At 51.3% G+C, this 57671-nt stretch carries 41 protein-coding genes and 1 pseudogene (2 of these 42 cut by a window edge); 24 read left to right on the top strand and 18 right to left on the bottom strand.

Going from position 1 to position 57671, the window contains the following annotated elements; all coding sequences use genetic code 11:
- Together rcsD and rcsB are read left to right on the top strand one after the other, a co-directional pair.
- Positions 1–1234, top strand: the end of a protein-coding gene (gene rcsD, locus FEK43_RS10655) for a phosphotransferase RcsD (protein WP_130260523.1). Its footprint begins 1439 nt before the window's first position; only the last 1234 of its 2673 coding nucleotides appear in the window; the start codon falls outside the window, past its left edge; its stop codon occupies positions 1232–1234.
- A 16-nt stretch (positions 1235–1250) separates the two neighbouring features.
- Positions 1251–1901 carry a response regulator transcription factor RcsB gene (gene rcsB / locus FEK43_RS10650; protein WP_042290573.1) on the top strand — a complete coding sequence of 217 codons (651 nt, stop codon included), beginning with the start codon at positions 1251–1253 and terminating at the stop codon, positions 1899–1901.
- A 286-nt stretch (positions 1902–2187) separates the two neighbouring features.
- On the opposite strand, the gene rcsC is transcribed toward rcsB, so the two are convergent.
- Positions 2188–5037: a two-component system sensor histidine kinase RcsC gene (rcsC, locus tag FEK43_RS10645; RefSeq protein ID WP_130260524.1), complete on the bottom strand. Its 2850-nt coding sequence runs from the start codon at positions 5035–5037 to the stop codon at positions 2188–2190.
- 168 nt (positions 5038–5205) lie between these two features.
- Between rcsC and atoS the strand changes: the two genes are divergently transcribed.
- The 6 genes from atoS (at position 5206) to atoB (ending at position 12449) form a co-directional block, all read left to right on the top strand.
- Positions 5206–7032: a two-component system sensor histidine kinase AtoS gene (gene atoS, locus FEK43_RS10640; protein WP_130207149.1), complete on the top strand. Its 1827-nt coding sequence runs from the start codon at positions 5206–5208 to the stop codon at positions 7030–7032.
- The gene (atoC, locus tag FEK43_RS10635; RefSeq protein ID WP_130207150.1) at positions 7029–8414 is read left to right on the top strand and encodes an acetoacetate metabolism transcriptional regulator AtoC; all 1386 of its coding nucleotides are present in this window, start codon (positions 7029–7031) and stop codon (positions 8412–8414) included. Before atoS ends, atoC begins: the two co-directional genes overlap by 4 nt.
- Positions 8415–8608: 194 nt before the next feature.
- Entirely contained in the window at positions 8609–9271 is a 663-nt protein-coding gene (gene atoD, locus FEK43_RS10630) for an acetate CoA-transferase subunit alpha (protein ID WP_000850521.1), read from the top strand.
- Positions 9271–9921: a 3-oxoacid CoA-transferase subunit B gene (locus FEK43_RS10625; protein WP_135407415.1), complete on the top strand. Its 651-nt coding sequence runs from the start codon at positions 9271–9273 to the stop codon at positions 9919–9921. The genes atoD and FEK43_RS10625 overlap by 1 nt, the downstream gene beginning before the upstream one ends.
- Complete coding sequence (locus FEK43_RS10620) at positions 9918–11240, top strand: TIGR00366 family protein (RefSeq protein WP_130207152.1); 1323 nt, start codon at positions 9918–9920, stop codon at positions 11238–11240. Before FEK43_RS10625 ends, FEK43_RS10620 begins: the two co-directional genes overlap by 4 nt.
- A 24-nt stretch (positions 11241–11264) precedes the next feature.
- The gene (atoB, locus tag FEK43_RS10615; RefSeq protein ID WP_135407417.1) at positions 11265–12449 is read left to right on the top strand and encodes an acetyl-CoA acetyltransferase; all 1185 of its coding nucleotides are present in this window, start codon (positions 11265–11267) and stop codon (positions 12447–12449) included.
- Positions 12450–12522: 73 nt separating this feature from the next.
- On the opposite strand, the gene FEK43_RS10610 is transcribed toward atoB, so the two are convergent.
- The 6 genes from FEK43_RS10610 to gyrA form a co-directional block, all read right to left on the bottom strand.
- Positions 12523–13299, bottom strand: coding sequence for a YfaP family protein (locus FEK43_RS10610; RefSeq protein ID WP_135407419.1), 777 nt, complete (start codon positions 13297–13299; stop codon positions 12523–12525).
- Positions 13300–13303: 4 nt separating this feature from the next.
- On the bottom strand, positions 13304–14953 hold the full coding sequence (locus tag FEK43_RS10605) for a YfaQ family protein (protein ID WP_135407422.1): 1650 nt from the start codon (positions 14951–14953) through the stop codon (positions 13304–13306).
- Positions 14954–19468 carry an alpha-2-macroglobulin gene (locus tag FEK43_RS10600; RefSeq protein WP_205713167.1) on the bottom strand — a complete coding sequence of 1505 codons (4515 nt, stop codon included), beginning with the start codon at positions 19466–19468 and terminating at the stop codon, positions 14954–14956. It abuts the gene before it with no gap.
- 23 nt (positions 19469–19491) lie between these two features.
- The gene (locus FEK43_RS10595; protein WP_130207155.1) at positions 19492–20115 is read right to left on the bottom strand and encodes a DUF1175 domain-containing protein; all 624 of its coding nucleotides are present in this window, start codon (positions 20113–20115) and stop codon (positions 19492–19494) included.
- Complete coding sequence (locus FEK43_RS10590; protein WP_138158534.1) at positions 20112–21800, bottom strand: DUF2138 domain-containing protein; 1689 nt, start codon at positions 21798–21800, stop codon at positions 20112–20114. Before FEK43_RS10590 ends, FEK43_RS10595 begins: the two co-directional genes overlap by 4 nt.
- A gap of 148 nt (positions 21801–21948) precedes the next feature.
- A complete protein-coding gene (gene gyrA, locus FEK43_RS10585) occupies positions 21949–24576 on the bottom strand; it encodes a DNA topoisomerase (ATP-hydrolyzing) subunit A (RefSeq protein WP_001281237.1) in 2628 nt (875 codons plus the stop codon).
- 146 nt (positions 24577–24722) lie between these two features.
- On the opposite strand from gyrA, the gene ubiG reads away from it, so the two are divergent.
- On the top strand, positions 24723–25445 hold the full coding sequence (gene ubiG / locus FEK43_RS10580; protein WP_130207157.1) for a bifunctional 2-polyprenyl-6-hydroxyphenol methylase/3-demethylubiquinol 3-O-methyltransferase UbiG: 723 nt from the start codon (positions 24723–24725) through the stop codon (positions 25443–25445).
- 139 nt (positions 25446–25584) lie between these two features.
- Here the strand turns inward: ubiG and yfaL are convergent, their stop codons facing one another.
- Entirely contained in the window at positions 25585–29325 is a 3741-nt protein-coding gene (gene yfaL / locus FEK43_RS10575; protein ID WP_135407427.1) for an AIDA-I family autotransporter adhesin YfaL/EhaC, read from the bottom strand.
- A 689-nt stretch (positions 29326–30014) separates the two neighbouring features.
- Between yfaL and nrdA the strand changes: the two genes are divergently transcribed.
- The 3 genes from nrdA (at position 30015) to yfaE (ending at position 33838) form a co-directional block, all read left to right on the top strand.
- Positions 30015–32300 (top strand): class 1a ribonucleoside-diphosphate reductase subunit alpha, encoded by a 2286-nt coding sequence (nrdA, locus tag FEK43_RS10570; protein ID WP_130207159.1) that lies wholly within the window; start codon positions 30015–30017, stop codon positions 32298–32300.
- Positions 32301–32453: 153 nt separating this feature from the next.
- Positions 32454–33584: a class Ia ribonucleoside-diphosphate reductase subunit beta gene (gene nrdB, locus FEK43_RS10565; RefSeq protein WP_130207160.1), complete on the top strand. Its 1131-nt coding sequence runs from the start codon at positions 32454–32456 to the stop codon at positions 33582–33584.
- Positions 33584–33838, top strand: coding sequence for a ferredoxin-like diferric-tyrosyl radical cofactor maintenance protein YfaE (gene yfaE, locus FEK43_RS10560; RefSeq protein ID WP_130207161.1), 255 nt, complete (start codon positions 33584–33586; stop codon positions 33836–33838). Before nrdB ends, yfaE begins: the two co-directional genes overlap by 1 nt.
- A gap of 53 nt (positions 33839–33891) precedes the next feature.
- On the opposite strand, the gene inaA is transcribed toward yfaE, so the two are convergent.
- From inaA to glpT, 3 genes are all read right to left on the bottom strand, one after another.
- Positions 33892–34542 carry a lipopolysaccharide kinase InaA gene (gene inaA, locus FEK43_RS10555; RefSeq protein ID WP_135494605.1) on the bottom strand — a complete coding sequence of 217 codons (651 nt, stop codon included), beginning with the start codon at positions 34540–34542 and terminating at the stop codon, positions 33892–33894.
- A gap of 151 nt (positions 34543–34693) precedes the next feature.
- Positions 34694–35773, bottom strand: coding sequence for a glycerophosphodiester phosphodiesterase (gene glpQ / locus FEK43_RS10550; protein ID WP_130260535.1), 1080 nt, complete (start codon positions 35771–35773; stop codon positions 34694–34696).
- 4 nt (positions 35774–35777) lie between these two features.
- Positions 35778–37136: a glycerol-3-phosphate transporter gene (glpT, locus tag FEK43_RS10545; RefSeq protein ID WP_064526704.1), complete on the bottom strand. Its 1359-nt coding sequence runs from the start codon at positions 37134–37136 to the stop codon at positions 35778–35780.
- 271 nt (positions 37137–37407) lie between these two features.
- Here glpT and glpA point away from each other — a divergent pair, with 271 nt between their 5' ends.
- The 5 genes and pseudogenes from glpA to FEK43_RS10520 form a co-directional block, all read left to right on the top strand.
- Positions 37408–39036 carry an anaerobic glycerol-3-phosphate dehydrogenase subunit A gene (gene glpA, locus FEK43_RS10540; protein ID WP_135407429.1) on the top strand — a complete coding sequence of 543 codons (1629 nt, stop codon included), beginning with the start codon at positions 37408–37410 and terminating at the stop codon, positions 39034–39036.
- A complete protein-coding gene (gene glpB, locus FEK43_RS10535; protein ID WP_135407432.1) occupies positions 39026–40285 on the top strand; it encodes a glycerol-3-phosphate dehydrogenase subunit GlpB in 1260 nt (419 codons plus the stop codon). The genes glpA and glpB overlap by 11 nt, the downstream gene beginning before the upstream one ends.
- A complete protein-coding gene (gene glpC, locus FEK43_RS10530) occupies positions 40282–41472 on the top strand; it encodes an anaerobic glycerol-3-phosphate dehydrogenase subunit GlpC (protein WP_135407434.1) in 1191 nt (396 codons plus the stop codon). Before glpB ends, glpC begins: the two co-directional genes overlap by 4 nt.
- A 193-nt stretch (positions 41473–41665) precedes the next feature.
- Entirely contained in the window at positions 41666–42565 is a 900-nt protein-coding gene (locus tag FEK43_RS10525) for an ISNCY family transposase (protein ID WP_135407437.1), read from the top strand.
- Positions 42566–42775: pseudogene (locus FEK43_RS10520) on the top strand (hypothetical protein); the annotation flags it as partial.
- A 42-nt stretch (positions 42776–42817) separates the two neighbouring features.
- Here the strand turns inward: FEK43_RS10520 and yfaU are convergent.
- From yfaU to FEK43_RS10490, 6 genes are all read right to left on the bottom strand, one after another.
- Complete coding sequence (yfaU, locus tag FEK43_RS10515) at positions 42818–43621, bottom strand: 2-keto-3-deoxy-L-rhamnonate aldolase (protein ID WP_130207590.1); 804 nt, start codon at positions 43619–43621, stop codon at positions 42818–42820.
- A 16-nt stretch (positions 43622–43637) separates the two neighbouring features.
- Complete coding sequence (locus FEK43_RS10510; protein WP_135407442.1) at positions 43638–44927, bottom strand: MFS transporter; 1290 nt, start codon at positions 44925–44927, stop codon at positions 43638–43640.
- Between the two features lie 56 nt (positions 44928–44983).
- Positions 44984–46189 carry an L-rhamnonate dehydratase gene (gene rhmD, locus FEK43_RS10505; RefSeq protein WP_130257482.1) on the bottom strand — a complete coding sequence of 402 codons (1206 nt, stop codon included), beginning with the start codon at positions 46187–46189 and terminating at the stop codon, positions 44984–44986.
- Positions 46190–46203: 14 nt separating this feature from the next.
- The gene (locus FEK43_RS10500) at positions 46204–46986 is read right to left on the bottom strand and encodes an IclR family transcriptional regulator (protein WP_130207169.1); all 783 of its coding nucleotides are present in this window, start codon (positions 46984–46986) and stop codon (positions 46204–46206) included.
- Positions 46987–47203: 217 nt separating this feature from the next.
- A complete protein-coding gene (locus FEK43_RS10495; RefSeq protein WP_135407444.1) occupies positions 47204–48406 on the bottom strand; it encodes a nicotinamide mononucleotide deamidase-related protein YfaY in 1203 nt (400 codons plus the stop codon).
- A gap of 99 nt (positions 48407–48505) precedes the next feature.
- Positions 48506–49048 carry a YfaZ family outer membrane protein gene (locus tag FEK43_RS10490; RefSeq protein ID WP_130207171.1) on the bottom strand — a complete coding sequence of 181 codons (543 nt, stop codon included), beginning with the start codon at positions 49046–49048 and terminating at the stop codon, positions 48506–48508.
- A 279-nt stretch (positions 49049–49327) separates the two neighbouring features.
- Here FEK43_RS10490 and nudI point away from each other — a divergent pair, with 279 nt between their 5' ends.
- Positions 49328–49753, top strand: a complete 426-nt coding sequence (gene nudI, locus FEK43_RS10485) for a nucleoside triphosphatase NudI (protein WP_130207172.1) — start codon at positions 49328–49330, stop codon at positions 49751–49753.
- A 38-nt stretch (positions 49754–49791) separates the two neighbouring features.
- Here the strand turns inward: nudI and ais are convergent, their stop codons facing one another.
- Positions 49792–50394, bottom strand: a complete 603-nt coding sequence (gene ais, locus FEK43_RS10480) for a lipopolysaccharide core heptose(II)-phosphate phosphatase Ais (protein ID WP_130260545.1) — start codon at positions 50392–50394, stop codon at positions 49792–49794.
- A gap of 318 nt (positions 50395–50712) precedes the next feature.
- On the opposite strand from ais, the gene arnB reads away from it, so the two are divergent.
- The 6 genes in view from arnB to arnE are tightly spaced (at most 3 nt apart) and all read left to right on the top strand, a layout consistent with a single transcriptional unit that may run on beyond the window.
- A complete protein-coding gene (gene arnB, locus FEK43_RS10475) occupies positions 50713–51852 on the top strand; it encodes a UDP-4-amino-4-deoxy-L-arabinose aminotransferase (RefSeq protein ID WP_130260546.1) in 1140 nt (379 codons plus the stop codon).
- A gap of 3 nt (positions 51853–51855) precedes the next feature.
- Positions 51856–52824, top strand: coding sequence for an undecaprenyl-phosphate 4-deoxy-4-formamido-L-arabinose transferase (gene arnC / locus FEK43_RS10470; RefSeq protein WP_130257477.1), 969 nt, complete (start codon positions 51856–51858; stop codon positions 52822–52824).
- Positions 52824–54806, top strand: coding sequence for a bifunctional UDP-4-amino-4-deoxy-L-arabinose formyltransferase/UDP-glucuronic acid oxidase ArnA (gene arnA, locus FEK43_RS10465; RefSeq protein WP_135407446.1), 1983 nt, complete (start codon positions 52824–52826; stop codon positions 54804–54806). The genes arnC and arnA overlap by 1 nt, the downstream gene beginning before the upstream one ends.
- On the top strand, positions 54803–55696 hold the full coding sequence (gene arnD / locus FEK43_RS10460; protein WP_130207178.1) for a 4-deoxy-4-formamido-L-arabinose-phosphoundecaprenol deformylase: 894 nt from the start codon (positions 54803–54805) through the stop codon (positions 55694–55696). The genes arnA and arnD overlap by 4 nt, the downstream gene beginning before the upstream one ends.
- Positions 55693–57345, top strand: a complete 1653-nt coding sequence (arnT, locus tag FEK43_RS10455) for a lipid IV(A) 4-amino-4-deoxy-L-arabinosyltransferase (RefSeq protein WP_135407448.1) — start codon at positions 55693–55695, stop codon at positions 57343–57345. The genes arnD and arnT overlap by 4 nt, the downstream gene beginning before the upstream one ends.
- On the top strand, positions 57342–57671 hold the 5' portion of the coding sequence (gene arnE / locus FEK43_RS10450; RefSeq protein WP_130207182.1) for a 4-amino-4-deoxy-L-arabinose-phosphoundecaprenol flippase subunit ArnE. The gene runs 6 nt beyond the window's last position; the window shows 330 of its 336 coding nt (coding positions 1–330); its start codon is at positions 57342–57344; its stop codon lies beyond the right edge, outside the window. Before arnT ends, arnE begins: the two co-directional genes overlap by 4 nt.

The raw sequence follows: 57671 nt of genomic DNA, 5'->3' as shown, positions 1-57671 counted from the left end.
GGCGGAAAGCGCAGCCAAACTCAACACACCGGAAAGCAAACAACTGGCGAATCAGGCTGATGTGCTGGTGCGCATGGTCGATGAAATCCAGTTAGCAAATATGCTTGCCGACGATAGCTGGAAAAGCGAGAGCGAGCTTTTCTCCGTGCAGGATTTAATTGATGAAGTCGTGCCTTCCGTGTTGCCAGCCATCAAGCGTAAAGGTTTGCAGCTATTGATTAACAATCATCTAAAAGCACACGATATGCGCTGCGGCGATCGCGATGCCCTACGCCGTATTTTGCTGTTACTGATGCAATATGCTGTCACCTCAACGCAAATGGGGAAAATTACCCTTGAGGTTGACCAGGACGAATCTTCCGAAGAACGTCTGACTTTCCGCATTCTGGACACCGGAGATGGCATAAGTATTCATGAAATGGATAATTTGCACTTCCCGTTCATCAACCAGACCCAAAGCGATCGTTACGGCAAGGCGGATCCGTTAGCATTCTGGTTGAGCGATCAACTGGCGCGCAAGCTAGGCGGTCATTTAAACATCAAAACGCGCGACGAGCTTGGTACACGTTATTCCGTGCATATCAAAATGCCCACTGCGGAACCGGAAGTAGAAGAGGAAGAAGAGCGTTTACTGGATGATGTTAGCGTGATGATGGACATAACTTCCGCAGAAATTCGGAATATTGTCACTCGCCAGTTAGAAAATTGGGGGGCAACCTGCATCACACCGGATGAAAGATTAATTAGTCAAGATTATGATATCTTTTTAACGGATAATCCGTCTAATCTTACTGCCTCTGGCTTGCTTTTAAGCGATGATGAGTCTGGCGTACGGGAAATTGGACCTGGTCAATTGTGCGTCAACTTCAATATGAGCAACGCTATGCAGGAAGCGGTCTTACAATTGATCGAAGTGCAACTGGCGCAGGAAGAGGTGACAGAATCGCCTCTGGGCGGAGATGAAAATGCACAACTCCATGCCAGCGGCTATTATGCGCTCTTTGTAGACACAGTACCGGATGATGTTAAGAGGCTATATACTGAGGCAGCAACCAGTGACTTTGCTGCGTTAGCCCAAACGGCTCATCGTCTGAAAGGCGTGTTTGCCATGCTTAATCTGGTACCCGGCAAGCAGTTATGTGAAACGCTGGAACATCTTATTCGCGAGAAGGATGTCCCAGGAATAGAAAAATACATCAGCGACATTGACAGCTATGTCAAGAGCTTGCTGTAGCAAGGTAGCCTATTACATGAACAATATGAACGTAATTATTGCTGATGACCATCCGATAGTCTTGTTCGGTATTCGCAAATCACTTGAGCAAATCGAGTGGGTGAATGTTGTCGGCGAATTTGAGGACTCTACAGCACTGATCAATAACCTGCCGAAGCTGGATGCGCATGTTTTGATTACCGATCTCTCCATGCCTGGCGATAAATACGGCGATGGCATTACCTTAATCAAGTACATCAAGCGCCACTTCCCAAGTCTGTCGATTATTGTTCTGACCATGAACAACAACCCGGCTATTCTTAGCGCGGTACTGGACCTGGATATCGAAGGGATCGTTCTGAAACAAGGTGCGCCGACCGACCTGCCGAAAGCGCTCGCCGCGCTACAGAAAGGTAAGAAATTTACTCCGGAAAGCGTTTCTCGGCTGTTAGAGAAAATCAGTGCTGGCGGTTACGGTGACAAGCGCCTCTCACCAAAAGAGAGTGAAGTTCTGCGCCTGTTTGCCGAAGGCTTCCTGGTTACCGAGATTGCTAAAAAGCTGAACCGAAGCATTAAAACCATCAGTAGCCAGAAAAAATCCGCAATGATGAAGCTGGGAGTCGAGAACGATATCGCTCTGTTGAATTATCTCTCTTCTGTGACGTTAAGTCCGGCGGATAAAGAGTAATTTCCCGCATTCCCGATAAACTCCGATTACCGGATGCAGCGTAAACACCTTATCCGGCCTACAAATCCCATTATTTCAATGGATTACGATAATGTAGGCCAGACAAGACGCGTCAGCGTCGCATCTGGCATTTGCTCCGATTGCCGGATGCAGCGTAAACGCCTTATCCGGCCTACGAATTCCATTATTTCAATGGATTACGATAATGTAGGCCAGATAAGACGCGCCAGCGTCGCATCTGGCATTTGCACCGATTGCCGGATGCGGCGTAAACGCCTTATCCGGCTTACGATTCTCGCGCTTTCCTGACCCTCTCGGCATACATCGTCAGCGTCTGTTTTATAACATCCAACGTCACTGGCTTAGACAGACAGCTATCCATACCGGACTCCAGACACCGCTGTTTCTCTTCAGCCAACGCATTGGCCGTTACCCCTATTACCGGCAACGTGAGTCCCAACTGGCGGATACGTTGCGTTAACCGGTAACCATCCATATTCGGCATGTTGACATCACTTAACACGATATCAATGTGATTCTTACTAAGAACATTAAGCGCATCAACACCATCATTCGCCGTCTTACACTGATAGCCCAACGATCCAAGCTGATCGGCCAACAGACGACGGTTAATTGGATGATCGTCCACGACCAGAATCATCATATCGTCGTTATTGCTGACCACTTTGTCGGTCGACGGCAGAGAGTTAGCAGGATCGTCGCTCTCCATTTCTATCAGATAGATGCGCGCCAGCAATGTCGGTAGCTCGTGCGGAGCTGCCACACTGTGTACCCATTCACCAGGCGCTTTCTCAAGAGGGATACCGATATGGCGACGACAGAAAGTCACAACCGCCCTGCCCTGCCATTTTTTACTCATCACATCATCGGTGATCAACACATCTTCGGAAGTCGGCTCCTGCCCTTCGTATGTAGCAACGACTATGCCGCTACGCTGCAAACTGGTTTCAAGGAACTGACAGAGCGACGCATTGCGTACCGCCAGCCAGCAACGTTTACCCGTTAATCCTTCGACACCTTTTTTCTGCGGATACTGCGCGCCATACAGTGGAATACGCACCGCAAACTGGCTGCCCATTCCCGGTTCAGAATCCACCGAGATGTCACCGTCCATCATGCTGATCAGTTTTTCACAAATCGCCAGCCCCAGACCAGTACCCTGGAAGTTACGCTGTACGCCCGTCCCTACCTGGAAGAACGGATCAAATAACCGCACCACTTCTTTAGCTGGAATGCCCACCCCGGTATCGCGTACGCGAATAGAAAGATAATCACCATCAACGCGAACATGCAGAACAATGCAGCCGGTATCGGTAAATTTAATAGCATTACTCAACAGGTTGGAGATCACCTGCTGTAAGCGCATTGGGTCGCCATTGAGCGCCATCGGTACATCTGGCTCGATAAAACAGTACAAACCAAGTTGCTTGCGAACCACCAGCGGCAAATAGTTGGCGGTGATGTGGTTCATGACTTCGCGCGGTGAAAACTCGCGTGGTTCGATTTTCAACTGTTCCGATTCAATCTTCGAAAAATCGAGAATGTCGCTAATAATTTTCAATAACAGGCTGGAAGAGTTATTCATTGCCGTCACCAGACGGTCAACACCTTTTGGTAACTCTTTGGTTTGTAATAGATCCAGGTTGCCGATAATGCCATACAGCGGCGTTCGCAGTTCGTGGCTGACGGTAGCAAGGAACATCGATTTTGACTGGCTCGCCTGTTCTGCTGCCTGCGCCATTTCTTGCAGCGACTCTTCCATCTTCACACGTGAAGACACATCTACCAGTACGCAAATTGCCACGTTTTCATTACGATAGCGCGAATGAACAAAGCTGATTTGCAGGTTGGTATTGTTACTGGTAAGGACATCGACAAAATTGACCTGCTGGCCACAAATAATTTGCGTCAGCCGTTGGCGATCCTCATGCGTAAGCATGTTGAGATAGGTATGCGCCAGTTCGTTACTCAAAATATTAACGCCATCGACAGTTCGCAAAATGCAGATCCCCACAGGCGCTGAGGCGACTATCTTGCGGTTAAACTGCTCATGCTCTTCCAGTCGCTGGGCGTCACTTTCCGCCGGAATAAAAATACGTCGCTCATACATCCGTGCGAGGGTAAACAATGCAGCACCCGCAATCACGTTCAGCAAAATCGCGTTAAGTATCAACATGCGAATACGTTCCAGCACCTGATCAACAGGCACGGAATAGACAATACTTAGCGAAGAAGGCGGTAGATTTTTTTTCAGCACCAGCTCACGGAAACCTGGCGTATAGCCAAACCAGGATCGCTCCTGCATCCAACGCGGTTCGGCTTTAATCTTACTTTCCGGTCCGGTCAGCGAAATCAGGGTATGGCCATTTTCATCAAGAATGGTGACGCCCATCGGCAACGTCCCCGGCAGGAAGAAGTTCTCCATCCGAATTGTCTGTTCTACGCCTAAAAGCGCTTGCAAACGGTTTGCCAGATAAACCGGCGTCAGCGCGTAGAAATATCCCACCCCAGGACGCGGCCCTTCACTGATCCAGAAAAGATTACTGCCACTGTCATCCTGTGGCGCGTTACGATATTTGTTAATGCGTTCATGCAGGGCTTTCAGAGCGGTGTCACGTTCGACGGGCATATCACGCAGGCCAAAGTTAGCCATACAGAGGTTATCGCTGCCGATTAAAAACACGCGGTTGAGATCGTAAGCCGCAGAGAAATTATCGCGCCAGTAGCGCATAAACCACGCCAGTGACTCCAGGGAGCCTCGCCAGGTATTGCTCATTGCGGAACAATCGGAATCAGCAAACAGCGGTTCGAAAACCGGCACATCTGCTTGCGTTTCACGCCCACGCGGAGAAAGCACGCCGTTTTCCACGGATAAGCGATTTTCAGCAATGTACTTCAGCTCTTTCATGACATCAGAGGTGCGCTGAATAAACCGCTGGGCCTGATCGGAGCTCAGATTAAATTCCTGACGAATCTCAGATTCTCGTTGATGTAAAGCGTTGACGATGTAAAACACTGATGAAAAAGCAATCAACAGCCAGATCAATAACGCCAGCGCTCTGAACATGTAGCGCGAGACTTTCAGGGTTGTGCGAAAAGAAGCAAGGTATTTCAAAGGGGCGAAGCTCCGCCTCAGGTGACCGATGGAGTGTGGTTAAGGTAGCGGTAAAAGCGTGCCACCGCAATGTTCTGTCTTCTCTGGAATATGATACACCGCCGAGAAATCATTACCTTAACCCCTGATAATCGTCGTTTGCCTGAAAAACCAACCCGGATACCCAGCATGCACTCTCTGAAGTGGTTGTACCCACGTCGTCTGCGCAACCAGCTCATTATGATGGCAATCCTGATGGTCATCATTCCGACGCTATCTATTGGTTATATCGTAGAAACTGAGGGTCGGTCAGCGGTCTTATCTGAAAAAGAGAAAAAATTAGCGGCAGTTGTGCAGTTGCTGAACGCCGCACTGGAAGAACGCTTTGCGCTTTACCAACATCTGCCTCGTGAGGCACGCATCCAGGCACTGAATCATGAGTTGGCTCCCATCACTGAACGTATTACCCGAGCATTTCCCGGTGTCGGGGCTGGCTATTACCACAAAGGACTGGATGCAATTATCACTTATGCCCCGTCGGCACTCTATCAAAGCAATGTAGGTATTAGCATCACCCCGGATCATCCCGGCAATATCGTCATGCAAACCAACACGCCACAACTCTTTTCCGGCAGGCAAGTCCGCGGCGATATTATGAATTCCATGATCCCAATAGAACGCCAGGGCATCGTGCTTGGTTATATATGGGCGAATGAATTAACGGAGGATATTCGTCGTCAGGCATGGAAAATGGACGTGCGGATAATCATTGTCCTTTCTGCCGGTCTGCTGATTAGCCTGCTGTTGATTGTGCTTTTTTCCCGTCGTTTAAGCGCCAACATCGATATCATCACTGCGGGTCTGTCGACGCTGGCGCAGAATAATCCTACGCAATTGCCACCGCTACCTGGCGAACTAGGGCAAATCAGCCGTTGTGTGAATAACCTTGCCGATGCGCTTCGTGAATCGAAAACACTCAATGACCTGATTATTGAAAATGCCGCCGATGCCGTGATTGCCATTGACCGACAAGGCGATGTGATCACCATGAATCCCGCAGCGGAAGCCATTACCGGATACAAACGTCACGAGCTGGTAGGCCAGCCTTACGCCACGCTATTTGCCAACACCCATTTTTATAGCCCTGTCCTCGATACGCTGGCGCACGGCATTGAACATATGGCACTGGAAATCAGCTATCCCGGACGCGACCGAACCATTGAAATCAGCGCCACCACCAGCCGAATCCATGACGGACATGGCCAAATGATTGGCGCTTTAGTGATTTTTTCCGATCTGACGGCGCGTAAAGAGGGCCAGCGGCGACTGGCGCAGACGGAAAGACTCGCCACCCTGGGGGAACTGATGGCGGGCGTAGCCCATGAAGTGCGCAATCCTCTCACCGCCATCCGGGGTTACGTGCAAATCATTCGCCAACAGACTCCCCAGTCAGAGCACAAGGAATATCTCTCAATTGTGCTGAATGAGATTGATTCTATTAATAAAGTTATTCAGCAGCTTTTGGATTTTTCCCGTCCGCGTAAAAGCCAGTGGCAACAAGTGTATCTCAATGCCTTGATCGAAGAGACGCTGATTCTTGCCCAAACCTCCGGCGTACAGGCACGGATCGACTTTATTACAGAGCTTGATCCTTCACTCACTGCGATCGTGGCAGATCGAGAACTACTCAAGCAGGTAATCCTGAATATGTTGATCAATGCCGTGCAAGCTATCACCGCGCGCGGGGAAATCCGCATTCGCACGTGGATGTATACGGCTAACCAGCAGGCGATCACGATTGAAGACAACGGCTGCGGCATTGACCTGTCACTACAGAGAAAAATCTTTGATCCCTTCTTTACCACCAAAGCGTCCGGTACGGGACTTGGCCTCGCCCTAAGCCAACGAATTATTAATGCGCATCAGGGCGATATACGCGTCGCCAGCCTCCCCGGCTGTGGTGCCACATTTACCCTTATCTTACCGATTGATCCGCAGGAAAATTTGCCCTTATGAATGCTGTTTACCGAATCCTGATTGTCGACGACGAAGAGAATGTGCGTCGTATGTTGTCCACCGCATTTTCTTTGCAGGGTTATGACACTCACTGCGCCAGTAATGGACAAGAAGCCTTGCCTCTGTTCACCCGTGTGCAGCCGGACGTAGTGCTGATGGATATCCGGATGCCGGAAATGGATGGCATCAGCGCGTTAAAAGCGATGCGTGGTCACAACCCTCGTACGCCCGTTGTCCTGATGACCGCGTATGCGGAGGTCGAAACGGCGGTGGAAGCCTTACGCAGCGGTGCATTTGATTACGTAATCAAACCGTTTGATCTGGATGAACTGAACCTGGTCGTGCAGCGCGCATTACAGCTGCAGTCAATGAAGAAAGAGATTCGCCAGCTACATCAAGCGCTAAGCGCCAGTTGGCAGTGGGGCCACATATTAACCAACAGCTTGGCCATGAAGGAAATCTGCAAGGATACGGCAAAAATCGCCCTCTCCCAGGCCAGCGTATTAGTCAGCGGCGAAAGTGGTACGGGTAAAGAGCTGATCGCCCGGGCGATCCATTACAACTCCCGACGCGCCAATGGGCCATTTATTAAAATTAATTGTGCCGCGCTACCAGAATCCCTGCTTGAAAGCGAACTTTTTGGTCATGAAAAGGGCGCATTTACTGGTGCACAAGCGCTACGTCAGGGGCTTTTTGAGCGTGCCGACAGCGGAACGTTATTCCTGGATGAAATAGGTGAAATGCCATTGGTATTGCAGGCCAAATTATTGCGTATTTTACAGGAAAGGGAATTTGAACGGATTGGTGGTCATCAAACCATCAAAGTCGATATTCGCATTATTGCCGCTACCAATCGTGACCTGGACGCAATGGTAAAAGAAGGGACTTTCCGTGAAGATCTCTTTTATCGCCTTAACGTAATTCATTTAATATTGCCGCCGCTTCGCGAGAGACGTGAAGACATTTCCCTGTTAGCCAACCATTTTCTGCAAAAATTCAGTAGCGAAAACCAGCGCGATATTATCGAAATAGACCCCAGCGCGATGTCGTTGCTCGCCAGCTGGTCGTGGCCAGGCAATATCCGAGAGCTTTCCAACGTCATTGAACGCGCCGTGGTAATGAACTCAGGACCGGTGATTTTTGCAGAAGATCTACCACCACAATTTCGCCAGTCTGTAAGCCTGAATAGCGATGCGAAGAGCACTCCAGTTGGCGAACGCAATCTCAAAGAAGAGATTAAGCGTGAAGAGAAACGGATCATTATTGAAGTGCTGGAGCAACAGGAGGGAAACCGTACCCGCACCGCACTGATGCTCGGTATCAGTCGCCGCGCGTTAATGTACAAACTGCAAGAATACGGTATTGATCCAGCTGGTACGTAAGACAAAAACTGCTATGCAGAAATTTGCACAGTGCGCAAATTTCTGCATAGCAGTGTATTACCTCCTTCCCTCCTTATTTTTTTAATTCCCTTTTTTTCAATACATTAGAAATCGACATCGAATAACTTCATTCTGGCACTCCCCTTGCTATGCCTTCTGTGTACCCACAACGGTGTATTCAAGAGGGATAAAAAATGAAAACAAAATTGATGAGCATAGAGGACGCCGCCAGCTTCTTTCGTGATGGCATGACCATTATGGTTGGTGGTTTTATGGGAATTGGCACGCCTCCCCGCCTCGTTGAGGCATTACTGGAGTCCGGTGTCAGGGATCTGACATTAATCGCCAATGACACGGCATTTATTGATACTGGTACTGGCCCGCTGATCGTCAACGGTCGGGTCAGCAAAGTCATCGCTTCACATATCGGCACCAACCCGGAAACCGGACGGCGTATGATTTCTGGCGAAATGGAGGTCGTTCTCGTACCGCAAGGTACGTTGATTGAGCAAATTCGCTGTGGCGGTGCCGGACTTGGTGGTTTTCTCACCCCAACCGGTGTCGGCACCGTCGTCGAAGAAGGCAAACAAACGCTCACCCTCGATGGCAAAACCTGGTTGCTTGAACGTCCATTGCGGGCAGACCTGGCGTTGATCCGCGCCCACCGTTGCGACGCACTCGGAAACCTCACCTACCAACTCAGCGCCCGCAACTTTAACCCCCTGATTGCTCTCGCAGCAGACATCACGCTGGTGGAACCCGACGAACTGGTCGACACCGGCGAATTGCAACCTGACCACATTGTCACCCCCGGTGCCGTTATCGACCACATCATCATTCCGCAGGAGAGCAAATAATGGACGCAAAACAACGTATTGCGCGCCGCGTGGCGCAGGAACTTTGTGATGGTGACATCGTTAACTTAGGGATCGGTTTACCCACAATGGTCGCCAACTATTTGCCGGAGGGTATTCATATTACTCTGCAATCGGAAAACGGCTTCCTCGGTTTAGGCCCGGTCACAACAGCGCATCCAGATCTGGTTAACGCAGGCGGACAACCGTGTGGCGTTTTACCCGGCGCAGCGATGTTCGACAGCGCGATGTCATTTGCGCTGATTCGTGGTGGTCATATTGATGCCTGTGTACTCGGTGGCTTACAGGTCGATGAACAAAGCAATCTCGCCAACTGGGTCGTGCCAGGAAAAATGGTACCTGGTATGGGTGGTGCGATGGATCTGGTGACCGGATCGCGCAAAGTGATTATTGCCATGGAACATTGCGCCAAAGATGGTTCAGCAAAAATTTTACGTCAATGCACCATGCCGCTAACCGCCCTTCACGCAGTTCATATACTGGTGACAGAACTGGCGGTGTTCCGCTTTATCGATGGCAAGATGTGGCTCACTGAAATTGCCGAAGGTTGTGATTTAGAAACTGTGCGTGCCAAAACTGAAGCGCAGTTCGCCGTCGCTGATGATCTTTTGCTCCCACAGGGGGCGCTATGATCGGTCGCATCTCGCGTTTTATGACGCGCTTTGTCAGTCGCTGGCTTCCCGATCCCCTGATCTTCGCCATGCTACTGACATTAATCACCTTTGCAGTAGCACTCTGGCTAACGCCACAAACTCCAGTCAGCATGGTGAAGCTCTGGGGCGACGGCTTCTGGAATCTGCTGGCATTCGGGATGCAGATGGCGCTCATCATCGTGACCGGACATGCACTCGCCAGTTCTGGTCCGGTGAAAAGTTTGTTACGTACTGCGGCGTCAGCAGCCAAAACGCCTACCCAAGGGGTCATGCTGGTCACCTTTTTTGGTTCCGTCGCCTGCGTAATCAACTGGGGATTCGGTCTGGTGGTTGGCGCAATGTTTGCTCGCGAAGTTGCACGTCGGGTACCAGGCTCCGACTATCCGTTGTTGATCGCTTGCGCCTACATCGGCTTTCTCACCTGGGGCGGTGGTTTTTCCGGCTCAATGCCGCTACTGGCAGCAACACCGGGGAATCCCGTTGAGCATGTCGCCGGGTTAATTCCGGTCAGCGATACCCTGTTTACTGGCTACAACATCTTTATCACCCTGGCCCTGATTGTGGTGATGCCGTTTATCACCCGCATGATGACGCCTAAGCCTTCCGACGTGGTGAGTATCGATCCGAAGCTGTTGTTGGAAGAAGCGGATTTCCAGAAGAAGCTCCCTGCAGACGCCCCACCTTCAGAGAAACTGGAAGAAAGTCGCATCCTGGCGTTGATTATTGGTGCTCTGGGCATTGCTTATCTGGTGCTGTACTTCTCCGAGAAGGGATTCAACATCACCATCAACACCGTCAACCTGATGTTTATGATTGCCGGTCTGTTGTTGCATAAAACGCCGATGGCCTATATGCGGGCGGTAAGTGCGGCTGCGCGCAGTACCGCCGGGATTCTGGTGCAATTCCCCTTCTATGCTGGGATCCAGTTAATGATGGAACACTCCGGCCTCGGTGGCCTGATCACCGAATTTTTCATCAATGTCGCCAACAAAGATACCTTCCCGCTGATGACCTTTTTTAGCTCTGCGCTAATTAACTTCGCCGTGCCTTCTGGCGGTGGACACTGGGTTATTCAGGGGCCATTCGTCCTTCCTGCCGCGCAGGCGTTAGGGGCCGATCTGGGTAAATCAGTCATGGCGATTGCTTACGGTGAACAGTGGATGAACATGGCACAACCGTTCTGGGCGCTACCTGCACTGGCAATAGCCGGGCTCGGTGTCCGAGACATCATGGGCTATTGCATCACCGCCCTGCTCTTTTCCGGCGTCATTTTCGTCATTGGTTTAACGCTGTTCTGACGGCAACTCATAAAAGGAAGAAAAATGAAAAATTGTGTCATCGTCAGTGCGGTACGTACTGCCATCGGTAGCTTTAACGGTTCTCTCGCCTCCACCAGTGCCATCGATTTGGGGGCAACGGTGATTCAAGCCGCCATTAAACGCGCGAGAATCGATTCACAACATATCGATGAAGTGATTATGGGGAACGTGTTGCAAGCCGGGCTGGGGCAAAACCCGGCGCGTCAGGCGCTGCTAAAAAGTGGACTAGCTGAAACGGTGTGCGGATTCACGGTCAACAAAGTGTGTGGTTCAGGTCTGAAAAGCGTGGCGCTTGCCGCACAAGCGATTCAGGCAGGTCAGGCGCAGAGCATCGTGGCGGGTGGAATGGAGAACATGAGTTTAGCACCCTACTTGCTCAATGCAAAAGCACGCTCTGGTTATCGACTGGGAGACGGACAGATTTATGACGTAATCCTGCGCGATGGCCTGATGTGCGCCACCCACGGTTATCACATGGGGATTACCGCCGAGAACGTTGCCAAAGAGTATGGAATTACCCGTGAAATGCAGGATGAATTGGCGCTACATTCACAGCGTAAAGCGGCAGCCGCCATTGAGTCCGGTGCTTTTACAGCCGAAATCGTCCCGGTAAATGTTGTCACTCGGAAGAAAACCCTCGTCTTCAGTCAAGACGAATTCCCGAAAGCGGATTCTACGACTGAAGCGTTAGGCGCATTACGCCCGGCCTTCGATAAAGCAGGAACAGTCACCGCCGGGAACGCATCTGGTATTAACGACGGTGCTGCCGCTCTGGTGATTATGGAAGAATCTGCAGCACTGGCGGCTGGCCTTAAACCACTGGCACGCATTAAAAGTTATGCCAGCGGCGGCGTGGCCCCCGCGTTGATGGGAATGGGCCCCGTTCCCGCCACGCAAAAAGCGTTACAACTGGCGGAGCTACAACTGGCGGATATTGATCTCATTGAGGCTAATGAAGCGTTTGCTGCACAGTTTCTTGCTGTAGGGAAAACACTGGGCTTTGATCCTGAGAAAGTGAATGTCAACGGTGGTGCCATCGCGCTCGGGCATCCTATCGGTGCCAGTGGTGCTCGTATTCTGGTCACACTATTACATGCAATGCAGGCACGCGATAAAACGTTCGGGCTGGCAACACTGTGCATTGGTGGCGGCCAGGGAATTGCAATGGTGATTGAACGGTTGAATTAACGAACAAAAACGCCCGATAGCGAAAGTTATCGGGCGTTTTCTTGAACATCGACAGCGAAGGTAACCCCATTAATCACCAGTCAAAACTTTTCACCAGCGTCAGCTCGCCAGCATTACGCATCGGTACAATAAAAGTTTCCTGTTTCTCATTGACCGATCCTTCATCGGTGATCAGCGTCAATTGGGCGGTGGTTAATTCCGTTTCGCTGCGTCCGCCATAGTAGTTGATATACACCTGATAACGGCCGTGAACTGGCGCTGGCATGGCGAAAATCTCGGGTCCGTACCCCGTCGTGACATCCATATCCAGTGCACCACTGTTTTTCAGCACCGTGTTACCGTACCAGGCATGCTCTCCATCGGGCGTAACAACGTGAAGGTCGAGGTCAGTATTGTCCGTATCCCAGGAGAGAACCAGTCGTAAACGCGCGCGGATCACTCCAGCGCCCGGCGTTGAGTAAAACTGCATTTTTTGTCGGCTTTGCCCATCGGGGCTGATGACCTGCACGCTGTTACTGCCTTCCGTGAAAATATAAGGGCGCGCAAAAGAACCATCGGATTCAATTCTCTGCGGCATACTGGCACCGTTGACCACCAGTCGCCCCTGCTGGACTTTGCCCGCCGCAGCATAATTTTTTATTTTGCCGCGGATTTGCGCAGAGATATTTTGATCATCAGCCATGTTGACGGATGACGCCGAGTAATTGATCGATTGTGAAAAACTGGCATCTTCGCCCTCTGCCGGATGCCAGCCAGAGAGCGGTGCATCAATCTCGACTTCCTGCACACCTTCACTGTGAGCGACAGGCGAAAGCGCCACCAGTAACAACGGAAGAAAAATCTTTCGCATAGCATTAGTCCATTAATAATTGTCGGGTCAGCGTTTCGATATAGTTCTCATCAAGCCCGGTGGGATAACCATCAAAGGCCAGGTGCAGATACTCATGGGTTAAATCCAGCCGATCCTGAAGCGTAAAGAAGTTACGAATAAACAGCCGTTTCTGCTGCCGATCGGTATAGGGGAAACCTGAGACTAAACGACAGACCGCAAACACGTCTGGTTCGTTGTACCCCGTCTCGCCTTGTAATATACGCCGCCACTGCGGCATTTTTTTCGCCAGCCAGGCTTTCGCTTTGGGTAATAACTGGCAGGTTGAGCGTGGCGCTCCCCAGCGGCTAAGGCTGTTATCGGGATAAGCAAACGCCAGTATCTGGTCGTAACGCTCTCCCTGCCCTGCCTGGGCCGTGGCTTTACGCCAGGATAGCGTCCCTTCGGTAGCGCGACTGCCATGATAATGAACCGGATCGCCCGCATAGATGAGATCCTGCGTCCAGGCGGTCATCGTTCGCGCCCCCGTGGTAGCTGGCGAAGCAGAAACACGCTGCGTGGCGCTGCTGTCGGGAATGGTCAGGCAATCGCCTTCCCGATTGGCGTTTTGCTGTAAAAAAGTGCGAATCGCCACGGTCATGGCTTTCGCTGCCTCAGGGGGCGTACTTTTCGCCTCGCGATCCAGAACTCTGGCAACGTACTCTTCACGATCGAGATGCGACTGTAATTTCAGTTTGCCCTTCTCCGTCAGTAACGTCGTCTCACCACGGCTAACAAACGTAATGTGGTTACCATTGGCGAACGTCACACGATAGCGCCCATTGAGCACACCAGGTTTTACTGCCGTCGTGCTCTTTTCCTCAGTGACTTTCTTCAACGGATAGCGAGCAAACAGATCCACCAGTACACATTGCCCGCTGGCAACTTGCGTCGGCACAGGCAAAACCTGATTAAGTACCGTCGCATAACGGGTCAGTACTGTCTTGCTGGTGCCACCACCTGCAACCCACAGCGGCGTGCCATCAGTTAACCATCCGGCAAAACCACCCTGGCGGATTTCCTGTTTATCATCGACAAACCAGCTCCAGGTTTTCACCCGCACCCGACTACCGAGCATAGACGCAACACCGATTTTCGCCTCGTCCAGCACCACATCCAGTAAGACTTCCTGAGCTTTGTTTTGCGCGGGTAAAGTCGCTAATGAATCAAGCAGCGATGTAACGGTTACCGACGTTTCTGGTTTCAGCGTAGAAAGAGATGCTAACCACGCCGGAGCCTGACGCTGTTGCCAGTATTGCCCCCATACATCCGCGCTAATGTGCAACCGCTGCGGTGCAAAATAGAGTCCGCAGGAGCGTACCAGCGCGGTATCGCGCGTTATGCTCTCCCCCGCCTGGCAACAATAAACTTCTTCCGGGGAGTTGCCGCGACACTGGTATGGCTGCTCCGGTTGATGGGTATCCTCCAGCCAGGCGTAAACATACAGTTTCCACAAACTCCCTAACGGCGTGGTGAGCGTGTCAGGTAACGTCGAGACATTTGTCACGCCTGACGACGATAACTGATACAGTTGGTCATGCTGCGCGCCCCGCAGCGCCAGTTGTAACGGCGTCTCCTGTGCAAACGTCGGCAGGGTAACCAGCGTTAATAGCCAAACGACTCTGCGCCAGTTCACTTATTTCACCTGCATTCCGGTCCATTCGCTACCTGCCGCAACGCTTTGCTGCGCAGGTGCATAGGAACGCACATAGCGAGCAGGCGGCAGAACGAATTGCCCTTTTTGTGAGAAGCGCAGCAGATGGCGGAAAGTGACCGTTCCCGTCAGTTCTTTCACCGGCACCATATAGGCCAGTTCGCCCATTTCATTACGCGCTTTTTCCAGCGATTGCCCCTGCTGTTTCGCGGCGTTGGGTTTATTGACCAAAATGCCCCACGTTGTCCGTTCAACATCGGCTCCCGGCGGCAGTGGGACTTCCACCTGACCGTAGCGCAGAACTGCATCCTGCTCGCTGGTAAGCGTGATTTCATCGAGATACAGCGCATCGCTGTTAATCTCATTGCTGGTCACCGGCTGCAACGTAAAACTCATTTCTTCATCACCGGGGATAAGCCGATACAACTGGCGTTCAACGGTCACCGGAATATTACTTTGTTGAGCCGTTTTTGCCGGTTCACGCCAGCGGACCTGCACGTTTTGCGGCGGTAATTCGTCACCAAAAGAGAGAATTTCCGGCACGCCCTGACCAACCCAACGCCAGTATTCGCCCCCTCCGGTTAACTTATGTTTGGCCCATGCGCCCGCAGGCACAGGTAATACAACCGGGGGCATCGTCGCCATATATTTCGCCAGCCAGTTCATGGCCAGCGCGCGCTCAATAGTGGATTGCTCAGCGGTCAAACCACTTAAAATAGCGGCCGCCTGGGTGGTGTCGCCACCGCTATTAAGCAGCACAACCGTATGCGCCAGCGGCTGATTGCTGTTTGCCGCTTTATCCCACGCATATTGCTGAACCTGTGGCATCACAGTGGACTTCAACTGCGCTTTTTTCAGCAACGTCATGGTTAAGACGTTTGCCACCGCATCTGCCAGCGGAGATTCCGGTGTATCAAGGATCAAACTGTCATTGATATCGCTGGTGTCTTCCTCAGAGAAATCTTCTGTTTTTGTTCCGCGCCGGGCGATAGCTTCATCCAACCCTTTTAACAACGTTTTGCACGGCAGATTCATCTCCTGCGCCCACGCCAGCACCAGCGCCCGATGCAATAACGGCATGTTATCCGCCTGCTCCGCGTAGCTGTCGAGCATATGTTGCCAGTATTCCGGTTGTTGCGTCACGCCAAGGGCCTGGCTCGCTTGCCAGTCGGCGTACCATGCCCATGCCGTGAGGAATGCATCGCCATTGCCATCTTCACCCCACCAGGTAAAGCGCGCTCCTGGCCCCGCCAGTTGCATCAGCCGCAGACGGTTATCCTGAATCATCTGTCGAATGTCTTTAGCGGCGGCACTTTGATGATCGGCAAGCGAACGCCAGGCAAGACTGAGCGGGATCAGACGGCTACCGGTGTTGATCACGCCACCCCAGGGTTCCTCTATTAACGCATCAAGATTGTTGCGGAAAATCTCCTGCGGCGTTTCGCTACTTTGCAGCCGGATATTGCTCGCCTGCTCGGGCAACATCAGCGCATTATCGCCACCGCCGAGCATGACGTTTTTCTGCTGTTCAACGGGCCAGCTGTTATCAACAAAAGACAGTTTTGTGCTAATGCTGTCCTGCACTTGCCCATTTTGTTGCAGTTCTGCGCTTAACAAGCCTGATTGCTGAATGTTCTGCGCCAGCGAAATATAGTTCGCCCCCTTATGCAGTGTCAGCGTCTGGTGCATCTCGTCGCCCGCAAATTTACTCACCAGCTCTACCGGTTCGTTATCCTGCTGACTGAAGATAAACAGCCCTGCCGCTGGTTTGTCGCCAAGGCGATAGACCGTTGGCATACTCCACTTCATGTAGAGATTTTTTTCCGAGCGCAAATACGCACGCCCCTGCCCGACCAGTCCGTCGCCGTTCATCCCTCGAGCGGTAATGCGCCAGCGCGTTAACGAATCCGGCATCAGGAATGTGAAGTACGCTTTGCCTTGTTTATCCGTGGTTAGCGACGGTATCCATGCCGCGGTATCCACCTCTTCACGCCGTGGACGTTCAAGCATTTTTACTCGACGCTCGCTGCGGTTAGTCGCGCCAGGTGCAACCGGCTCGCTGGAGAGCGCCTGGTCGTAGCTGATAAATGACAGACTGGAACTGGTGCGTACATTGTTACGTCCCAGCGGATAGAAAAATTTGCCGATACTCGGCGCGATTTCCGGTTGCAGCGCGTAGATCATTTCATCGACCACGCCAACCGTTAGCTGTGCAGAAACAGGTTTACCTTTCAGCGACGAGGTTAATTCGACATTGACCAGTTCACCTGGCTGGTAATGGGTTTTGTCCGTTTTCACCCGGATATCCAGCTGAGGAACGGCAACTTTGATCCCAGCGTTCTGAAAACTGTACTGACCGTTACGGGTATACAGCACCGAAAAAGTGATGTTGGGCGCAAAGGTATTGCTCACCGGAACGCGGGCTTCATACTGGGTATCGTTTAAGCGTTGTAGCGCCAGCCAGTTTGCCGGATGCGATAGCAGCGACTGCTGTTCCACGCGATCGCGTTCCAGCGTCAATAACGCTTCATCAATTGGCTCCGGGAAGGTAATCAGCATCTTCGCGGTTTCGCCTGGCTGGTACAGCGTTTTATCCGCCACGATATCTACCGTACCAGTATGCGCCGTGCTGCCCTTACCGCTGACGGCATGGCTTAACCCGGCGAGAATTAAGCCGTCTTTATCGCGTAATGTCAGATTGTAGTTGCCAGGTTTTTCGAAATTAACGGTGAAGGATTTACCGCCAGACGGTAGATCTCCGCTGTGGCTTGTTCGGTCTTCCAGACGTAACCACTCATACTTGACAGGAACCTGCTTTGAAGATTCCAGCGCGGTATAACGGAAAACAACCGACTCGCCGCTATTACTGTATTGTGCGGCGGTGCTTAGAGAGTAATGCGCCAGACCGCGTTCAATGAGGATCTCTTTGGTTGTGGTAACACGATATGCCGCGCCGTCGCTGGCGGAGACGGTCAGTAAATAGCGGCTCGGTTTATCTGCTGCGGGAAGATTTAACGCCACATGACCGCTGGCGTCTGAAACTGTTTCACTGCCTTCAAGCGACACAGGGAAGCGCCCGGCATAACGCAAATCGTTACCGACCATCGAAAGTTGTTGGGCGCGCAAACTTAACTGCACGCGGGCATTTTTTACCGGCTCGCCATCCGGGTAGAGCAGTTGCAGTTTGCCGCTGACCGCTTCGCCAGTTTTGAAATCTTTTTTGTCGAGAGCTAAACCAATTTCGAAATGTGGTTTGATGTAGTTTGCCACGCGAAAACTGCTGCTATAGACCTGCTTGCGGTAAGCCAGGCGTAACTCATAACCTCCGGCAACGGCATTTTCTGGCAGGCGGAAACTCCCCTGCCCGCCATTACGCGCATCAAGCGTGACATCGACGGTTTGCAACAGGCTGCCGTTGGCGTCCAGCACTGAAAGCTTCGCCGGTGCGCTGACGATAGGGGATGAATGCAACGGATCGTGAAACTCGCGGCCCATCACTTTAACATCGACACGATCGCCTGCGCGATACAGCGGGCGATCGGTAAAGATAAACAAGCGGGTATTGTAGATTTCGCTTTCGTAGAAGAAGTTCTCGGAGACAAAAACGCCGCCTTCAGCATCTTTACCCAGAATATATGAACGTTCAGGCGATATATGTTGTAACTGCAAGGTGCCGCTGTCATTGGTGACGCCTCGGGTCATCACGCCAAGACCGTCAGTCCACAGGATTTCTGATCCAGGCTTCGCTTCCCCCTGCTTTTTGCCAGCGGTCCATACCAGAAGCTCGTTACCCGACACTTTACTCAACGCCACGGTATTGGAGACAAACACCACCGTCGTCGCCCGATAACCACCCACCATCGCTTCGACGAGATACAGCCCCGGCTCTTGTTTGCCGAGAGGAATATAGATGTTGCCCGGCTGCGGCGAGATGAAGTTACTGGATGCGCCTTCCAGTTTTACCCCTTGCTGCGGCTCAACCGGTTTTGCCTGCCATAGTGGATAACGGAACTGTTCCACCAGTGGATATTTCTTCAGCGGTGAAAACTGGCTGTTTTGTACATAACGGGAAGGTTTGATGATGGCATTGCCGAGCTGCAATTCCGGTAATGCCTGGGTCACATTCTGCCGTGACTGATAAGAGAAAGAACGCTGCATGACACGGCGAGATTTGCCGTACCAGTTATCCCACAGCCAGGTTAGCGTATTGTTCAGACCGTCACCCAGATACTGCGGTTGTACTACAATGCGGTGCAGGTTTTTCTGCTGACGCAGAAATGCCATCGGATCAGGAATACGATACAGGCGAACATCCACGCCGCCGTACTCTTCCATCTGATAACGTTGATAATCGCGCCCCGGCGCTTCCAGACGTACTTTCGCCTCTTCGCTGCTGCTAAAACTGCTGTCAGCGAGCAAAAAGAACGTTCCCCCGGCTGGTGGCGCATAGTTGCTGGAAGGAAGCGAATCGTCAGCATTAACAAGCCCCGCCCCCACAAGAGACAGGCACAGGCAGGCCGCTATTGCGCCAGAAAATTTAAACGATAAATGCCAATGAAATTGGGATTGGAATCGTTGGGTATCCATCGGGTGTCCTTCCATGTCATAAGTTGTTGCAGACTGACTGCGCGCATTCCGTTGTCAGTTTTCGTGGCGCTTCCGGTGTGGTAGATGACGTAACGCCCCATCCAGACCATTAAGTGCTGGGCATCGCCCTGATCGAAAAAAATCATATCGCCTGGCAGTGCCTGGTTTATATCCTGGCCAATAAACTGGCTGTTGTACTGAATCAAATTAATCGCGGTCACGTAGGGGCCGGTTTTCCCGTTCCCTTGGTTCCAGTTTTGTGCCAGTTGTCGTTGCTCAGGTGTTAGCGTCATTTCTGGCGGTAGATACTGGTTTGACAGACCGTTACTTTTAAGCCATTTGCTATCGTGAACTTTCAGCGACTCGTTCGCTGCAAAGCGCACCAGGCCTGCGCAATCCTGTTGATACCAACGTGGACTTGGCCCCTGGCGTAGCTGTTCCTGCGCAATGCGCACAAACCAGGCACGAAATAGTCCCGATTGTTCGACATTCAGCATTTCGCTATGAGCAACAAAACAACACAGCCAGCAAATCAGTGCCAGCAGTCCACGCCTCATAATGGCTGCCAGTTGATTGGCAACCATTGCCAGGCGGCGCCCGGTTTCATCTGGTCCAGCTTCATGACATAACGAGGCTGTTGCGATAAAGCGTCCAGTTTCGGCATTAATAAAGTTTGTGCGGCGTTATAAAAAACCGGTTCGAGATTCTTCGGCAGACTGGTCAGCGTTTCGTTACGCAGCAGTTTCGCCATTCCTTGTGGATTGATATATACCGGAACGACGCCATCAGTGGGTATCACATCCACCATTGCCGGGCGGGTTTTATTCAGTGTTTGCAGCGCATTATTAACCAGCGTGTCATCGAGGGAGAAAAGCAGCGTTTTGTTTTGCATCGCCAGCGACACGCGGAAAAAATAATCCGACATTAATTGATCTGGTTGCGCCGCCTGCGCTTTCGGATACTGACCGTATCGGGAACTCACTTCGCGACGCCAGATTTGCGCTTCGCCCTGCTGAGTTTGAGTTACCGGTAATACGCCTTCTGGCGCTTTGCTTTCACGAGCACCAATATTTTGGGTAAACAGTTTCCCTGGCAATGGCGCCTGTTCGTCAGTGCCATCAAACTGACCAACAAACAGCGGGGTTTGCAGTTTTGAATCCTCATACCAGCACAGCCCGGCGGCACCATCTAATGCCCCATTCAACTTGTCGTTTTCCTGAGCGATTTGTGAGAGCATCTCTTCAGCAATACCGTGCGAGTAAGGCACCGCCACGCAGAAGCTTGCCCCGGCAGGCATACTGCTCCATACCGGCGTAAAATCGAAACTGGTATCCACGCTAGCGGATGCATCATTTAACGCCAGAAAGCTATGCCAGCCGTCGTTGCTCATTTCGAAGCGTACGCCAGCAAAAGAAGGCATTAATCGCTGGTAGCCAAAACCCAGCAAATTTGCACTGACCACGATGCGCTGGCGTACTGGCGTTTTTTCGGCAGTACGCTCTTCCAGGCCAAAGCTGGCTTGCCAGCGTTTTTTGCCGCTCAACAAATCACTTGCGATCGCCGTGGCTTCAGTATCCTGCTGGTCATCTTTAAACAACATATCCGTGCTGGAAAACACCAGCATCTTGTCCTGATATGTCGCGAACATCAGGGCGTTATTGCCGTTATAGCGCAACTGATAAACAGGGATGGTTTCACTATTTAGCTTAATACTACTGATTTCCGTCTTGCTTAACTGGCTGTCGCTGGTAGCAGCAAACAGCAATGGCTCCAGCAACTTGCTCAAGCCACTACGCTGGATAAGCACCATATAATGTGAAAGATGGCCTTGTTTATCGTGCCACAGTGCCGCCTGCGCGGGCTGGTCTAAGAGCGACGAAAAGAGCTTATCTTTCAGCGTGAGATCGTGTTCATAGACAATGCGGCGAATACTGCCTTCAATGCCCAGACGATCGGCATGATTCTGATAATAGAAAACGAAATCTTCACTCAGGACATCGTGGAGAAAAGGAATAGTAAGGAGATCTTTGGGAAGCTGGCTTAGAGAGTCGCTATCGAGAAAGAGGTCAGGCTCATTGAGATCGATTTGCAAATTATTATGCACTACCAGCGGCGACAACGTTTTTTCTGGACCGCTGCCAGTGTATTGCAATGCCCAGACGCCCGCGGAAAGGAGCGCAACAACACCGACACCTATAAGGCCATAAAACTGCCAGCCTTTCGCCTTTTTTTCACCGCTCATTGCCACATTCCTTGTGTATAACCGTCATTTTTGACGAACGAACCCGCCCTTTAGCGCGCCCTAATACGACAAAAGCCCAGACTTTGCAGCCTGGACTTTTCATTTCGAAGAAGGGATGTTTACTCCCTTCGGTCATGAAGCGATGAAATTATTCTTCTTCCGGTTCGTCGTCAACGTCCACTTCCGGAGCGATTTCATCGTCCCCTTCCGCGGCACTGCCGTCGATGGTATCCAGATCTTCTTCGTCAACCGGTTCAGCAACACGCTGCAGACCCACTACGTTTTCATCTTCCGCAGTACGGATGAGGATCACGCCCTGGGTGTTACGGCCAACGATGCTGATTTCCGAAACGCGAGTACGTACCAGCGTACCGGCATCGGTGATCATCATGATCTGGTCGCAATCATCTACCTGCACCGCGCCAACCACTAAACCGTTACGTTCGGTAACCTTGATGGAGATAACCCCTTTCGTCGCACGCGACTTGGTTGGGTATTCCGCCACTGCGGTACGTTTACCATAACCGTTCTGCGTTGCGGTGAGGATTGCGCCATCGCCACGCGGCACGATCAGAGAGACGACTTTATCGCCTTCGCCTAAGCGAATACCGCGAACACCGGTGGTGTTGCAGCCCATCGCACGGACAGAAGACTCTTTAAAGCGCACCACTTTACCTTCGGCGGAGAACAACATTACTTCATCTTCGCCACTGGTCAGGTCAACGCCGATCAGCTCATCGCCTTCAACCAGTTTGATCGCCACTTTACCGGCGGTACGCAGACGGTTGAACTCGGTGAGGACGGTTTTCTTCACAGTACCGTTAGCGGTCGCCATGAAGACTTTCACGCCTTCTTCAAACTCGGTCACCGGCAGGATCGCGGTGATACGTTCGTCCTGCTCCAGCGGCAGCAGGTTGACGATCGGACGACCGCGTGCACCACGAGAGGCTTCCGGCAACTGATAAACTTTCATCGAATAGACACGACCACGGCTGGAGAAGCACAGGATATGATCGTGAGTGTTCGCCACCAGCAGTCGGTCGATAAAGTCTTCTTCTTTAATACGTGCGGCTGATTTACCTTTCCCGCCACGACGCTGCGCTTCGTATTCAGAAAGCGGCTGATACTTCACGTAGCCCTGGTGAGAGAGCGTGACGACGACATCTTCCTGGGTGATCAGATCTTCCAGGTTGATGTCTGCGCTGTTGGCGGTGATTTCAGTACGACGTTTGTCACCGAACTGTTCACGAACCAGCTCCAGCTCTTCGCGGATCACTTCCATCAGACGATCGGCACTGCCAAGAATACGCAGCAGTTCCGCGATCTGATCCAGCAGTTCTTTGTATTCGTCGAGCAGTTTTTCGTGCTCAAGGCCAGTCAGTTTCTGCAAACGCAGATCCAGAATTGCCTGAGCTTGCTGTTCGGTCAGATAGTACAGACCATCGCGCACGCCGAACTCTGGCTCCAGCCATTCCGGACGCGCAGCATCGTCGCCAGCACGTTCCAGCATCGCGGCAACGTTGCCCAGCTGCCACGGATTAGCAACCAGCGCGGTTTTCGCTTCTGCAGGCGTCGGCGCATGACGGATCAGTTCGATGATCGGGTCGATGTTCGCCAGCGCCACAGCTAATGCTTCAAGGATATGCGCACGGTCGCGAGCTTTACGCAGTTCGAAAATGGTACGACGGGTCACCACTTCGCGGCGGTGACGAACAAACGCCGCGATGATGTCTTTCAGGTTCATGATCTTCGGCTGACCATGGTGCAATGCCACCATGTTGATACCGAAAGAAACCTGCAACTGGGTCTGGGAGTAGAGGTTGTTGAGCACCACTTCACCGACCGCATCGCGTTTCACTTCAATCACGATGCGCATGCCGTCTTTGTCAGACTCGTCACGCAGCGCGCTGATGCCTTCCACGCGTTTTTCTTTTACCAGTTCCGCAATCTTCTCGATCAGGCGCGCTTTGTTCACCTGATACGGAATTTCGTGGACGATAATGGTTTCACGCCCGGTTTTGGCGTCAACTTCCACTTCTGCGCGAGCGCGGATATACACCTTGCCGCGACCGGTACGGTAAGCTTCTTCAATACCGCGGCGACCGTTAATGATTGCCGCCGTCGGGAAGTCCGGACCCGGGATGTGTTCCATCAGCCCTTCAATGCTGATGTCTTCATCATCGATATACGCCAGACAACCATTGATGACTTCCGTCAAGTTATGCGGCGGGATGTTGGTTGCCATACCTACGGCGATACCGGAAGAACCGTTCACCAGCAGGTTAGGAATTTTGGTCGGCATGACGTCAGGAATTTTTTCCGTGCCGTCATAGTTATCAACGAAATCGACCGTCTCTTTTTCGAGATCGGCCATCAGTTCATGGGCAATTTTCGCCAGACGGATTTCCGTATAACGCATTGCCGCCGCAGAGTCGCCGTCGATAGAACCGAAGTTACCCTGACCGTCTACCAGCATATAACGCAGCGAGAATGGCTGCGCCATGCGGACGATCGTGTCATAGACCGCCGAGTCACCATGGGGATGGTATTTACCGATTACGTCACCAACGACACGGGCAGATTTTTTATAGGCTTTGTTCCAGTCATTGCCTAGTACGTTCATGGCGTAAAGTACGCGACGGTGTACCGGCTTCAGGCCATCTCGGACATCTGGCAGCGCACGGCCAACAATGACCGACATCGCATAATCCAGATAGGAGCTTTTCAGCTCTTCCTCAATGTTGACCGGTGTAATTTCTCTCGCAAGGTCGCTCATCTAACCGCTATCCCTCTACTGTATCCCGGATTCAAAGGTCGCAAATTATAACACAGCCGCGCAGATTGAGGTAAACCAATACGCTTTATTCACATCCAATGCCTGATATACTCGATTGCCTTGCCAATTACGGAGTAGAAGTGCCAATGAATGCCGAAAAATCGCCGGTAAACCATAACGTAGACCACGAAGAGATCGCTAAATTTGAAGCCGTCGCCTCCCGCTGGTGGGATCTGGAAGGCGAGTTCAAACCACTGCACCGCATTAACCCGCTGCGTCTGGGCTATATTGCCGAGCGTGCTGGCGGTTTATTTGGCAAAAAGGTGCTCGATGTCGGTTGTGGCGGCGGCATTCTGGCCGAGAGTATGGCGCGCGAAGGCGCGACGGTGACCGGTCTGGATATGGGCTTTGAGCCATTGCAGGTGGCAAAGCTGCACGCGCTGGAAAGCGGTATTCAGGTAGAGTACGTACAGGAAACCGTGGAAGAACACGCGGCAAAACATGCCGGGCAGTATGATGTGGTGACCTGCATGGAGATGCTGGAACACGTTCCCGATCCGCAGTCAGTGGTCAGAGCCTGTGCACAACTGGTAAAACCGGGTGGCGATGTCTTTTTCTCCACGCTTAATCGTAATGGCAAGTCGTGGCTAATGGCGGTGGTCGGCGCTGAATATATTTTGCGCATGGTGCCTAAAGGCACGCACGACGTGAAGAAGTTTATTAAACCGGCAGAATTGCTGGGCTGGGTGGATCAAACCAGTCTAAAAGAGCGCCATATGATCGGGCTGCATTATAACCCGATCACTAATACTTTTAAGCTCGGCCCCGGCGTTGATGTGAACTATATGCTGCACACACAGAATAAGTAAGGTTGTTGTTTGGATTCATCCGGCAACCGCGCCAATGCCTGATGCGACGCTTGTCGCGTCTTATCAGGCCTACAAATACTCCCGTAGGCCGGATAAGGCGTTTACGCCGCATCCGGCAACGATGCCGGGCGGACAGCGATTACCATTTCACCGTCATCGACAAAAACCCGGCCGTCTGGGCAAAATCATCGCTTCCTTTCTGCCACGCCACGCTGCCACGCAGCGAAACTCGCTGACTGATATTGCCCGTTACTCCCACTTTTATTTCACCACGCTGCTTCGCCGCATCGTCGCTGATTTGGCTACCATCTTCTTCAATTTCCGTCGAATGGGGATCGTGATAATAATTCAGATCCAACGTTGGCGTGATATGAAGCGCAGTATGCCATTCGCTGTGTAATCCCAGCCGCGTCTGAATATCATCGCCCTGCGATTGTGACACCCGCGCATGGTTAGCGGCGGTAAAATCATCCTGCTGCACGCCCTGATAAATCACCTGCGCCTGCGGTTCAATCACCACACCACGCCCCGGTAACCACTGATAGCCGGCTTCCAGCGAAGCAACGATCCCCGACGAATGGTAATGATCCGCACCATCACCTTGTTCAGAAACATCATTGCTAAACCAGGCATATTGCAGCCAGCTATCCAGCCATGCCCCTTGTTTTTGGCTACCGTGCTGAAACCAGCTTGAGGTCAGCCCAACAGCATAACCGTGGTTCTGGTTATCGGCGCGAGTTCCGGTCATGTTTGAGCGACTGTCCCCCTGATTATCACTGTAGCCACCTACGGCCCCTAGCATCCACTGGCCATCATCGCCCCAGTCTCCGCTTAACAGGTTGCCGCTAAGCTGTACCGTAGAAATGTCTTCATGCTGGGCCAACTGCCCTACTGCTGTGTAATGATAATCTCCGCCGATAACGCGTAAATTCAGCGTCTGACCATCGCCACCAGCGTGATCGTGTCGCTCCATCACAAATGCCTGATTTGCCGCCCGCAAATTATTAAGATATCCACCAACTTTGGCATTCAGCACAGGCTGATAAGCGGGTGTTGGGTCGGGCTCAGGCGTGGGATCGGGAGTCGGATCCGGATCGGGCGGTGGCGTCGGAGTGACTTTTTGCGAACGCAGATACCAGTCATTATCATCTTCCACCAACGTATAGTCGTAAGCGCCCATATTGACATAGCCGCTGCCCGCCAGACTAAACTGCGCATTGTTTTGAAATTGCGTGGGATCGGCTGTGAAATCAATCACTTTAATGCCTGTAGATGTCGGCTCACCAATCCCGGTAATGGGGTTAACCACCACGGTCGTGTTGCCAGCAGTATTACCGTTCAACACCAGTTGGTCGCTTGCTGAGTCATCGCCGTTTAATTCGCTATCGAGCAGTAGCGTACCGCCGCCGGTATAATCACCGTTTACCGTCAGCGTATCGCCAGCGACGCCATTTTGCAGGCTAACCGCACCGGACGTATTGGTCAGATCACCATTAACCGTCACGTCTGAAAGATAAGTCAGACTGTCGGTTTCCAGGTTGGTATTAAGCTCACCTGTCAACATCACACCATCGGTGGCATTCACCAACGTACCGTCGCCGTTAAACAGCGAGGCATCCAGTGCGGCGGAAGTATCCTGCCCGGTCAGGCGCAAAACCGTACCATCGCTGATGTCGATAGTGCCGCTGGAAGTAGCATCAATAGACTGAATATCCTGATCCGCACCAGTCTCGAACGTCGCCCCATCACCGACCCACAGCGTTGATGCATAAGGAAAGATATCCACAGCATCGCCTTTCAACGTGCCTTCTTCCACTCGCACCGCCGACTGCGCCGTGCCACTGGCAGTCAGTTCCAACGTTCCTGCACCGGTTTTCGTCAGTGTGGTTCCCGCGTCCTGCTGCTGCCCGCTGCTGTCAGCCATCAGTGCGCCCCACTGCGTGTCTACACCCGCATCCACCATCACTTCACCATCGGCGCGCATTTCGATATCACGTCCGTGGCCTGCCGCATCTGAACGCGTGTCAACGTCGGAGGTAATCTCCATCGTGCTATCTTGTTGATTATCAGTAAAGATAACCTGGCGGTTATAGTGGGTATCACCAAGCTGAGAGTTGTCGCTCACCACCAGCGTACCGGAAGCGATTTGTGTTGTGCCGAGGTATTGATTGTCATTTGCCAGGCTGACCTGCCCGTCACCTGCATCCACCACCACATAAACACCATTATTCCCGTCATCGCCAATATGTAGATCGTCGCCACCGTAAAGATCGACAACATCCTGCTGACCAATCACCGTACCGTCGCTGCCACTGATTTCCAGACCATCGTTCTCTGACGTACCGCTCTGCCAGGTAGTAAAATCGGAGAGATCCAATACGCCGCCATTTAACACGATGGACTGCGGATCGTCCTGCATCTCCGCAAGATCCGTGGCGTTACCCGAAAGCGAGAGGATTGCGCCATCTTCCACCACAATATCGCCGGTCAGCGCCATCGACTGCGCACCCGCCAGTACATAACTCCCGTTTTCAGCAATAGTCAGTTGCCCTTCCCCCTGAATAGTTCCGGCAAAACCGCCCTGGTTGACGGTAACATTGCCGCCAGCGTCAATATTTAAAGTGCCATTCTGAAAACCCGTTAACGAATGTACAAATGTTTGCTGAGTCGAACCGACGTTAAGCTCTGCCTGATTATCTGTTTGTCCGATACTACCAACGCTCAAGCCATAGCAATTTTGTGGATTACTTTGGCACTGACTGTCACCGACATTCATCAGCGAATTATTCCGCCCTAGCGTGACTTCACCATTTTTAATTCTCATCTCGCCGGCAAAATCATTGTTATCAGCGTTAAGCACCAGTTCGCCCGCTCCAGCTTTGGTAATAACGCCCGTCCCCGCAATGGAGTCGATAGCCCCATCATTTTTTGTACTGCCAATGATCAAGGTTTTATCAGCCGCAACATCAAAACGGATTTCACTTGCCCCTGTATACAGAAAGCCTCCAGCTGCTGCCGAAGCGTCTTCACCATAAGCGGATGCGCTGTTATTCACATCTACTAATACGCCCCCGTTCTGGCTGTAGCTGTCATCAACAGCGATATCAATAAGATAAGGAGAAGTCGTGCTACTGGTATAAATTGCGCCACCATAACCTTCAGCAGTGTTATTTATGAACGAAGTATTGTTAATAATGGTAAATCCTGATGGGTGTGTTTTATCGCTATTATTATCAGTAATATCGATGGCTCCACCATCACCATCACTGTAACTTGTTGATGTATATACCTGATTATTATCAAAAACAGTGTTATTTAAGTAGACATTATTATTAATCGAATAAATTGCGCCACCTTTACCATCATTAGCAACATTATCCGTAAATACGGCATTGGTAATGCTAAGATCAATATCACCAGCGTCATTTGTTCCCGCGGAGTAGATCGCCCCTCCATACCCTCCAGCGATGTTATTGTCAAAAATAACCTGAGTAAGGTTCAGCGTTGAGTTTTCTTTTGCAAAGATAGCTCCGCCATTATTATATTCACCGCTCACGGTATTATTTTCAAACAGAGTCATCCCTGTTCCGCCTTGTGCTGATAATGTGAAATCAGCACCTTGTTGTAAAAATACCGCGCCTCCACTGGCATCATTTGCCATAGAGGAAAAAACAAGCCATTGCCCGTCAGCAACATTCCAGGTCTGTGTACTACCTGAAAGACTTTGATAGCTGGCCCGACAACTGGCAGTCACGTTAACACCCTGACATGAAGCCAGAACCTGCGACGCGGCGTTTGCACGCGTAAATACGCAAGCAACGACGGCTGGAATAATTAATAGATATCCTTTCCTGATAAAAACAATCCGTTTTTTATTCATAATCTGACAGCCTGTGAGAAATAACACGCCATCATTAAAAGACATATTGTGATTGTAGATAATGATTAATTGTAAATAAGAAACATTTAAAACATATATACTAAAATAATATCTTCTAAAAGAAATAAATTATTCCTTTTGATACTGACCAAATTATGAAATAACAATAATTAAAACACATTAAACTGATTAATTCGTTTCTTGTTTACCTGGAATAATCAACATAACAAACTTTTATTTCACATCTGTTGATTAAAAAAATACCTGTTCCGTGAACCGCAGCCATTTACATTCGCTCACATCATAAACATAACATTAAGTGCCGACGTTATATGAATTTGTGATGGCATCAATTTTCACCACACCTGACAAAAGCACAACAAATAACCTGGATCAATAATTATCTTAAATTGAGCGTTCAAGAAATCACCGAACGGTTATTTTTAACAAATTTTTCTCTTCCCATTGACTTTCCCGGACACCTTGTCTGACCTAAGGTACGCGGAAGTCGCTTTTTCCTTCCTGAGTTATCCACAAAGTTATGCACTTGCAAGAGGGCCGTTTTCACACTATCTTGCAGTGAATCCCAAACATACCCCCTATATATAGTGTTAGTTGCAGCTTTCCTTACTACAGGTAGTTGCCGTGAAACTATTGCGGAAAGAATTCCAAAAACAGGTACGACATACATGAATCAGAATCTGCTGGTGACAAAGCGCGACGGTAGCACAGAGCGCATCAATCTCGACAAAATCCATCGCGTTCTGGACTGGGCGGCAGAAGGACTGCATAACGTTTCGATTTCCCAGGTCGAGCTGCGCTCCCATATTCAGTTTTATGACGGAATCAAGACCTCCGACATCCACGAAACTATTATCAAGGCTGCCGCTGACCTGATCTCCCGTGATGCACCGGACTATCAGTATCTCGCCGCGCGCCTGGCAATTTTCCACCTGCGTAAAAAAGCCTACGGCCAGTTTGAGCCGCCTGCGCTGTACGACCACGTGGTGAAAATGGTCGAAATGGGCAAATACGATAATCATCTGCTGGAAGACTACACGGAAGAAGAGTTCAAGCAGATGGACACGTTTATCGTTCACGACCGTGATATGACCTTCTCTTATGCTGCCGTTAAGCAGCTGGAAGGCAAATATCTGGTACAGAACCGCGTGACCGGCGAAATCTACGAGAGCGCACAGTTCCTCTATATTCTGGTTGCTGCGTGCCTGTTCTCGAACTACCCGCGCGAAACGCGTCTGCAATACGTGAAGCGTTTTTACGACGCGGTTTCCACATTTAAAATTTCGCTGCCGACGCCAATCATGTCCGGCGTGCGTACCCCGACTCGCCAGTTCAGCTCCTGCGTGCTGATCGAGTGCGGCGACAGCCTGGATTCCATTAACGCGACCTCCAGCGCGATTGTGAAATACGTTTCCCAGCGTGCGGGGATCGGCATCAACGCCGGGCGTATTCGTGCACTGGGTAGCCCGATTCGTGGCGGTGAAGCGTTCCATACCGGATGCATTCCGTTCTACAAACATTTCCAGACGGCGGTGAAATCCTGCTCCCAGGGCGGCGTGCGCGGCGGTGCGGCAACGCTGTTCTACCCAATCTGGCATCTGGAAGTGGAAAGCCTGCTGGTGTTGAAAAACAACCGTGGGGTTGAAGGCAACCGCGTGCGTCATATGGACTACGGGGTACAAATCAACAAACTGATGTATACCCGTCTGCTGAAAGGTGAAGATATCACCCTGTTCAGCCCGTCCGACGTACCGGGGCTGTACGACGCGTTCTTCGCCGATCAGGAAGAGTTTGAGCGCCTGTACACCAAATATGAGAAAGACGACAGCATCCGCAAACAGCGCGTGAAAGCGGTTGAGCTGTTCTCACTGATGATGCAGGAACGTGCGTCTACCGGTCGTATCTATATTCAGAACGTTGACCACTGCAATACCCATAGCCCGTTTGATCCGGCCATCGCGCCAGTGCGCCAGTCTAACCTGTGCCTGGAAATCGCTCTGCCGACCAAACCGCTGAATGACGTTAACGACGAAAACGGTGAAATCGCGCTGTGTACGCTTTCTGCTTTCAACCTGGGTGCAATTAACAGCCTGGATGAACTGGAAGAGCTGGCCGTTCTGGCGGTACGCGCACTCGACGCGCTGCTGGATTATCAGGATTACCCGATCCCGGCAGCCAAACGTGGAGCGATGGGTCGTCGTACACTGGGTATTGGTGTGATCAACTTCGCTTACTATCTGGCGAAGCACGGTAAACGCTACTCCGACGGCAGCGCCAACAACCTGACGCATAAAACCTTCGAAGCCATTCAGTATTACCTGCTGAAAGCGTCTAATGAGCTGGCGAAAGAGCAAGGCGCGTGCCCGTGGTTTAACGAAACCACCTATGCGAAAGGGATCCTGCCGATCGATACCTATAAAAAAGATCTGGATGCCATCGCTAATGAGCCGCTGCATTACGACTGGGAAGCATTGCGTGAGTCGATCAAAACTTACGGCCTGCGTAACTCTACACTGTCAGCGCTGATGCCTTCCGAGACCTCTTCGCAGATCTCTAATGCTACTAACGGCATTGAACCGCCGCGCGGTTATGTCAGCATTAAAGCGTCGAAAGACGGTATTTTGCGCCAGGTCGTTCCAGACTACGAACACCTGCACGATGCCTATGAACTGCTGTGGGAAATGCCGGGTAACGATGGTTATCTGCAACTGGTTGGTATCATGCAGAAATTTATCGATCAGTCGATCTCTGCGAATACTAACTACGATCCGTCACGCTTCCCGTCAGGAAAAGTGCCGATGCAGCAGTTGCTGAAAGACCTGCTCACCGCCTACAAATTCGGGGTCAAAACGCTGTATTATCAGAACACCCGTGACGGCGCAGAAGATGCGCAGGACGATCTGGTGCCGTCAATCCAGGACGATGGCTGCGAAAGCGGCGCATGTAAGATCTGATATTGAGATGCCGGATGCGGCGTAATGTCTTATCCGGCCTACGTCTCGAATTTTGTAGGCCTGATAAAACGCGCCAGCGTCGCATCAGGCTCTGGATGCCGGATGCGGCGTAAAATGCCTTATCCGGCATTAAACTCCCAACAGGACATATTCATGGCATATACCACATTTTCACAGACGAAGAATGATCAGCTTAAAGAACCGATGTTCTTTGGTCAGCCGGTCAACGTGGCCCGCTACGATCAGCAAAAATATGAAATCTTCGAAAAGCTGATCGAAAAGCAGCTCTCTTTCTTCTGGCGTCCGGAAGAAGTTGACGTCTCTCGCGACCGTATCGATTATCAGGCACTGCCTGAACACGAAAAGCACATTTTTATCAGCAACCTGAAGTACCAGACACTGCTGGATTCCATTCAGGGTCGTAGTCCGAACGTGGCACTGCTGCCGCTAATTTCTATTCCGGAACTGGAAACCTGGGTAGAAACGTGGGCATTTTCAGAAACGATTCACTCTCGTTCTTATACCCATATCATTCGTAATATCGTTAACGATCCGTCTGTTGTATTCGACGATATCGTCACCAACGAGCAGATCCAGAAACGCGCGGAAGGCATTTCCCGCTATTACGATGAACTGATCGAGATGACCAGCTACTGGCATTTGCTGGGCGAAGGCACCCACACCGTCAACGGTAAAACCGTGACCGTTAGCCTGCGCGAGCTGAAGAAAAAACTTTATCTCTGCCTGATGAGCGTTAACGCGCTGGAAGCCATTCGCTTCTACGTCAGCTTTGCTTGTTCCTTTGCCTTTGCAGAACGCGAACTGATGGAAGGTAACGCCAAGATTATTCGCCTGATTGCCCGTGACGAAGCCCTGCACCTGACCGGTACTCAGCATATGCTGAATCTACTGCGCAGCGGCGCGGATGATCCGGAAATGGCGGAAATAGCCGAAGAGTGTAAGCAGGAGTGCTATGAGCTGTTTGTCCAGGCGGCACAGCAGGAGAAAGACTGGGCGGATTATCTGTTCCGTGACGGTTCGATGATTGGTCTGAATAAAGACATTCTCTGCCAGTACGTCGAGTACATCACCAACATCCGCATGCAAGCTGTCGGTTTGGATCTGCCGTTCCAGACACGTTCCAACCCGATCCCGTGGATCAATACCTGGCTGGTGTCGGATAACGTGCAGGTTGCCCCACAGGAAGTTGAGGTGAGTTCTTATCTGGTCGGTCAAATTGACTCGGAAGTGGACACCGACGATTTGAGTAACTTCCAGCTCTGATGACCCGCGTTACCTTGCGCATCACTGGCACACAACTGCTGTGCCAGGATGAACACCCTTCCCTTCTGGCGGCGCTGGAATCCCATAATGTGGCGGTTGAGTACCAGTGTCGCGAAGGCTACTGCGGCTCCTGTCGCACTCGCCTGGTTGCAGGTCAGGTTGACTGGATTGCCGAACCGTTAGCCTTTATTCAGCCAGGGGAGATTTTGCCCTGTTGTTGCCGGGCAAAAGGCGATATTGAAATAGAGTTGTGATCGGGTACTAGTGCCAGATGCGACGCTTATGCGTCTTATCTGGCCTACAACGATTACATGGCGTAGTAATACGCTTTCACCTGCTCCCAGTCGTCGGGAGGAATGGGAGATAAATACTTCTCCAGTTGGGCGAAATCATGCTGAGCTGCTTTTTGACGACGCAATCGGCGGCGACTTTTTTCCAGATCAAGAAACCCCGCTTCCGCCACACCCTCCGTTTTCACATAAATATGACGAACGTAGCAACAGCCATGCTGACGCTTGACGCTATGCATTTTTTTAAACGCTTGTGCCACCGCGTGTAGCATTGCTTCACGCACATCGTCTGGGTAAGGGGTAATAGCATGTTGTGTATACCAGTCTGCAATACTGATGAAACCGGTCATATCCTCGGTAACCAGTAGCGCCCGCCATTCCCCTTCTCGTTTGATTGCTTCACCAAATACGATTTTCGGCACGATAACGCCCGCGCGCTCCAAATCGTTTATCACCTCAATCTCCCGCACAATCGTCGGGCGTCCAAAGGGATAGCGCAGCGAATGAAAGAGATGCTGAGTCATACGCTTCACATAAAGCTTTTTACCATCGCGCTCTACACACTGCACACCACTCATACCATTGCGTCGATAATTGGGTTCTTCGACCCAGTCTCCTTTGGTCGCCCACCAACGTTCAAATTGTTCGTCTTCCGTTCCTGACACCATTACTTACCATCCGGCACTATGTGCACGTTAATTATCAGGATGGAAATATAAAGTGTTGCCTTAAGAAATCCTTAAGATTTTTGTGTACAAAAATGGACTTGTTACAGAAGCAAAGCGGCATTCCGGGCAGACCGGAATGCCGAAGGTGAGATTATTTCTGTTGTTGCAGGAAGGTAACCGCTTTATCCGGGAAGTCAGTGAACAAACCGTTCACTCCAGCTTTGTTATACAAAATGTCATAAAGCTGATTCACATTCGTTGTGTAGGCCGGTAGCTTGTCGGCCCGCACGGTATAAGGATGCACCACCAGCTTATTCTGCTGTGCATCTTTTACCATTCCGGTAAGCTTGATATTACCCGGCTGCGATGTCTCATCAATCACCATATGGTAATCCGGGCCAATACCATCAGCGTATTCCGCCACCTGTTTCATGGCACCCGGCTTGAACATCCAGTCATAGCTGTAATTAACCCAGCTTCCGTCCGGTTGTTTCTGCTGAGTTTCGTTCCAGTCGGTATAGGCAATCAGCTGTACCAGGTTGAGGTCCATACCCATTTTAGGTTCCAGCTCATTCTTAATACGCTTCAGTTCATCAGCATCAAAGCATTGCAGATAAACCTTATCATCCTTACCGGTGTAGCCATATTTCTTCAGCACTTCCAGGGTTTTTGCCGCAATATCCTTCCCTTCCTGATGATGGAACCACGGCGCTTTAATCTCTGGATAGATACCAATATTTTTCCCGGTCGAATGGTTTAGCCCCTGAACAAATTCAATTTCCTCTTCGAAAGTGTGCACCCGGAAGTCAGATTTACCCATCGGGAAACGCCCGGGAAAAGTCTGCACTTTTTTACCGTTTTCAATATCGAAGCCTTCAGTGAATTTTAAAGACTTAATTTCATCCAGTGTAAAATCTATCGCGTAGTAACGGCCATCTTTACGCGCCCGATCCGGGAAACGATCGGCAACATCGGTTACCCGGTCAAGATAGTGGTCATGCAGAACGACCAGATGGTCGTCCTTCGTCATCACCAAATCCTGTTCCAGATAATCGGCCCCCTGCGCATACGCCATCGCCTTTGCAGGCAGCGTATGCTCCGGCAAATAACCACTGGCGCCGCGATGGGCAATCACTATTTTCTCACTGTTATCCGCCGCCATTGCACTGCTTCCCATGATCATTCCACTCATCATGATAGCCATGCTAAGGTTTTTCAGCGTCAATTTCATGCCATTAGCCTCCGTTGCGTTTTTGCTGTAATTCCTGATGGCGACGTTTTTCGCCAATCATCACGACAATTAACAAGATAACCGCCAGGATGCTGCCGCCAATCATCACCATGAAGCCGCCATCCCAGCCAAAGTAGTCAACGGTGTAGCCGACAATCGCGCTTGCCGCTACGGAGCCACCAAGATAACCAAACAGTCCGGTAAAGCCCGCCGCCGTACCTGCCGCTTTCTTCGGCGCCAGTTCCAGCGCGTGCAGACCAATCAGCATGACTGGGCCGTAGATCAGGAAGCCGATAACAATCATACAAATCATATCGACAGTTGGGTTGCCTGCCGGGTTCATCCAGTAAACGATGGTGGCGATAGTCACCAGAGTCATAAAGAAGACGCCGGTTGCCCCACGGTTACCGCGGAAGACTTTGTCCGACATCCAGCCGCACAGCAGAGTGCCTGGAATACCCGCATACTCATAGAAGAAGTAGGCCCAGGAGGATTTATCCAGCGCGAAGTGTTTCACCTCTTTCAGGTAAGTCGGTGACCAGTCGAGGATACCGTAGCGCAGCAGATAGACGAACACGTTGGCGATGGCGATGTACCACAGCAGTTTATTCGGCAGCACGTACTGCATGAAGATCTGTTTCGCGGTCAGTTCCTGTTCCGCTTTTTCGTTATAGTCATCCGGGTAATCATTTTTGTACTCTTCGATCGGCGGCAGGCCACAAGATTGTGGGGTATCGCGCATCATCGCAAAGGCGAACAGAGCCACCAGAATGGCACAGAAAGCCGGCATATAAAGCGCCGCGTGCCAGTCATTAAACCAGGCCATCCCCAGCAGGAACAGCAGCGGCGGAATACCACCACCGACGTTATGCGCACAGTTCCACACCGACACAATGCCGCCACGTTCTTTCTGCGACCACCAGTGCACCATAGTACGACCGCACGGCGGCCATCCCATCCCCTGGAACCAACCGCAGAGGAACAGCAGCACAAACATCACCGCAATGCTCGATGTCGCCCACGGTACAAAGCCCATAAAAAGCATAACTGCCGCAGCAAGAATCAGACCTGCCGGCAGGAAAACGCGCGGATTCGAGCGGTCCGACACTGACCCCATGATGAATTTGGAAAATCCGTAGGCAATTGAGATCCCTGAAAGGGCAAAACCTAAATCACCACGTGAGAACCCCTGCTCCACCAGGTAGGGCATCGCGAGAGCAAAGTTCTTACGAACCAAATAGTAAGCGGCATAACCAAAGAATATCCCCAGGAAAATTTGCCAGCGTAATCGACGGTAAGTCGGGTCGATCTCCGCAGCAGGTAAGCGCGCCTTGTGTGGCGCTGGTTTAAAAATACTCAACATTTATAGCCTCCGTGGCCGTGGTCTTATTTATGATTAACAGCCTGATTCAATGGAAGAACCTGCCGTTTCTTGAGTTGCCGCGATGTTAATTAATCATTCATTCCATGAATGTGAATTACCGCACACATTATTAAATAAGATTTGCAAAATGTTCAAAATGACGCATGAAATCACGTTTCACTTTCGAATTATGAGCGATTATGCGCGAAATCAAACAATCTATGTTTTTTCTGTGGCTAAATGAGACAAAACGAACTTTTGAGGGATAACAATGAAAACTCGCGATTCGCAAACAAGTGACGTGATTATCATTGGCGGCGGCGCAACGGGATCCGGGATTGCCCGCGACTGTGCCCTGCGCGGGCTGAAAGTGATTTTGGTTGAACGCCACGACATCGCAACGGGAGCCACCGGGCGTAACCACGGTCTGCTGCACAGCGGCGCACGCTATGCGGTTACCGATGCGGAATCGGCCCGCGAATGTATTAGTGAAAACCAGATTTTAAAACGCATTGCGCGTCACTGTGTCGAACCAACCAACGGCCTGTTTATCACCCTGCCGGAAGATGATCTCTCCTTCCAGGCGACTTTTATTCGTGCTTGCGAAGAGGCTGGAATCAGTGCTGAAGCCATTGATCCGCAGCAAGCACGCATTATCGAACCTTCCGTTAACCCGGCACTGATTGGCGCGGTAAAAGTTCCGGATGGCACCGTTGACCCATTCCGGCTGACCGCAGCGAACATGCTCGATGCAAAAGAACATGGTGCCGTTATCCTTACCGCTCATGAAGTCACGGGACTAATTCGTGAAGGCGCGACGGTGTGCGGTGTTCGTGTACGTAATCATCTCACCGGCGAAACTCAGGCACTTCATGCGCCTGTCGTAGTTAATGCCGCCGGGATCTGGGGGCAACACATTGCCGAATATGCCGATCTGCGCATTCGCATGTTCCCGGCGAAAGGATCGCTGCTGATCATGGACCACCGCATTAATCAGCATGTGATCAACCGCTGCCGTAAACCTTCCGACGCCGATATTCTGGTGCCTGGCGATACCATTTCGCTGATTGGCACCACCTCTTTACGCATTAATTACGATGAGATAGACGACAACCGAGTGACGGCAGAAGAAGTGGATATTCTGCTGCGTGAAGGGGAAAAACTGGCCCCCGTTATGGCGAAAACGCGCATTTTGCGGGCCTACTCTGGCGTGCGCCCGTTGGTTGCCAGCGATGACGACCCGAGCGGCCGTAACGTCAGTCGTGGCATCGTGCTGCTCGACCATGCCGAACGCGATGGTCTGGACGGATTTATCACCATCACCGGCGGCAAACTGATGACCTATCGTCTGATGGCGGAATGGGCTACGGATGCCGTCTGCCGCAAGCTGGGCAACACGCGCCCCTGCACGACCGCCGATCTGGCACTTCCTGGTTCACAGGAACCTGCTGAAGTCACCTTACGTAAAGTCATTTCCCTTCCTGCCCCACTACGCGGCTCTGCGGTTTATCGTCATGGCGATCGCACGCCAGCATGGTTAAGTGAAGGCCGTTTGCATCGCAGTCTGGTGTGTGAGTGTGAAGCCGTTACCGCTGGCGAAGTACAGTACGCGGTAGAAAATCTAAACGTGAATAGCCTGTTAGATTTACGCCGTCGCACCCGTGTGGGGATGGGCACCTGCCAGGGCGAGCTCTGCGCCTGCCGCGCCGCCGGGCTGCTGCAACGCTTTAACGTCACCACCTCCGCACAATCTATCGAACAACTTTCCACTTTCCTTAACGAACGCTGGAAAGGTGTGCAGCCCATTGCATGGGGAGACGCATTGCGCGAAAGCGAATTTACCCGCTGGGTTTATCAGGGACTGTGTGGTCTGGAGAAGGAGCAGAAAGATGCGATTTGATACTGTCATTATGGGCGGCGGTCTTGCCGGATTACTCTGCGGCCTGCGATTGCAAAAACACGGTCTGCGCTGTGCCATTGTCACCCGTGGACAGAGCGCTCTGCATTTCTCATCCGGATCGCTGGACTTACTGAGCCACCTGCCAGACGGTCAGCCGGTGGCAGACATTCATGCAGGGCTGGAGTCTTTGTGCCATCAGGCACCTGCCCACCCTTACAGTCTTCTCGGCCCACAACGCGTACTGGATCTCGCTTGTCAGGCGCAGACATTAATTGCGGAAAGCGGCGCGCAATTGCAGGGCAGCGTGGAACTGGCCCATCAGCGCGTTACCCCGCTCGGCACTTTGCGTTCGACCTGGTTAAGTTCGCCAGAAGTTCCCGTCTGGCCGCTACCCGCGAAGAAGATATGTGTAGTGGGGATAAGCGGTCTGATGGATTTTCAGGCGCATCTTGCGGCGGCTTCGTTGCGCGAACTGGATCTTTCGGTTGAAACTGCTGAAATTGAACTGCCGGAACTGGATGTGTTACGCAATAACGCCACCGAGTTTCGCGCGGTGAATATCGCCCGTTTCCTTGATAACGAAGAAAACTGGCCGCTGTTAATTGATGCACTAATCCCTGTCGCTAATACCTGTGAAATGATCCTGATGCCCGCCTGCTTCGGCCTGGCCGATGACAAACTGTGGCGCTGGCTGAATGAAAAACTACCTTGCTCACTGATGCTTTTGCCAACGCTGCCGCCTTCCGTGCTGGGTATTCGTCTGCAAAACCAGTTACAGCGCCAGTTTGTACGCCAGGGCGGCGTGTGGATGCCGGGCGATGAAGTGAAAAAAGTCACCTGTAAAAACGGCGTGGTGAGTGAAATCTGGACCCGCAATCACGCCGACATCCCGCTGCGTCCACGTTTCGCGGTTCTCGCCAGCGGCAGTTTCTTTAGCGGCGGGCTGGTGGCAGAACGCGACGGCATTCGTGAGCCAATTCTCGGCCTTGATGTACTGCAAACCCCCACGCGGGGTGAGTGGTATAGAAGTGACTTTTTTGCTGCGCAACCGTGGCAACAGTTCGGCGTAACCACTGACGAGGCGCTACGCCCGTCACAGGCTGGTCAAACAGTAGAGAACTTGTTTGCCATCGGTTCGGTGCTGGGCGGATTTGATCCCATCGCCCAGGGATGCGGCGGCGGTGTTTGTGCCGTCAGTGCTTTACATGCCGCTCAACAGATTGCCCAACGCGCAGGAGGCCAAAAATGAACGATACCAGCTTCGAAAATTGCATTAAGTGCACCGTCTGCACCACCGCCTGCCCGGTGAGCCGGGTGAATCCCGGCTATCCAGGGCCAAAACAAGCCGGGCCGGATGGCGAGCGTCTGCGTCTGAAAGATGGCGCACTGTATGACGAGGCGCTGAAATATTGCATCAACTGCAAACGTTGCGAAGTCGCCTGCCCGTCCGATGTGAAGATTGGCGATATCATCCAGCGCGCACGAGCGAAATATGACACCACGCGTCCCTCGCTGCGTAACTTCGTTTTAAGTCATACCGATCTGATGGGCAGCGTTTCCACACCGTTCGCGCCAATCGTCAACACCGCTACCTCGCTGAAACCAGTACGGCAGCTGCTTGATGCGGCGTTAAAAATCGATCATCGCCGCACGCTACCGAAATACTCCTTCGGCACGTTCCGTCGCTGGTATCGCAGCGTAGCGGCCCAGCAAGCGCAGTATAAAGACCAGGTCGCCTTTTTCCACGGCTGCTTCGTCAACTACAACCATCCGCAACTGGGTAAAGATTTAATTAAAGTGCTCAATGCGATGGGAACGGGAGTGCAATTACTCAGCAAAGAAAAATGCTGCGGTGTGCCGCTAATCGCCAACGGCTTTACTGATAAAGCGCGTAAACAGGCGATCACAAATGTAGAGTCGATCCGCGAAGCGGTGGGGGTAAAAGGCATTCCGGTGATTGCCACCTCCTCAACCTGTACATTTGCCCTGCGCGACGAATACCCGGAAGTGCTGAATGTCGACAACAAAGGCTTGCGCGATCATATTGAACTGGCGACCCGCTGGCTGTGGCGCAAGCTGGACGAAGGCAAAACGTTACCGCTGAAACCGCTGCCGCTGAAAGTGGTTTATCACACCCCATGCCATATGGAAAAAATGGGCTGGACGCTCTACACCCTGGAGCTGTTGCGTAAAATCCCAGGTCTTGAGCTGACAGTGCTGGATTCCCAGTGCTGCGGTATTGCCGGAACATACGGCTTCAAAAAAGAGAACTACCCCACTTCACAAGCCATTGGTGCGCCACTGTTCCGCCAGATAGAAGAGAGCGGCGCAGATCTGGTCGTTACCGACTGCGAAACCTGCAAATGGCAGATTGAGATGTCCACAAGCCTTCGCTGCGAGCATCCGATCACACTGCTGGCAAAAGCGCTGGCTTAAGCGACCTTCTGATGCCCGATGAGTTCATGGCTTATCGGGCATTTTTGCGTGCACGGTTCCGAACCCAATGTGTGCGTTGCATCGCAGTAAAAATACTTCTGAAAACGTCTCGCAAAGGCTAAAACTGCCAGATGCCATCGGCCTGCGATCCCCGTAATGTCCCGTCATCATAAAAATCAGGTGACGGACAACCATGACTGAATCAACAACATCCACCCCGCATGATGCGGTGTTTAAAACGTTTATGTTCTCGCCCGAAACCGCGCGGGATTTTCTGGAAATACATCTGCCGGAACCGCTGAGAAAACTTTGCAACCTGCAAACCTTACGCCTGGAACCCACCAGTTTTATTGAAAAAAGTTTACGCGCTTACTACTCGGATGTTTTGTGGTCGGTAGAAACCACCGACGGCGAAGGTTATATCTACTGCGTGATTGAGCATCAGAGTACTGCGGAAAAAAACATGGCCTTTCGACTGATGCGTTATGCCACTGCCGTCATGCAGCGCCATCTGGACAAAGGCTATGACAGAGTCCCTCTGGTAGTGCCAATGCTGTTTTATCACGGCGAAACCTCACCCTACCCATATTCACTTAACTGGCTGGATGAATTTGACGACCCGCAGCTTGCCCGGCAGTTGTACACCGAAGCTTTTCCGTTGGTGGATATCACCATCGTACCTGACGATGAGATCATGCAACATCGGCGTATAGCTCTGCTGGAACTGATTCAAAAGCATATTCGCGAGCGCGATTTAATCGGTCTGGTCGACAGGATCACCACGCTTTTGGTTAGGGGCTTCACTAATGACAGCCAGGTGCAAACGCTGTTTAATTATCTGCTGCAATGCGTCGATACCTCCCGTTTCACCCGCTTTATTGAGGAGATTGCCGAACGTTCACCACTACAAAAGGAGAGATTAATGACTATTGCTGAACGGCTGCGGCAGGAAGGACACCAAATTGGCTGGCAGGAGGGCATGCATGAACAAGCCATTAAAATTGCTTTGCGCATGCTGGAACAGGGCTTTGAACGTGAGATTGTGCTGGCGACAACCCAACTCACTGATGCTGATATTCCGAACTGTCATTAAAAGGAGAAATTGATGACTATTGCTGAACGGCTACGGCAGGAAGGGCACCAAATTGGCTGGCAGCAAGGTAAATTAGAAGGTTTGCAGGAAGGCATGCATGAACAAGCCATTAAAATTGCCTTGCGAATGCTGGAACAGGGCATCGATCGTGACCTGGTACTCGCAACCACCCAGCTAAACGAAGCCGATCTGACAGTGAAAAACCACTAACTAACATACAGGCCCACAGGTAATCCCTATGGGCCTTTGATATTAATAACTTCCTGTTATGCGTGGCCCATTTTTGCCTGATTTAAATATCGCCAGTCGTTGATCCAGGGCATCGCTATAGAGCATCGTGTCAACGCCAACAGCGACAAAGTTCGCTCCCCACGCCAAACATTGCTGCGCCATATCAGGAGCCACAGCCAGAAAACCAGCCGCTTTACCCGCAGCGCGGATCCGACGAATGCTTGCTTCAATAATACACTGAACTTCCGGGTGGCCGGCGTTATCCGGATACCCCAACGACGCTGAGAGATCCGCAGGCCCAATAAATACGCCATCAATCCCTTCGACTTCGAGGATTTCGTCCAGGTTATCCAGTGCCGTTTTACTTTCCACCTGCACCAACAGACAAAGCGAGTCGTTGACTTGCGCCATGTAATTCTCAATGCGTCCCCAGCGCGCAGCACGAGCTACACTGGCCCCGACACCACGCTCACCGTAGGGTGGATATCGGGTAGCAGACACCACCTGACGTGCCTGTTCGGCAGTATCGACCATCGGGATCAGTAGGGTTTGAGCGCCAATATCCAGTACTTGTTTAATCAGCGACTTACTCCCCTCCACCGGGCGGATCACGGGTTGGCTGGCATAGGGCGCTATCGCCTGTAACTGGTGATAAAGATCCTGAATGGTATTTGGCGCGTGCTCTCCGTCAATCAGCAACCAGTCATAACCGGAAGTAGCGGCGATTTCTGCCATATAGGCAGTCGTTGAGCTTAACCACAGACCAATTTGCACTTCACCTTTGCGTAAGCGTTCTTTGAAGGGATTGGTTAATAATGCGTTCATCATATTCCTTAACCTATTAGTGATGTGCCACGTTAGTCTGCACAACTGAGCGACTTACACGTAGAGTGAAAATAATCAGCGAGCCGACGACCGCCACCGCAGCCAGCGTCAGCAATCCTGCCGCATCGCTGGCAAACAAGGTTTCTGCTTTTACGCGCAGGATCGGGGCGATAAATCCGCCCACTGCGCCAAACAGGTTAACAAAACCAATCCCCGCCGCCAGCGCCGTACCAGAAAGCAGTTGTGTCGGCATAGTCCAGAACACCGGCTGCACGGCAATAAACCCTATTGCTGCAACACATAGCGCAACGATTGCCAGTACTGGCGAAAGTAGCCAGGAAAGGCCAATACCAATGCCCGCGGCCAGCAATGTCAGCGCCGCGACATTGCGCCGTTCGCCGGTTTTATCGGAATAGCGCGGAATAAGCCAGGTCCCAAACAATGCCGCAACCCACGGAATAGCGGTGACCACAGAGGCCGTAAAGCCCACTTTTGTCCCCAGCAATGCCGCAACCTGCGTCGGCAGGAAGAAAATTAATCCATAAACCGCGACCTGAATGGTCAGGTAGATAATTGCCAGTTGCCAGACTCGCCCATTACGCAGTGCATCGCTCAGTCGAGAAGTCACTTTCTGTTGTTCTTCACTTGCCAGTTGATTGATAAGCAACGTTTTTTCTTCTTTACTCAGAAAACGTGCCTGCTCCGGTGTGTCATCAAGCCAAAAGAATGTGAATACCCCAGCGCCGACTGCCAACAATCCTTCAATCACAAACATCCAGAACCAGCCGGGATGCCCCATAAATCCATGCATCTCCAGCAGCGCGCCGGAAAGCGGTGATCCCAGCGTTAATGCCAGCGGTGCGCCCATATAGAACAGCCCCATAATGCTGGCGCGATTACGCTGCGGAAACCATTGCGAGGTGAGATAAATCATACCGGGGAAGAATCCGGCTTCCGCTGCGCCAAGCAGAGTGCGAACGATCAGAAATTTCGCTTCAGTATCGGCCCATGCCATTGCCGCCGAAAGAAATCCCCATAGCAGTGTCGTCGTACCAATCCAGGTTCTGGCCCCCAGTTTGCGCATCAACAGATTCGCCGGTACACCAAGAAACGCGTAAACCACAAAGAAAATCCCCGCCCCCAGCGCATAAGCTTCATTACTCAGCCCGGTATCAATCTGGTAGGTCTGTTTAGCAAAGCCAATGTTCGAACGATCGAGAAACGCCAGCACATACAGTGCCAACATAAACGGGATCAAACGCGCGCGGTTTTTCTTCACCACGGCGTCAAGCAAAGCGGTGCTCATAAAAAGCTCCTTAGAATATGTGGGCGTTACCGTTGTCACAGCAACGCCCGGAGTGATTAGTGGCTGTAGGGGCGTTTCAAATTGCAGTCACGATTGAGTTCGACGCCGAAACCGGGTTTATCAAGCACTGATTTATGAATACGACCATTCACCGGAACCGGCTCATTAAGCAGAATGGGGTCAAACTGCGGACGCATCGTTGAACAATCCGGGCTGGTCATCAGGAATTCACTGAATGGCGTATTGGTGAAGGTGATCACCGCATGGTGGGAGTAAACAGACGAACCGTGCGGCACCACCAGTTGCCCCCTGGATTTGGCGATTGCGGCAATTTCCACCAGCGTGGTTAAGCCACCACACCAGCCCACATCCGGCTGCATGATGTCGATACCGGTTTCTGAAAGCGTACGAAAAGATTGCAGTGTGCCGTGGTGCTCACCACTGGTGACCATCATTCCCGCTGGCGCGTTGCGTTTTAGTTCGCGATAACCTTCATACTGTTGTGGCGGCAGGCACTCTTCGATCCATTTCAGGTTATAGGGAGCACAAGCGTGGGCTAGTTTGGTGGCATAGTTCACGTCCTGGCTCATCCAGCAGTCGAGCATTAACCAGAAATCTTCACCACATTTCTTACGCATATCCGCGACCATAGCGGCATCTTTGCGGATCCCCGCATCGCCATCATGTGGCCCCCAGTGCGTCGGCATTTTGCCACCGATAAATCCCATCTCTTTTGCCAGATCCGGACGTGCGCCAGTGGCGTAGAACTGGATTTCATCACGGACTGCGCCACCTAACAGTTTGTAAACCGGAAGCCCAACCACTTTGCCGAACAGGTCCCACAGTGCCAGATCGACACAGGAAATCGTGTTCATCACCAGGCCACCAGAACCGGAGTAATACAGAGTGGCATTGAGCATTTGATCGTGAATCAGTTTGATATCACTGACACATTTGCCCTCGATAAAACGGTTAAGGTGTTTTTCGACAATAAAACACCCCATTTCACCGGCAGTTGAAACGGCGAAACCGATCTGGCCGTTTTCTGCTTCAACTTCGACAATCAACGTGCCAAGAACGTTAATGCCAAATGACTGGCGCGACTGTTCATAATCGCGGTATTTACTCATCGGGGTAGCAATATGATCGTCTATCCAGTGATTCGCCCCCTGGTCGTGATAATCACCTCCGCCAGCGCCTTTTTCTGCTGTCGCACCGCCAGTAAACCAGGCGCGAACCTGTTTGATTTTTGGTAGGGTCATGATGTTCTCCATTGTTATGAGGCCTGTAAGTCAAAGGGACTTTTCCATCCCAACAGACGTGAAATATCCCTGGCGCAGGCAATGGCTTTGCCCGCCAGATAGTCACGGTATTCTTCGTTGATTTGTAAGCGAGTACCGACCACCGAGATCGCGGCGGTAAGTTCGTTATTGGCGTTAAACACCGGAGCGGCGACGCAACGAACATCGGCGTAATCTTCGCCGTTGTCATAGCTCCAGCCCTGACGGCGAATACGCGCCAGTTCCTCGTGGAGCAGTTGTGGATGAGTCATTGTGGTAGGTGTCGCCTTTTCCCAGACCAGTCCTTCGATAATGCTTTGCTGGACAGCGGCTGGTTGCCAGGCAAGAAGGCATTTCCCGATGCCGGAACGATAAAGCGAAAGGCTTTTCCCTTCATGGGAACGCACACTGATGGTGGCTGAAGACTCCACTTTCAGAATGTAATAAGCACTACCGTTATCGATGATCCCAAGGTGGCATAACAGCCCAGTGGTATCCATCAGTTGCGTCAGGCGTGGTCGCGCCAGCTCCCTGAGATCCATCTTGCTTAACGCATGAGCGGAAAGCTCCACCAGCTTGGTCCACAAACAAAAATTTTCCTGGTGATCAAGGCTAAGAAAACGCTGGCGTTTAAGTTCGTTAAGCAGCAGATAGGCCGTGCTTTTCGGGATCCCCAATGTGTCAATGATCGTTGCAGCACTACAAGGGCCAATGCGGGCAATCAGATTGAGAATATCAATAGCCCGTGTCAGGGCGGGTACTTTGCTTGATTCCAACATACTGGACTCCAGTCTTAGATACTGGAATCAGTCTCGTCGCTCAGGGTGAGTAAAATTGTGAAGCGCATCAAATCCCGTTTCTCGTCCAGCGGACTGGAGAAATTACGCACAAATTTGTGAATCAGCGCACGGATTTTTTCTTATTGAGTACAACAGGTTGGACAAATTTGCGGGAGGGGTATGTGCCGGTGCAGTAAACCGGCACAGCGTGACTGAATCAGACGGATAAGGTCATGGACTCAACAACCTCAATCCAGCCATGCTCGCTGGCGATGTCCTGACCGTTCAGCCAACGGCGCAGCATATTCAACGCCATCATTGCACACACTTCCTGACGAATAGCCAGACTGTAGCGCGTAGTGCTGAAATGTACGCGCAGAGCATAAGTGCCGTCCGGCGTGGCTAGCGCAAAGTTGAGATATTCGTTCTCGAAACCCGAAACAGCCAGTGCCAGCCCGGCAAAATGGTTGGCCCGCCGTTCTGTAATCCAGTGCGCAGTTTGCGCCAGGGTTTCCTCCTGTGAAGGAACCACTTCACACGCCAGCAATGGAGCACCTGCGCGAGAAAGTTGCAAAGCCAATAAACCACCGGTGAATTGCTCGCTCAACGTCAGGCTGAACTGGCGGTTTTGCAATTCGCGACTGATCTGCGCGGGCAGTCCTTCGGTGCCTTCGTAAATCACGCTCTGTCCGGCAACACGTTTAACGTCCAGCCACAGTTTTTCCATCGCCTGTTGCTCGCTTGCCGGTCCGGTCAGCTTCAGTTCAATTATCGGCATAGAGGAGCGATAGCCCATTGTTACTCCCGGCGGCAGTTGTAGAGTGTCCAGGCTTTGTGCCAGATCGCTTTCCGAACGACCAAAGGTAGTCAAACGCAGACAAACCGGCGGCTGCGGTAAAGAAAAACGCTCGCGCAGGCGCGGCAGGATTTCGTGCTCGACCATCACCTTAAATTCTGACGGTACGCCGGGGGTAAAGAACATCAGGCAACGATTAAGCTGCACGGCAAAACCACAGGCGGTGCCTACGGGGTTATTGATGAACTCGGCACTCGCTGGCAATTCTGCCTGTTTACGGTTGCTCGGCGCCATCACGCGACCACGTTCGCGGAAATAACGTTCCATCTCTTTAAGCCAGGCTTCATGTAGCACCAGACCTTCACCTTTTGCTGTCGCAGCAGCGAGCGCGCTTAAATCATCGCTGGTTGGCCCCAGTCCGCCGTTGACGATCAGCACATCGGCGTGCTGACTGCGCTCACGAAGAATGGTGACTAAATCTTCAAGGTTATCGCCTACCGTATTACGGCGAGATAGCGGCAAGCCCTGATGAAAGAAAAAGTCGGCCAGCCAGGCTGCATTCGTGTCAACGATTTGCCCGTGTAACACCTCATCCCCGGTGGATAGCATTTCCACTTTTAACATGGTTATCTCCTGCTTTTGTTATCGAATCACTATAACGCAAAGGGAGATAAGGCGTAGTAAGAAACTGAATGGCGCGACAGAACGCCGCGCCGGAAGGTATCAGAAGCTGGCGTTAACCCCGACATAAGGGCCGTCAGCCACGGCATTATCGCGATTGCCGTCTTTCCCCGACAGGTTCAGATAACGGTAGCCTGCCTCAATACTGACTGGACGCATAATGGTATAACGCGCGCCAGCATTCGCTTCTTCATAACTTTGAATACCGCTGGAGAGCGAATCCGGAGAGTAATAATACTCGCCAAACAGACGGAAGCTGTCGCCAATTTGCCACTGCAAACCACCACCGACTGCTGCCGCGTAACCTTCATCGCCGTAATTCGGGTTGGTATAAACACCTTTCCCACCTACAGTTGCCATTAACGGCCCCAGAGGAAGATTCAGGCCCAACCCCACGCCCGCGACATCACCGTCGTCGTCGTTATGTGTCCAGTTACCGCTTAACGCCAGTCCCGTAGACTCGGTCCCGAAACCGACGCCAATATTGGTGTATTCCTTACCTGCCTGGCCGCTGATGCTTATCGCATTTGCCGATGCAGAAACCAACAGCATTCCAGCCAGAACTGGTAGCGCAAATTTTTTCATTTTTACCTTTTTCCGCAAGAAGATAATCAACATTCCCCAAAGCTGCGGGATTGTACTGCCTGACGCAGAGGATTCAATGCGTGAAAAAAGCGATCTGCTAACTTATTGTAACTAAATACGTCTTTAATAATTTAACGCCGAAAAAATAAACATGATTTACGTTATAAACCAAAATAATAATCAGCGCAGTTATCATCGCAAAAGAGACTAATGTCACTTTCGCATATTTCTGAGTTGCCGTATTCTCTTGGTTTATTTTCGATTATAAGGAACATCCCTGTGCGACAACGGACTATTGTTTGCCCTTTGATTCAAAATGATGGTGCTTATCTGCTATGCAAAATGGCTGACGATCGCGGCGTTTTCCCGGGTCAATGGGCGCTTTCGGGTGGTGGCGTGGAACCTGGCGAACGTATTGAAGAAGCATTACGCCGTGAAATCAGAGAAGAGTTAGGCGAGCAACTGATTCTTACCGACATCACTCCGTGGACTTTCAGCGATGACATTCGCACTAAGACATATGCAGATGGTCGTAAGGAAGAGATTTATATGATTTACCTGATCTTTGACTGTGTTTCTGCCAACCGTGAAGTGAAAATAAACGAAGAGTTTCAGGAATACGCGTGGGTAAAACCTGAAGATCTGGCGCAATACGATTTGAATGTTGCGACCAAGAAAACATTACGTTTGAAGGGTCTTCTGTGATAGTGATGACAGCCATTACTGGCTGTCAGATTCAAAGATCAGTGATTGACAAATTCCCCATCCAGTAAAACTTTACCGTTTTCCACATGCATCACCAGTCCATCCAGATAATCTGGTTTAAATGTCACGTTACGTTTATCTTTCGCGATATACGTCAGACAGTGATTGTGGGTGAAGATAACAATATTTTTATCAGGCGCTTTACTTTGTAAGTCTTTAATTGCGCTATAAATCTCATTACTACATTGTAGCAGTCGTTTATCTACCGTCAGTTTTTTGCCCGCAGAAAACCAGGTTGCCGACTGAATAGTCCGAACGGTATTACTGGAATAAAGATCGAAATCAGGGATATCTGCGCTGAAGGCTTTGCCCAGTTCACGCGCATCCTGAGAGCCATTTACCGTAATACCTGTTTTGTCTGACAAGCATTGATTGGAGGAACGATCGCAGCGTTCTCCATGGCGAAACAGAACCACCACCGGATGCTGCTGCGCCAGCCTGGCCAACGTTTTATTGTCGATTCGTGGTAACCCATTGCTACTCCAGGCTGCATGACTACCCAACCCGGCAATTACAGCAAGCACCAGTAAAATGAAGATATATTTTTTAGACTTCATCGAAGTCCGACAAAAAGCTAACACTTAAGCTCCACCTATAGACACGCGTAGCCAGCTAAATGACCGTGAAAAAAAATAACATTTTCACCGGAAAATAGGGGCTGGGGATAGTATTAAAACATTACGATGCACGCAAAATGCCTTAAATCTTGTCAAATGAAAAGCCTGAAAAAGATAAAAAAACGAAAAAAACTAATATTTAAGTACTATATTAGTTCCTTAAGGTTAAATTAATATTCTACCCTTAGAATTTTACGCCAAATGGCAAAATACATATAACGCTCCCTATAACAAATATTAGTGAATAGATGGGAAAAGTATTCAATGGCCGAAGGAATAATAATGTCAGATTTTTTGCCCTTTTCACGTCCGGCAATGGGTGTGGAAGAACTCGCTGCGGTTAAAGATGTTCTCGAATCTGGATGGATCACCACAGGTCCGAAGAATCAGGCGCTTGAACAAGCCTTTTGCCAGTTGACGGGAAATCAACATGCCATCGCGGTCAGTTCAGCCACAGCCGGAATGCATATCACGCTGATGGCGCTGGAGATAGGTGCTGGCGATGAAGTGATCACGCCTTCTCTGACCTGGGTATCAACTCTTAATATGATTTCTTTGTTGGGCGCTACGCCGGTAATGGTAGATGTCGATCGCGATATGCTAATGGTCACGCCTGAAGCGATCGAAGCAGCCATTACGCCGCGTACCAAAGCCATCATTCCAGTGCATTATGCCGGTGCGCCAGCAGATATTGACGCCATTCGCGCCATTGGCGAACGTTACGGTATCGCGGTTATTGAAGATGCCGCCCATGCCGTCGGTACGTATTACAAAGGCCGACATATTGGTGCGAAAGGTACTGCTATTTTTTCGTTTCACGCCATCAAAAATATTACCTGTGCAGAAGGCGGCCTGATTGTTACTGATGATGAAAACCTCGCCCGCCAGCTACGTATGCTGAAATTTCATGGTCTGGGCGTCGATGCATATGACAGACAAACCTGGGGCCGCGCGCCGCAGGCAGAAGTATTAACGCCGGGCTACAAGTACAATCTGACCGATATTAACGCCGCGATTGCCCTGACACAGTTAGCCAAATTAGAGCAACTAAACACCCGTCGTCGGGAAATTGCCCTGCAATATCAGCAAGCACTGGCAGCTCTCCCGTTCCAGCCTTTAAGCCTTCCCGCATGGCCGCACATTCACGCCTGGCATCTGTTTATTATTCGTGTTGATGAACAACGTTGTGGTATCAGCCGCGATGCGTTGATGGAAGCGTTAAAAGAAAAAGGCATTGGCACCGGGTTACATTTCCGCGCCGCTCACACGCAAAAATATTATCGCGAGCGTTTTCCCACGCTGTCGTTACCGAATACCGAATGGAACAGCGAACGCATCTGTTCGTTGCCGCTTTTTCCAGATATGACCACCGCCGATGCCGACCGCGTCATCGCGGCCCTTCAGCAACTCGCAGGACAATAAGCCATGTTTGAAATCCACCCTGTTAAGAAAGTCTCGGTGGTTATTCCCGTCTATAACGAGCAGGAAAGCTTACCGGAATTAATCAGGCGCACCACCGCAGCCTGTGAATCGCTGGGGAAAGAGTATGAGATCCTGCTGATTGATGACGGCAGTAGCGATAATTCTGCACAAATGCTCGTCGATGCCTCACAAGCAGAGGGCAGCCACATCGTGTCTATTTTGCTTAATCGTAATTACGGACAGCATTCGGCGATCATGGCAGGTTTCAGCCACGTTACCGGCGACTTAATTATTACCCTCGATGCCGATCTCCAGAATCCGCCAGAGGAGATCCCCCGTCTGGTAGAAAAAGCCGATGAAGGTTACGACGTAGTGGGTACTGTGCGCCAGAATCGCCAGGATACCTGGTTTCGTAAAACGGCATCGAAGATGATTAACCGGCTTATTCAGCGCACTACCGGCAAAGCGATGGGCGACTATGGCTGTATGTTACGCGCCTATCGCCGTCATATTATCGATGCCATGTTGCACTGCCATGAACGCAGCACCTTTATCCCGATTCTGGCGAATATCTTCGCTCGCCGCGCCATTGAAATTCCGGTGCATCATGCCGAGCGTGAGTATGGCGAATCTAAATACAGCTTTATGCGCCTGATTAATTTGATGTACGACCTGGTGACCTGCCTCACGACCACACCGCTACGTATGCTGAGTCTTCTCGGCAGCGTGATTGCGATTGGGGGTTTCAGCATTGCGGTACTGCTGGTGATTTTACGCCTGACCTTCGGACCACAATGGGCGGCAGAAGGCGTCTTTATGCTATTTGCCGTGCTGTTTACTTTTATTGGCGCTCAGTTTATCGGCATGGGATTGCTCGGTGAATATATTGGCAGGATCTACACCGATGTCCGCGCCCGTCCCCGCTATTTTGTTCAGCAAGTTATCCGTCCATCCAGCAAGGAAAATGAATAATGAAAACCGTCGTTTTTGCCTACCACGATATGGGATGCCTCGGTATTGAAGCCCTGCTGGCTGCCGGTTACGAAATTAGCGCCATTTTTACCCATACTGATAATCCTGGCGAAAAAGCCTTTTATGGTTCAGTCGCTCGCCTGGCGGCGGAAAGAGGCATTCCGGTTTACGCGCCGGATAACATTAATCATCCGCTGTGGGTGGAACGCATTGCCCAACTGTCACCAGAGGTGATTTTCTCTTTTTATTATCGCCATCTCATTAGCGATGAGATTTTACAGCTCGCTCCCGCAGGTGCATTTAATCTGCATGGTTCGCTGTTACCAAAATATCGTGGTCGCGCGCCGCTGAACTGGGTGCTGGTGAACGGTGAAACGGAAACGGGCGTAACATTGCACCGAATGGTTAAACGTGCCGATGCCGGGACCATTGTTGCCCAACTGCGCGTTGCCATTGCGCCAGATGATATCGCCATTACGCTGCATCATAAATTGTGCCATGACGCGCGTCAGTTGCTGGAACAGACGTTACCCGCCATTAAACACGGTAAGATTCTGGAAATAGCCCAACGCGAGAACGAAGCCACCTGTTTTGGTCGCAGAACACCAGAAGACAGCTTCCTCGAGTGGCACAAACCGGCAGCCGTATTGCATAACATGGTCCGCGCCGTCGCCGATCCGTGGCCGGGTGCCTTCAGCTATGTTGGTAATCAAAAATTTACCGTCTGGTCGTCACGCGTACATCCTCATACATCCGCAGCGCAGCCGGGAAGCGTGATTTCTGTTGCGCCGTTGCTGATTGCCTGTGGCGATGGAGCGCTGGAAATCGTCACCGGACAAGCGGGCGACGGCATTACTATGCAGGGCTCGCAATTAGCGCAGACACTGGGCCTGGTGCAAGGTTCACGCTTGAATAGCCAGCCTGCCTGTGCCGCCCGACGCCGTACCCGGGTACTCATCCTCGGAGTGAATGGCTTTATCGGTAACCATTTGACAGAACGCCTGCTGCGCGAAGATCACTATGAAGTTTACGGTCTGGATATTGGCAGCGACGCGATAAGCCGTTTTCTGAATCATCCGCATTTTCATTTTGTTGAAGGCGATATCAGCATTCATTCCGAATGGATTGAGTATCACGTCAAAAAATGTGATGTCGTGTTGCCGCTGGTGGCGATAGCCACGCCGATTGAATATACCCGCAACCCGCTACGCGTATTTGAACTCGATTTTGAAGAGAATCTGCGCATTATCCGTTATTGCGTGAAGTACCGTAAGCGAATCATCTTCCCGTCGACTTCAGAAGTTTATGGGATGTGTAGCGATAAATACTTCGATGAGGACCATTCTAATTTAATCGTCGGCCCGGTGAATAAACCACGCTGGATTTATTCAGTATCAAAACAATTACTTGATCGGGTGATCTGGGCGTATGGCGAAAAAGAGGGGTTGCAGTTCACCCTCTTCCGCCCGTTTAACTGGATGGGGCCACGACTGGATAACCTTAATGCTGCGCGAATTGGTAGCTCACGCGCTATTACGCAACTCATTCTCAATCTGGTGGAAGGTTCACCGATTAAGCTGATTGATGGCGGAAAACAAAAACGCTGCTTTACTGATATTCGGGATGGTATCGAGGCGTTATACCGCATTATCGAAAATGCGGGAAATCGCTGCGACGGCGAAATTATCAACATTGGCAATCCTGATAACGAAGCGAGTATTGAAGAGCTCGGCGAGATGCTGCTGGCGAGCTTCGAAAAACATCCGCTGCGCCATCACTTCCCACCGTTTGCGGGCTTTCGCGTGGTAGAAAGTAGCAGCTACTACGGCAAAGGATATCAGGACGTAGAGCATCGTAAACCGAGCATCCGCAATGCCCGCCGTTGCCTCGGCTGGGAACCGAAAATTGATATGCAGGAAACCATCGATGAGACGCTGGATTTCTTCCTGCGCACTGTCGATCTTACGGATAAGTCATCATGACCAAAGTAGGTTTACGTATTGATGTCGATACTTTTCGTGGCACCCGCGAAGGGGTGCCACGTCTGCTGGAAACCTTAAGTAAGCATAATATTCAGGCCAGCATTTTTTTCAGCGTCGGCCCGGACAATATGGGCCGCCATCTCTGGCGACTGGTGAAGCCACAGTTTTTGTGGAAGATGCTGCGCTCAAACGCGGCATCGCTTTATGGCTGGGATATTTTACTGGCAGGTACGGCATGGCCAGGAAAAGAGATTGGTCATGCCAATGCCGATATCATTCGTGAAGCGGCTAAATACCACGAAGTCGGCCTGCACGCCTGGGATCACCACGCCTGGCAAGCCCATAGCGGCAACTGGGATCGGCAAACAATGGTAGACGATATTGCCCGCGGCCTTCGTACCCTGGAAGAGATTATCGGCCAACCGATAACCTGCTCCGCTGCCGCTGGCTGGCGTGCCGACCAACAGGTGATCGAAGCAAAAGAAGCGTTCCATTTGCGCTACAACAGCGATTGTCGTGGGGCGATGCCGTTTCGTCCCTTGCTCGAATCAGGAAAACCTGGCACTGCACAAATTCCAGTGACATTACCTACCTGGGATGAAGTGATTGGCCGGGATGTGAAAGCGCAAGATTTTAACGGCTGGCTACTCAACCGCATCCTGCGAGATAAAGGGACGCCGGTTTATACCATCCATGCTGAAGTTGAAGGTTGTGCTTATCATCCTGATTTTGTTGATCTCCTGAAGCGTGCCGCCCGTGAAGGCATTACGTTTTGTCCATTAGGCGAGCTGCTGCCGGAGACGTTGCCGCTCGGACATGTGGTGCGTGGAAGAATCGCTGGACGTGAAGGCTGGCTGGGTTGCCAACAAGTTGCGGGAACTCGTCCATGAAATCCATTCGCTATTACGCAGCATTCTTTGCGTTTATTACCGTCTATTATCTCTTGCCGATTAATTATCGCCTGCTCTGGCAACCTGATGAAACGCGGTATGCGGAAATCAGTCGGGAAATGCTGGCTTCCGGCGACTGGATTGTGCCCCATCTGTTAGGGCTACGTTATTTCGAAAAACCGATTGCCGGATACTGGATTAACAGTATTGGGCAATGGCTGTTTGGCGCGAATAACGTTGGTGTGCGAGCAGGTGTTATCTTTGCGACTCTGTTAACCGCCGCGCTGGTGACCTGGTTTACTCTGCGCTTATGGCGCGATAAACGTCTGGCACTACTCGCCGCTGTGATTTATCTCTCGCTGCTTATTGTCTACGCCATCGGCACTTACGCCGTGCTCGATCCGTTTATTGCATTCTGGCTGGTGGCGGGAATGTGTAGCTTCTGGTTGGCAATGGATGCGCAAACGTGGAAAGGCAAAAGCGCGGGATTTTTACTGCTGGGAATCACCTGCGGTATGGGGGTAATGACCAAAGGTTTTCTCGCCCTCGCCGTGCCGGTATTAAGCGTGCTGCCATGGGTGGCGACGCAAAAACGCTGGAAAGATTTCTTTATTTACGGCTGGCTGGCAATCATCAGTTGTGTACTGACGGTTCTCCCCTGGGGGTTAGCAATAGCGCAACGGGAGCCTGACTTCTGGCACTATTTTTTCTGGATTGAGCATATTCAACGCTTTGCGATGGATGATGCCCAACATAAAGCCCCGTTCTGGTACTACTTGCCTATCATCATTGCCGGTAGCCTGCCATGGCTGGGATTACTCCCCGGTGCGCTGCGTTCTGGCTGGAAAAACCGCAACCATTCCGCAACCGTCTATCTCTTGAGCTGGACGGTGATGCCACTGCTGTTTTTCTCCGTCGCTAAAGGCAAGCTGCCGACCTATATTCTTTCCTGCTTTGCACCTCTGGCAATACTGGTGGCGTATTACGCGTTGCAGGCAGCAAAAAATAATCCTCTGGCGTTGCGGATTAATGGCTGGATCAATATCGCATTTGGCGTCACTGGCATTATTGCCACGTTTATCGTTTCGCCCTGGGGCCCCATGGGCACCCCCGTCTGGCAGGCTTTCGAAATCTATAAGGTCTTTTGCGCATGGTCGATTTTTTCGCTGTGGGCATTTTTCGGCTGGTATACGTTAACGAACGTGGAAAAAAACTGGCCCTTTGCGGCGCTTTGTCCGTTGGGGCTGGCGTTGCTCGTGGGTATTGCGATCCCCGATAGAGTCATGGAAGGCAAACATCCGCAATTTTTTGTCGAGATGACGCAAGAATCACTCCAGCCGAGCCGCTATATTCTTACTGATAGCGTCGGCGTTGCCGCAGGTCTGGCATGGAGTCTGCAACGCGATGACATCATCATGTATCGCCAGACGGGGGAGTTGAAATATGGCCTCAATTATCCGGATGCGAAAGGCAGATTTGTCAGCGGTGATGATTTCGCCAGCTGGCTTACTCAACATCGCCAGGAGGGGATTATTACTCTCGTGCTTTCGGTAGATCGCGATGAGGATATCAACAGCCTTGCCATTCCACCTGCAGATGCTATCGATCATCAGGGGCGTCTGGTGCTCATTCAGTATCGGCCCAAATGATCTGGCTGATTTTAGTCTTTGCCAGCCTGCTTAGCGTAGCCGGGCAGCTCTGCCAGAAACAGGCAACTCGCTTTGTGGCAATAAGTAAACGGCGCAAACATATTGCACTGTGGCTGGCGCTGGCATTGATGTGTCTGGGGCTGGCAATGGTGCTCTGGCTGCTGGTATTACAGAACGTGCCGGTAGGCATTGCCTATCCAATGTTGAGCCTGAATTTTGTCTGGGTGACGCTGGCAGCAGTAAAACTGTGGCACGAACCAGTGTCTTTTCGTCACTGGTGTGGGGTGGCCTTCATTATTGGCGGCATTGTGATTCTCGGGAGTACG

The sequence above is a fragment of the Escherichia sp. E2562 genome (assembly GCF_005781075.1).
Taxonomy (GTDB): domain Bacteria; phylum Pseudomonadota; class Gammaproteobacteria; order Enterobacterales; family Enterobacteriaceae; genus Escherichia.
This window is presented reverse-complemented; position numbering and strand designations above follow the sequence as displayed.

Bases quoted from the DNA above. Each gene is read 5' to 3' on its own strand.
- FEK43_RS10595 (WP_130207155.1), bottom strand. From the start codon at position 20,115: ATGAGGCGTGGACTGCTGGCACTGATTTGCTGGCTGTGTTGTTTTGTT.
- arnC (WP_130257477.1), top strand. From the start codon at position 51,856: ATGTTTGAAATCCACCCTGTTAAGAAAGTCTCGGTGGTTATTCCCGTC.
- yfaU (WP_130207590.1), bottom strand. From the start codon at position 43,621: ATGAACGCATTATTAACCAATCCCTTCAAAGAACGCTTACGCAAAGGT.
- FEK43_RS10510 (WP_135407442.1), bottom strand. From the start codon at position 44,927: ATGAGCACCGCTTTGCTTGACGCCGTGGTGAAGAAAAACCGCGCGCGT.
- glpA (WP_135407429.1), top strand. From the start codon at position 37,408: ATGAAAACTCGCGATTCGCAAACAAGTGACGTGATTATCATTGGCGGC.
- FEK43_RS10590 (WP_138158534.1), bottom strand. From the start codon at position 21,800: ATGAGCGGTGAAAAAAAGGCGAAAGGCTGGCAGTTTTATGGCCTTATA.
- glpT (WP_064526704.1), bottom strand. From the start codon at position 37,136: ATGTTGAGTATTTTTAAACCAGCGCCACACAAGGCGCGCTTACCTGCT.
- FEK43_RS10610 (WP_135407419.1), bottom strand. From the start codon at position 13,299: ATGCGAAAGATTTTTCTTCCGTTGTTACTGGTGGCGCTTTCGCCTGTC.
- rcsB (WP_042290573.1), top strand. From the start codon at position 1,251: ATGAACAATATGAACGTAATTATTGCTGATGACCATCCGATAGTCTTG.
- FEK43_RS10495 (WP_135407444.1), bottom strand. From the start codon at position 48,406: ATGTTAAAAGTGGAAATGCTATCCACCGGGGATGAGGTGTTACACGGG.
- glpB (WP_135407432.1), top strand. From the start codon at position 39,026: ATGCGATTTGATACTGTCATTATGGGCGGCGGTCTTGCCGGATTACTC.
- FEK43_RS10620 (WP_130207152.1), top strand. From the start codon at position 9,918: ATGATCGGTCGCATCTCGCGTTTTATGACGCGCTTTGTCAGTCGCTGG.
- nrdA (WP_130207159.1), top strand. From the start codon at position 30,015: ATGAATCAGAATCTGCTGGTGACAAAGCGCGACGGTAGCACAGAGCGC.
- atoB (WP_135407417.1), top strand. From the start codon at position 11,265: ATGAAAAATTGTGTCATCGTCAGTGCGGTACGTACTGCCATCGGTAGC.
- FEK43_RS10625 (WP_135407415.1), top strand. From the start codon at position 9,271: ATGGACGCAAAACAACGTATTGCGCGCCGCGTGGCGCAGGAACTTTGT.
- arnT (WP_135407448.1), top strand. From the start codon at position 55,693: ATGAAATCCATTCGCTATTACGCAGCATTCTTTGCGTTTATTACCGTC.
- FEK43_RS10490 (WP_130207171.1), bottom strand. From the start codon at position 49,048: ATGAAAAAATTTGCGCTACCAGTTCTGGCTGGAATGCTGTTGGTTTCT.
- arnB (WP_130260546.1), top strand. From the start codon at position 50,713: ATGTCAGATTTTTTGCCCTTTTCACGTCCGGCAATGGGTGTGGAAGAA.
- atoC (WP_130207150.1), top strand. From the start codon at position 7,029: ATGAATGCTGTTTACCGAATCCTGATTGTCGACGACGAAGAGAATGTG.
- gyrA (WP_001281237.1), bottom strand. From the start codon at position 24,576: ATGAGCGACCTTGCGAGAGAAATTACACCGGTCAACATTGAGGAAGAG.
- inaA (WP_135494605.1), bottom strand. From the start codon at position 34,542: ATGGTGTCAGGAACGGAAGACGAACAATTTGAACGTTGGTGGGCGACC.
- arnA (WP_135407446.1), top strand. From the start codon at position 52,824: ATGAAAACCGTCGTTTTTGCCTACCACGATATGGGATGCCTCGGTATT.
- yfaL (WP_135407427.1), bottom strand. From the start codon at position 29,325: ATGAATAAAAAACGGATTGTTTTTATCAGGAAAGGATATCTATTAATT.
- rhmD (WP_130257482.1), bottom strand. From the start codon at position 46,189: ATGACCCTACCAAAAATCAAACAGGTTCGCGCCTGGTTTACTGGCGGT.
- arnD (WP_130207178.1), top strand. From the start codon at position 54,803: ATGACCAAAGTAGGTTTACGTATTGATGTCGATACTTTTCGTGGCACC.
- ubiG (WP_130207157.1), top strand. From the start codon at position 24,723: ATGAATGCCGAAAAATCGCCGGTAAACCATAACGTAGACCACGAAGAG.
- atoS (WP_130207149.1), top strand. From the start codon at position 5,206: ATGCACTCTCTGAAGTGGTTGTACCCACGTCGTCTGCGCAACCAGCTC.
- FEK43_RS10500 (WP_130207169.1), bottom strand. From the start codon at position 46,986: ATGTTGGAATCAAGCAAAGTACCCGCCCTGACACGGGCTATTGATATT.
- nrdB (WP_130207160.1), top strand. From the start codon at position 32,454: ATGGCATATACCACATTTTCACAGACGAAGAATGATCAGCTTAAAGAA.
- FEK43_RS10525 (WP_135407437.1), top strand. From the start codon at position 41,666: ATGACTGAATCAACAACATCCACCCCGCATGATGCGGTGTTTAAAACG.
- atoD (WP_000850521.1), top strand. From the start codon at position 8,609: ATGAAAACAAAATTGATGAGCATAGAGGACGCCGCCAGCTTCTTTCGT.
- yfaE (WP_130207161.1), top strand. From the start codon at position 33,584: ATGACCCGCGTTACCTTGCGCATCACTGGCACACAACTGCTGTGCCAG.
- glpQ (WP_130260535.1), bottom strand. From the start codon at position 35,773: ATGAAATTGACGCTGAAAAACCTTAGCATGGCTATCATGATGAGTGGA.
- glpC (WP_135407434.1), top strand. From the start codon at position 40,282: ATGAACGATACCAGCTTCGAAAATTGCATTAAGTGCACCGTCTGCACC.